Genomic DNA, 57,671 nt, shown 5'->3' with positions numbered 1-57,671 from the left:
TTACGAAACTTTGACTTTCAAGGTTAATGTTAACTGATGCATCTCCAACTAAAAGGGGTACTGAAGGAGCAATTGATGCATCTATAGTGTTATTTGCAGCACTAGCATCAACAACAAGCTTTTCAAAATTGACAAGGAAATCTCTACCTAATCCGCCACTTTTTTGAAGAGTTCCATCAATAAAGATGGTTGTGTTTACACTTATTTTGCTGTAATCAGCCGTATCAGTACCATCTCCACCATTTAAGGTATCATTGCCTGCACTACCTCTAATAATGTCATTGCCGCCGCTACCAGATAATTGATTGTCAACAGCATCACCAGTAATAGTGTCCTTTTGATTTGTACCAGTTACATTAACAAAATTTTTCACATTAACTGCAATTCGCGTTGAACCCCCAACTCTGATTTCTAGCCTTTCTTTAGATAAATCAGCTATTATTGATACATTTGTATTATCAGTAGTAGCATCAATACTATTAGCCTGTCCCGTTGCACCGATCAGGGTTTCAACTACATCTTGAAATGTGTCAGTTCCAATTGTACCTTTTTGGAAATCTGCTGGTTGAATTATTACAGGTTGTCCTAAGCCACTGTAATCAACAATATCGTTACCATCTCCACCAGTAATGGTAATATCATCGCCTGCACTAGCGATAATTCTGTCATCCCCAGCAGTTCCGATTAGAATATCGTCCCCATCAGTACCTGTAATTATTGCCATAATCTTGCTTTGCCTGTTTTTGAGTAACTGCTGTATAGTAACTTGTTATCGGCTGTATTTTTCTGGAAAAAATGTTGCAGAATATAGCTATTAACTAAGATTTCCCCAGGCAGACAATAACTCATCGCTCCTACTCCAGCAAATCCAGTCAACACTAGGGATGCGATTGCAGAAAAATCAAGAGTGTGGCAAGCTTTTCGCCAGTCACACTTTTTAAGCCTAAAGATGTCGCCAGAAGTTCTTACTGATAGTCTTGAGACTGACAACCTTGGGTTCTGTTGTTGCTTCAGGAGCATGACCAACAGCCACCGCAGCAACTTGTGGTGCAGGTGTCGTTAACAGAGAATTGAGTAATTCCATTTGATAATCGACATCTGCAACAGTACGGTAAATTCCGTGATAATCTATCTGCATTCCCAAAGGCGTAGGGACAATTTTCAAATACTCATTTAGGGCGTTAATATAGCCATCGTGAAAAATCCTATTAGCAATACAAGGACGGATAATATTCAACAATTGAATAGCTCGTCTAATGTCTGCAACACTGCGGCTAGCATCAATCTCTGGCTGACTTTCGCTGTAGCCTTTGGCTTTTTTTTCTGCTACCAGATTGTTGAATTTGCTAACGGCCCTTTGATAACTGACTAATTGGTGAACTTTGGTTTGCGCTTGATAACCAACTCGCCCCCACTGGACTGTCAAATTCCCATCTTCGACTTTGGCAGACCAGAATTTATTGCTGTTTCGGATAGCATCAACAAAGACTAAATAGATTTCCATGTTTCTTACCCTGTCAATTCACGGCTTGACGGGCATTGCCCCATCGAATTTGATGCTGTAAAGCTTCAAGTATCGTTTCTGCTTCCAGAGTTGTTAGTCCATTTAAAACAGAGCAGATATTACACCAATTCTCTTTGATAAAGCCGGGATCTGACAGTACATCTTCTAATGCCATTTCTACAGTATATTTATCTGGATTACTATGTTCTTGCATGAAGACATAGTTAGCCAGCGCCATCCGAAGTAAGAGTTTATCTTCTCTGTCTAACTTCTCCAAATACACACCATATTTATCAACCAGTTGGTCAATGATTGGAGTCTGCCCGTAATAAGTAACTAAGTCTGTCGTCATGTTTCTTCGCCTTATTAACTATGTTAATTGGTTGCTCTCAATTACTGAAATAAAGAGCGATCGTCCCCATAGAATCAGGAAACAATCGCTTTCTCATCAGTTCATGTTGCGAAACTTAGCAGCACGTAACGATTGAGTTTTCGCCGTCTGCACAACAGGACTACTAGCCCGTCGTGCGGTGGATGCCCAAGCCTGCATACGCTCAACTGCCGTCGCATCCTGAATTGCAAGCGGGGTAATGGTTTGACGGCAGGTTTCAAGGTCAGCAAGCGTTACCTGCTGCGGTCTACCCTCATCGAATGCCAGCAGTGCCGCTTCTGCTGCTAGAGTTTCCAATTCTGCACCAGAGAATTTCGCGGTATTAGCTGCGATCGCTTCGAGGTACTCTGATTCCAGGTGAATGCCAAAGCGTTGTAGATGAATCCCTAGAATCTGTACACGCTCTGGCTCTGTGGGCAAGTCAACAAAGAAAGCCTCATCAAACCTACCTTTGCGCTTAAACTCACTTGGTAGTGCTGATGGATCATTGCAGGTTGCAACTATAAATACCCCAGCAGTACACTCACTCATGAACGTAAGCAAAGTTCCAAGAATCCTTTGACTAACACCTGAAGTATCGCCCTGACCTGAAAGTGCTTTTTCGACCTCATCAATAAACAAGACACAAGGTGCGATCGCTTCTGCTGTTTTCAGTGCCCGTTTAACATTACCTTCAGATTCGCCAACTAGTGAACCTAGAAGGGACGCAATGTCGAGTTGCAGAAGTGGCAAATTGAGTATACTAGCAATGTTTTTGGCGCAGTGACTTTTACCCGTTCCGGGTGGCCCAGCTAGTAACACCCCTTTGGGTTGAGGCAAACTCAAGGCTACAGCTTCTTGGGTAAACAGCCGCCGCCGCCGATTTAGCCACTCTCGCAGTAAATCCAAACCGCCGAATGCGATTGTCGCAGGTTTACCTAACTCGATACCCATTTGAGACAGTAGCCGAGTTTTGTACTCGACGGCTTTGGGAATAAAATCAGCACCAACGACGACACCATCATTAGTTAAGTTTTCTTTGACTGTTAACCGAAGGAAATCACTAATTTCTTCTAGAGTTAAACCCAGCGCTGCACGAGAAAGAGTTTCAAATTCAGCATTTTCAAGGGAAACAGTAAAAGCTAATTCTTGCTCTCTAGCAGACTGTTGTAAGTCATGCAAATAAGAATTGAGATGAAGTAGTATTTGGTCAACTCCCGGCAGAGGAATTTCACAATAAGGAATTAAGCGTACAAATGACTCGTGTAATTGAATGTTTTGACCCAGCAGCACAATGCGTTTATCAGTCGGCTTGAGACGATGGTAGAGATTTTTTACCTTACTAACAATCTCCCAAGATAATGAAGGCGAATTCTTACCAATAAACGAGTGAATATCACCTAAGATAAAAACTCCATCACTACTAAAATTCGCAATGTAATCAAACACATATAACAATGGATCAGCGTGTTGCGGTTTCTTATACTCTGTAACTGGCTTAAACACCAATCCCCCATCTCCTGCGATTAAACATTGCTCTAAGGTTGATACCCCCAGATTCCAAAAAAACACTGGACTTGATAGCTTGTTAGATGCCTCTGTAGTCAGCCACTGAATAATCGTCGCTTCATCAGGAGACAGGACATCAACCGCAGCAATGGGGATTTGCGAATCGAGTGTGGAAAGCAGATTTGAGAGTTTCATTGTTTTTCAATTTGATAAGGTAATGGAGCTAGTTCATCGTGAGTATTAACAAGTCTCACGACTACTTCATAAACTTCGGCATCGCCGTCAAAAACTTCCGCTCTACCGTTGTTCTCTTGGTAGGCGATTGCGCTAACGATGGCATTCAACAGCACACACAACTATAAAGGTATTCGCTTTGATGATTACGGGTTGTCTTGGTTTTTGCTGGGCGTAAATGTGGGTGAAAGGATACTCTTTAGGTAGATACATAAAATTTCTTGGGGGAACCCAATCGTCACGGTTCCCCTTTTTCCTGATTTACTGCCGTAAGCGAGTAGAGTGAGTTGAAGTTGTACGAAGCTGTTGGGTTTGAGCTTCGTCTTTAAACGTGCGATCGCTCTCGCTGACAACTCCAAGTGCTTCCTCAAAGGGTTGCGTAGCCGATAAACAACTCAAACCCTCGAACCCCTCCGCTTCCACTCGAACTTCACCTGTAGCATTGTCGAAGTGAATCAAAACTGAACGTTCCATATTTATCTCCTTTGATATTGCTTAACTTCTTGATGTCCACTGAATGTAAGGCGTAGAGTTTGCACACTTCCGTTAGTTGATTCAGCGATCGCACATTCTCCAAATTGCTCTTGTAACTCGGCAGCCTTTGCCAGAACCATCCGCCGTCCGTAAGCAGGCATCAACTGACAGGCGTAGAACTTTCCTCCTAATTGCCTAATTACTTCGTACTCGTCCTGGATCATTTCGTATTCCGACCCATTCCACTTAAATCCCATATCTGCACGGGCTTTTATGGTGCGACCAGACACAATGATTTCAGCGCTTTGTCCTTGAGAGCCACCGTAGTATCCTTTTAGTGATTGTGCTGTTTCATGAACTTGCGGATTCAGTTTCAAATCTTGTAAAGCTTGTACCAGACATTCGCGGTTGGTGAGCTTGGTTTTAACTGTTGAGAAATGTGACATGAGAATTTTGTTCCTATAGTAGAAGTGCGGTATTGTTTTTGAGATGTGTACTGCATTTTTCGTTTAAGGTACTTAGTCTTGGGCGAATGCACCCGCCCAAGACTGTTTTTTACCGGAACTTGAACGACATCACGGTAGCTTTCGACAAGCCCACGTCGTCAGTCGCTAGCTGTTGGAGATTGCGCTGTTCGTCTAGGAGTTTGACCCTAATTTCTTCCATCTTTTGCTGTAATTGACTGCGCCCATCACTGGCAAGATTTTTTGACTCAATCGCCGGATCGGTGACAATTGAATCCAAATGCTCCATCATCTGCTGTAAACTGCTGCCAGCTTCCGGTGAGGCATTCGCCAGTAACACCCGCACTTTCATCAAATGTTTTTCCATCTTTTTTTTGAACTGCACCGGCTTACGTGCCGGCTCCCAATCGCTCAACTCTTCAAGGAGTTGCGCCGCCAGTTGTTCGCCACCAGCGATCGCTGATTCCCTTAATCGTTGCTCCAGATTTTGGTCATACTGTTGTATGAACTGTGTGATTTGGTCTAAACACTCAGCCTGTTGAGAGTCGAGTTGTTCAGAGAAGGCAGGAATAATCACTGGGCGACCAATGATTACCTGTAGATAATCCTCCAAGTCAGTGAGAGAGGGGAATGCTGTTAACAAATTAGCTTTGACTTCTTGTTGCTTGTCGTCAGGGAGTTCCCAGGCATTTAGCGAGAGGAATTTGTCAATCCGTTCTTGGTAATCTACAAGTCCTGACTCATAATCAACTTTTAGCTGATTACGCAGTCCAGGGGCGATATTATCTCTAATGTTGAGAAGTTGACTCCAAACGAGTGGAGCTAAATCAATCGGACAGACCCAATCACCAGTATCACTACTCATCCACTCTTGAACCGAAGCAATTTCTTGCCTCAATTGGGCAGCAGCTTCATCCAACTTCTTAAATACCTTGATACCCCGCAAACCAACTTCGGAATTTGTAACTTTAACGAGGTCTGATTCAATTTCAGAGACTTCAGCTTTTAGCACATCTGCCCATTTAGGCGCGGCAGATTTTGTACTTTTCTTTAACTGGATACGAAACCGAATACGGGTTTTATTTAACTGTGAGAAATTATGGCGTTCGATTACTGCATCAGTTAAAAAGGTTGCAGTAGCGGTGTTGTCGATTGCTTGTACCATTTCTGTCAATTCTCCAATTATTATTTTTCATTCCAGATGTAGCGAAGCTCTTTTACAGAGGCATATATTGGAAAGCTTCATACTCAACTAAAAACTGAAAACTAGACCATAACCCAGTAAATCCCTTCTTTACGAACCATGTAGGATGTACGTTTTATAGTTGCAGTTCCTAACTCGTGACTGTTTTTAAGCCGATGAATATTTTTGATAGTTCGGTAAACTATCTTTGTAGAGCCATTATTTTGCAATTTGATGAGACGTTTAACAACTGGTGGTTTATAGATTGACATGGTTTTAAAATAGTTGCAGTTGTTCAGAATTCTCTTCAGTCACAGATTTGTTACAGGTCATTCCTACTACTTCTTGACAACGGATTGCTAATTTAGTCCGGTTTAAAACTATGTCTGATTTCTTTTTATGCCCTGGGGTAGGTAAATGACCGAAGACATATCGGGGATTAGCACTTGTACCTGATTGACGCAAATACTGATATAACGCTGCATCAATTTGGTACACTTTTGATGGATTTAATAGCCTTGGCTCGTAAACAGGATTAAGTTCCATTTCTGTTACCCTGATTCTAATACATAAGAATGTTTGTGCCAACGCTTGAATTGCATCACCAAGTGTTAAATCCCCACTGTTAGCGCACAGGAAATTGAAGGTTTGAGGGTTTCGCTCTTTAAAATCTGCCAGCGCACCAAAAATTTGATCTAATTCTTCATGCACAGTTGCAGATGCTCTGCTATCAGAGAATAAAGCTTTTTCTAATGTCGTCATATTTCGTATGATTGGCGTAGCGAGTTAACTGTAAACTTTAAGTGATGGAGCTTTCCGCTTCAAATTCCCGTTACCATCGTCACCGTTAGTTTCTATCGTCGGTTGCTGAAAACATTCAGATTTCTTGCACTGGTATTGCCAATGATTAATCTGCGTCTTCTGGCGATGCTCTACAAGGACAATAATATTTCTGTATTTGGGGTCTTTTCCACTGATTAAATAAGCGTCACCCAGGGCATAAAATCCAGTTGAAATGTAATAGCGTTTATTTAACCTCATCAACGCATTCCAAGCTTCTGAATGTTGCTGAACTTTACTCATCGTTATGCTCCTAATTTCTTTCAATCTTTTAAACAAGAGCAGCATCTAATGCCTCACCATATTTGATGCTTTTTCCACCAATACAAACTTGTGAATACCTGATAGTTACTGGGTAAATATCCATCAATATAAACGAGCCGATATTGAACCAGTTGAATAACTTCAGGCGTGGGTTTTGTGATCAGGAAAGTCTGAAATCGCCCAATTTTAACTTTTTCGCAGATATAACTGTTATATGTGGCATAATTTTTGGGTTGAATCTATTTTTCTCTACAGTCAGACTTAAGTTGTATGGCTGTAGAGTTTTTCATGTCTAATGTGATACTCTAGCTATCAAGCAGCAAACATCTCTTTTTTTTAACAGGTTTAGACAACCTAGAAGCGCTGGAATCTGTGCATTTAGTAATGCTTTCAAATATAGAAATGCTCGAAAATCTGATTGAGTTTTTCCTTTAATTCATCAGGCAGAGCCTTAAAATCAAACTCGTCTGATTCCCAAACTTCATCAATACTGGTAGACTCATCAACAATGTTTGCAATCAAACAAGATTCATCGTCATAGTTCCAGCCATTTGCTAAAAGCCACGGTAGAACTCCCTCAGATTGCAATAGTTTCTCAATGTCGAACGAGTCAGAAAACTGCTGTAAGTTTTCGATACTAGGGTGAACGATTGTTGTAGTCATTTATTGTGATTGGTAGTAGTGAGTACACAGCACAGCAAGCTGTAGACAAAGCTTGAGCAACTTCTAATTACAGTTGCCCAAACCCTGTTTACAACGAGTTAAAACGCTATCTCATTGGCAGCTTTTGTTACAGCTAAAGCCTGTTCCCAGATTTGTCGCCACTCTGTTTGCTCGTTGTAGGATGCCATGACTAATTCCGACTCTACCCATACGCGACAGAACAACACATTTTCATCTGTCCCTGGCTGCGGCTGTAGTGTGATGGGAGAATATAATTGTTGTGGGGTCAAAGTTGCGATCGCCGCAAGTATGCACTTTGAAAAATGCGTATCGTAGCCTGATTCTAAGATATACGTCCGGTCTGCTTGAATAGTTATTAGCAACTTGCAGGTTTCTTTTTTGCGGCGTTCTGTATTCTCAAACCGCAGTTCTTTAAGATATCCAGTTAAGGCAGTTTGAGGAATAGCAATCGGTTCACCATTTAGTGTGTACCACAGTCCTCCGTGCTGACGATTGCAGTAGATTTTGCAACTGCCAGCATCAGAGTGCAATCCTAGTTTTGGCTTATTGATTGCTGCGACTAGCTGCTTGAGCAGTTCCTCTTGGCGCATCAAAGCAGCAAGTAATTCGGCATTTTCTTGAGGGTTCATCGTTCAATACCAATACATTTCACTTCGCATTGGCGCAGCCATTGACTTCTCGAAACCAGCAGGCGCGACCGATGAAGATTTCGGTCACGCCCACCATTTCATTTACGCTGCTACCGGCAACTCCCGTTCTACCACTGGCTGATATTCCCGTAGCCGCTCCCATTCCTGCGGCGTGAGTTCGTCAAACGGCTTATCCAGCAGTTCTTTACAAGATGGTTGCAGTTCTACCATCGACAATACCCACACGGCATCAAACGCAGAATCACACGGAACTTTCTGCTGATGCACTGAAGTTGCCCGAATAACCCACCACTTGCCCTCTGTGCAGCCGATAGAACCGAGTTTCTGTTCATCCTTATAGATGCCGTCATCTAACAACTCAAATCCGAATTGCTCACACTGGGCGGCTATTGAGGACATAACTTCGTTCCCGGTTGTAGCTAGGGGAGCTTCTTTCTGTACTGGCAAAGTTCCTCGCTTATACTGCCAGCAGATGTGGCGATGGCAAAGCATTAGGGTAGCAGCACGATGGACTTCCGCATCGTTCACCATTACTACCCAAGGTTGTGTTAAGTCATCATCATGAGTAATGGTGGCTATCAGCTGTTTACCAGCGTAATATTCGTGGTCGTAGAAGCTGATTTCGATTACTCTCAATTCTTCAACTTTGACGCAAGGGGTTACAGTTGTTGCAACTTGTGGCATAATTTTAAGATTCCTTTTGGATAATTGGCGATCGCAGAGTTTTGCACACCACAGCGATCGCCTTTTGATTTGTGTACTAATTGATGTTGTGCAAGCACAACACTCTCAATCCAGATTTGGCGCAGCCTCATATTTCTTGCTCCTAACCAGTGACTGGAGCTACCAAGCAAAATACACAAGCGTTAGGCGACGGGCAGTTTCAACAATCAGCCTGAGTTCTGCTGGTAATTTTATTGAGAACCTTCCTTGACCCTTATCTCGCTTCCGCAGCTTTGACTATCCACTGCATCTGTTACTTCAGAGTCTCTGGTTTTTGGTTCCATTTTCAAGGTTCAGTATTGAAGCACCGCTTTATTTATCTGAGAGGCTGGCGCTCGTTTCCTCTTCTACATTCTTATTTTCTCTTATTAAGAGACACTTGTCAAACTTCTCTTGTCATGAGACACTGGAAGTGTGAAAAAAATATTTTGAAGAAAGATACTAAAGGAGGTATTCATCTGGAAGCGACATTAATGCGGATTGTGATCACAAGGGAAGTTCCTGGATTGGGGGCAAAAATCAGAGAAGTTCGGAAGTTGTCTGAGAAAACTGTTACTGAGTTAGCAGCAGAGGCAGGAATTAGCACATCCCACTGGCACAGAATTGAAAATGAAAAAATTCAAGAATTGCCATTGGAAACATTAAGAGGCATAGAAAGGGCGTTAGCCGTAGACCTGGGAATTGAAGGATGAACAAGTTTTATTTAGAGAAAGTTGACCTTTTATTAACGAACAGCTGAAAGCGATCGCCCCTCCGCCAAGAAGTACGATCGCTTGCACTAATCCCTCAATAGGAATAGCTATGTCTACCCTACCAGTTTTCCAACTACTCCTCCAAGACAACCCTGGCTTGTTCACCACAGAAGGACTATCCTCCCTTTTACAAGATTGCATCCACCTGAGATACCCCGAACGCCACAAATTCACTTACCCCTCTCTGCTAAACCAACAGGTTTACTTGTCCCTTGCAAACCTTGGTAACGGTAGCAGTGAGGACGAAGAAATCATCCGCCGCATTCTTTCAGACCCCAAAGGCTGGTGCATTGATGCCCCAGCAGATGTGCAGCAGGGAGCTAAGTTTTATGACAACATGGGTAAAATGTTTGGCCCTCGTTTTGGAACTGACCTTTTTCTCTACCACAGTATCAGAGACAACATCCAAGAGCTTCAGAAAAGCTTAGGTATCTCTGGGGTGAGAACGAGAAATATTTCTGTACGCGTTCGCCCTTGGCGTTGGCGCAGCCATCGCCTATTTTCATACCCGACAGTAGAGGATCAGCTGGTGACATTAGAGAGCGATCGCGTGACTCTTCAACAAGCTGTGCCAGAAGTCGTCAATTACTTCATCAGCCTTGTGCAAATACAGCTTGCATACAGATTATTTTTAGTTGACAAGAAAGAGCAGAAAACTCCTGCCTCAATCAGTGCAGTTGAAAACGCGGCATCAAGAGCAGTAATAGCAGAGATTTATACAGAGTCTTTCGACTGGGAACTAACAGGCATTAACTGTTGGCGTGGTAAAAGCGTTGAAAGACTAGACCCTGACAAAATTCGTCTTACCCTTCATCTCGATTGGGACGAGAACGAGTTCATTTTCTTCGACGCTCATCATCCAGACCCTAAGCGATGACCTTGGACAGATAAAACGGCTGAGTAAAAAAACATCAATTCCAACAACTTGGAGCAACGATTATGTCACAAATCGAAGTAGCTCAAATTATCGACCAGATAAAGCAAGAAATCACTGTTGATGCTTCGGGATGCGGTAAAGCTAGTATTCGAGCTACAGCAAGACTCGCCAATATCGATGCTACTGGATTAGTCAGAAGTCTCAAAACTGCTGTAGACAATTCTCGGTCTAAACTAGTTGAAAAGCTTATCCGTAAAGGGTTTGAAGCCGTAGAGATTTTAGGGTGGTCGCAGTCCGGTATCCCTGATATAGCTGTTGCCGCAATACTTCATTATTACGGTTATGAAGCTGGCAAGAGATGTACCACACAAGCTTCCTTAGCCTGTGAAGCATTTGAAAGTATCGGTGTTCGCGCCTGGATGCAAGACATTATGGGCTGGACAAAACCCGCTACTCAACCACAAGAACAACCCTCCACACCAGCCCTCCCCCCAGTTGAACAGCGATTGCATACTCTTGTCCTGGCAATGAAAACTTTAGCTGAGTTAACTGGTGGCAGACTCAACCCATACATGGAACAGCAATTTAAAGACTATGCCGGGAACCTTTTGGCTGAACATAACAGGAAATTGCTAATTCCTTCAGAAGAACGCTGGCTTGGCGTGGTCAACTTTGCAGAGAGCGAACTTGGAAAGAAAGTCCCCCTGAGCGGCGCTCACTATCGGGGACATTTAGGTACATGGGTTCGCACGTTTTACCCACACTTAGGCGATCGCCAAGAAACGCGATTGGTTAACGGCGTTCAACAGCCTATTTATGTCTACGCTTGTCACGAGCCGACTGTTGCGGCTGGGCTGACCAAAGCTATAGAAGAGTTCTTCGCTCATCCCAGTCCTGGTACAGCGCTAAGGCAGGCGGGGGCTTTCGCTAGCAAGAAGGAACCAGTGCTGGCCAAGTGAAAGCGAACGTCCCCACCACAGAAACGTTCGCTAACTAAAGATGGAAGTTATTGCTAAAGCATCAAATATCACCAATAACATTAAAAGCTTCTCTTTCACGTAGTCAAGCAACTACCAAACTTCTGACATGATCCGTTACAAAGATGACTGCTCTAGCAAATAATACACATCTCAAAAAAGTGTCGTAACTTCAAGGTTTCTAACAATCAAAATAAAAAGCGATTGCCGCTCAATAAGTAACAATCGCCACACAAAAACACTCCTTACTTTCAGGATAACGGATATGAAAGTCATCGTTATATTAGTTGAAAAAATCACATCATCAGCTCACATTGATATTCCCAATGGGTTATCAAAAGCAGCAATTAAACAGCATATAACAGACCGCTATAACAGTGGAGAAATGCAAGTAGATTTGAATATTTACCAAGTAGATTTTGAATCTATTAGCGCCAAGATTGTGAAACAAACAGGAGAGTATTTATGACCGTTGCACAACTGCTGACATCACAAGTTCATTCTCCTGTATCTTCATACGAAATTGTTGGTAGGCATCCACTGAACTTTTACGAGTCTCCCTCATGGTTTACTACGGAATTACTACGCCATGTTCCGTTATCTGGTGTCATTGGTGAGCCTTGTGTTGGGATGGGGGCGATCGCTTCTTTGTTGAATGTGTGGCCTCATACAGAACATATCTGGACTAACGACATCGATCAGAACTTACAGGCACATTTTCACTACGATGCAACATTAACCGAATCATGGGATTCTTTCCCAGAGTGTGACTGGATATGTACCAATCCACCATACTCGGATTTTGCTGCACCAATTATCAAGAATGCCTACCAGAAAGCGCGTGTAGGTATCGCTGCTTTTTTACTTACCAGCTTTCTCGAACCCTGTGATGATCGTGCAGATTTCTTACAGCAGCACCCGCCGTCACTTGTAATCATCATGCCGCGCTTCTGCTTTCGGAAAGACAAACGGGGTACTCGTTGGGCTACCGATAACGTTACCATCTCGTGCTTTGTGTGGGACAAACGCGCAACAGGGCAGCAAATTATTATTCGTCCCAAGTCTCAAATCGTTGGGTTTTACAAAAATCCAGAACAGGCTATTTCACAAGAACGGGCAGAAGAAATTATTCAAGCGATTGCCAAAGGAGAATTATGCAACAACTAACTTTATTTCCCGAATCTGCTCCTACTTTACCAATCAACTATTATCCAGAATTTTTGAACAAGGAAGAAGCCAACGAACTTTACCAACATTGCCAAGGACTGCAATGGCAGCAAAACACAATCAGAATGCTGGGTAAAACGATGCCTGTTCCGCGCTTAGAGTGCATTTATGGCGATGAAGGCTGTGATTACCTTTACTCCAAAAGTGTATTACTTAAACCATTGCCTTGGACTTCATCGCTTGCACAAGTAAGGCAGAGGATTACAGATGTAACTGGCTACAACTTCCGTATCGTTATCGGTAATCAGTACAGAAGCGGACAAAACAGCATCGGCTGGCACAACGATAGCGAAGCATCAATGGGATTTAACCCAGCGATCGCCTCTGTCAGCCTGGGTTCGGTGAGGAAATTCCAAATCAAGCCCATCGGGGGTAAGCCGACTGACTTTTGGCTGGAGCATGGGAGTCTGCTGGTGATGCTTCCGGGTTGTCAAAGTACTCATCTGCATCAAGTTCCAAAGACCAATAAGGTCGTTGGCACACGGATTAATCTAACTTTTCGACCGCACGTTGGGGGTAAGAGATAACGGCATTAGTGGGACAACGAAAGGGATCGGTTTGATGGGACTGCTGCTTTTAACAGATGAGGATATCTTGTTAACTACCTCGAACGATTGAGTCAATAGAGAATTTAGGATATTGACCATCAACAGAATCTATACAATTGCAAGACAATTGTCAGACAATTGCAAGAAAACCTCGATATAATTTTAGTATATGCGTACTAACAGACACGCATCAGTATTTTTGAATTATCTCAGATTTTGGAGAGCCTCATGCCAGAACGATATATGCTTTCGATCACTTTGTCAGAAAAGGCTTACGAAGAATTTCGCCTTGTAGCTACGTGGAAGAAAATTCCCATTGGGACTTTAATCAGACAGATTTTAGAACGAGAACATGAAAGCCAAGATTTTGGAGAGCTAGTCAAACGTGCAACCGCAGATGGGCAATCGAATGTTTCAGAAGACTAAAGCTTACTTGTATTGCATAGACAGCAATTTTACCAACAGTAAAAATCAGAGCTAGATTCCAAATTTCAACCATTACAGAAGGAAGTTCAAGATGCAATTAAAAGAAGAATTTTATGAACACTATAAGAAAAATAATGGATGGGTATATCTAGTTCATGCAGAAGGGACACTACGATTTAAGATTGGTAGATCAATAAATCCTATTGGTCGATTATCCCAGCTACAGGGTCAATCACCTTACCCATTAGTTATTCAAGAATGCATTTGGACACCAGATGCAATTCATTATGAGCAGTGTTTACATCAAGAATTTAATAAATGTAGAGTTTTTGGTGAGTGGTTTGAGTTTGTAGAACCTTCAGACTTGTCTAATGCTTATAATAAATTTCGCTGGCGTAGTAGAACAGATATTTATGACATTTGTCATTGTATATCTAGTTCACTTGCTCATAGGTTTTATGAAGTAAAACCATTTTGTGAGTTAGAAGGATTTACTGAAATTAGTTTCATTGTACAAGAAGCCTTGGCTACATCACAATGCTTAGATGACTTAGTTTTGACTATTGATTTTTTTTTAGAATATATCTTTGAAACTTGGATAAAGAAAAAGTTTAATCTTTGCCACACTTCCAATGCAAATTCAGTTGAGTACTTTGAAGAATTTGCTTGTTTTCTAGAAGGTTTAAGACAGCGTACAGACTGCTTCATTCACGGCTTACATAGAGGAAATATTTATGAGTTTATCTAACACTACAAAAACACTTGAAAGTAGAAAAAATCATAAGTATGCTGAAATACTTGGTAGTCCAATAGCATTTCATCGAGTCTACGCCACAATAGCTGGTAGTGCTAGCGCTGGGCTTTTTTTGAGCCAAGCTATGTATTGGGATTCGAGAACTAATGACCCACAAGGATGGTTCTACAAAACTTATGAACAATGGACATCAGAAACAGCACTGAATCGCTATGAATTAGACAAAATTAGGCATCATCTCACTACTATCAATATCTTAGAAACCCAATTGAAAGGCTCTCCAGCACGACTTTATTATCGGATCAACCATAAAGTATTGAATAACTTCTTAGATGTCATTAAAGAAGGCTCTTTCACATCCATTAGACCAAAGAACAAGAACACAAAAAAATACTCTCAAATCTCTGAGTCTGTTGACGGTCAACAAACTGACTCAGTTTGCTTACCCTCAGCAAACTTGTCTGTTGATGGTCAACAAACTAGTTCGATGACCGTCAACAATCTCAGTTGCTCACCGTCAACAAACTCTATATATATAGAATCTACAGAGATTACTTCAGAGATTACACACAATGCGCCCCTGGCTTCGCCACCCGCGCCCCCCACCCAAGAATGTGTGTGTGAAAAAGAAGAACTTGATTTAACAACGGAAGAAATTGAACTTGAAAAACCAACCCCAGAAGAACCAACCCTACAACAACTCACTTCGTTGTTAAAAAAATCCGAGCCTTCGCAACAAACCGATAACACCTCTTGTAGGTCAACTATTGCGGCGGGGTCGTTCGAGAAATCGGAACAAGCGAATAATCAGCTAGTAGCACCAAACCCAAAAAGTGCTAGTCCTACATCACTGCCCGATTCGACTTGTTACACAATGCACCCCACAGAGAAAACTGAGCAAGCGATGCGAGAATCTGGACTGCCGCCTTGGATGGATAAAGCAGGCCCTAACGGTTGGAAAACAGAGTTTGTGGAGTCCTACAGGCAATACTTGAACAGCACGCCCAGGTATGCCAAAGAGTTAATTCGTCAGGCAACAACAGGCGAGGCGAAAAATGCCCTGACTCGACTCTCAAAAACTGACTCCGGCAAAGCAGAGATTCAAAACCACTGGGATAGTTTCAACGAGTTGAAAGAGCGTCAACAGCATCAGCAGCAGCATCAGCAGCATCAGCCCCATCACAGCAGCGATGATGCTCTAGCTAAAGCAATTGCCGATGATGAAGAACGCCGTCGCTTTGAACAACAACAACACTCCTGGGTTCCAATGCCTCAGAAAGACGCTGTTGCTCTCAAAGCAAAACTTCAAGCCGCAGCTTCTTCTGCAAAAGTTTCGAGCAACTCCAGACCATCTTCCACGAATTTGAGAGAAGTTGAAGCGCAGTTAAAATTAGCACGCTAGAGCCTAATTATGCACCCTAACCAAGACAACGTAGTTTCTTTTCACCCTGACAAGTCACTTGACAATTTGCCCCCACAAAACATTGAGGCGGAAGAAGCGATTTTGGGCGGGATTATGCTTGACCCAGAAGCGATGACTAGAGTCAGCGATCGCTTAAGCGTTGAAGCCTTTTACATCAGCGCCCACTCATACATTTATCAAGCTGCGACAACGCTTCACGCTCTGTTTCAACCCACAGATTTACTTTCAGTCACCGCATGGTTGGCTGACCACAATTTGCTAAACCGCATTGGTGGCAGGAATAAGTTAGCGACTCTGGTAGACCGCACTGTGTCCGCCATCAACATTGATGCTTTGGCCGATTTGGTGATGGAGAAATATCGACGGCGGCAGCTAATCAAAGTGGGCAATGAAATTGTCCAACTCGGTTACGAGACGCAAACTGAACTACCACTTGTACTATCGCTTGCTGAGGCAAAAGTTTTTGGCGTTACCCAAAATCAAAGCGAGGAACGCTGCAAGGTTTTCTCAGCACAAGACATGGGCATTGAACTTTTTCAAAAGTTGGAGATGGGAAACATGGCAGGTGACAGAATTGGTTGGTACGACCTGGAAAATATCACCGGTGGCATTTATCCCAGCAGCTTAGTTGTAGTGGCTGCTGAATCCCACATGGGCAAAACTCATTTCATGATTTCTTACGCTTACGAAATCATGACCAAACTTGGAAAACCAGTTTTGTACGTAACTCCAGAAATGGACAAGAATCAACTCAATGCCCGAATGCTGGCCCGAATCACTGGCGTAGACGCTTCTATGATTCAAACCAATACTCAGTGCTACTGGGAGCAAATAGCACAAGGTATAGGACAGATGGTGGAACTGCCTTGGAAAGTCTATGAGCATTCTTCCCCTACAACCACAATGATTGCTTCTGCTGTGCGCCGTGCCATTGCCGAATTTGGTGGTTCTATTGGTGCTGTGTTTATTGATTACTTGCAGCAGATTCCTCTGGAGTCAGGCGGAAACATGGCCTTTGAAGTCGGCAAGATTACCCGCCAGATTCGGGACATTGCCAAGTCTCACAAAATCCCTGTTTTCTTGGGCTGTCAAATCAATCGGGGCAATCAAACTACGGCTGATAAACGCCCCAACCGTCATCTGTTACGTAATTCTGGTGAAATCTTTGAGGTTTGTGACCAGTTAATCATGCTTTACCGCGATGCTGTCTACACAAAAGACCCAAGCGACCGCACTATCGAGTTGATTGTTGAGAAAAACCGCCTTTACGGTAAGCTCGGCACTGCGACGATGTTATGCGATTTATCGACCTCGAAATTTTTGAACTTGGCGAGGTAAACGGGATGGAGTTAATTAATTTGGTGTGCTACTGCCACCATTTCGGTCACGTAAATACTCCCAAATTCTGCGGATTTCTTCTTGAAAAGCAAGGCGATCGCGCTCTGCCTGGAGTAGAGAAGCCAACAATACTTCTCGATCGCGGTCAGCTTGAATTTCAGTTTCCCTTATGGTTTGACGATCACGTTCAGCATCTCTTTGAGCAGCGCGTAATCCTTCCTGATGGAGGCGCGCAATGTCAGCCAATTCCCTAATGGTACGCTCCAACCTTGCAATGGTTTGGGAATTTCCTCGTGTTTCCCGCCTGTTAGCATTTTGTACTGTCCTTAGCAAATCCAGTTCGTCACCTATCTCTTCTAGACGAGTATCAATATTATCAAACCTTGCACTGATATCTTCCGGTGGAAAAGCGTTTGTCATAATCCCTCCTTCTTCTTTCTATTCTCGCAGAAACTCACAATTACAGACTTTATGAGTACAACTATCCAACAACTTTTCCATAAATGGGCAACTCTTGCTCCTGATGAATGTTTATCTCCTGAGTGGGATTACAAGTTCAAGCTCCGAATTTTACCAGATGTTGAAAAATCCAATTCTCTTACTGATAATCGCCAAATTATTACTGAGAACTTAGAAACACATAAAGCTTATCGACGTGATTTTACAATCCGATTGTTGAATTTCGTGTTACTAACGATTATTTATCACTGTGCGGCTCGACAGTCCAGTATCAGCTTCAACTTTACAGAACTTGGGACTATCGCCACAATCTGCAACGGGCTGCGTTCACAGCCACATCGACATCCGGCACTTGCAGCATTGGATGCTTACGTTCAACTGCTGGAGTTTTAAAACCCATGAAAGCACTTTCAGTCCGTCAGCCTTGGGCATGGGCAATAATTTATGCTCTCAAGGATATAGAAAACCGAGGCTGGCCCATTCATTATCGCGGCGACATTCTGATTCACGCTGCAAAAACCTGTACCAAAAAAGAGTACCAGCTTTCGATTGAATTTTGCCAAAGCATGGGGGTAGTAATCCCAGAATTAATCTCTCTCCGTCGCGGCCAAGTCATCGGTATAGTCACAATAGTAGATTGCCGTTTCTCACAAGTTGCGTCTGGCTGGGGGATGCCTGGGCAATATCACTGGAAGCTGGAGAATCCACGCGAGATTACACCGATTCCTTATATTGGTCAACTAGGGATTTTTGAAGTACCCGATGATTTGGTCATGGAGGTGGCTGCTTGACTAAAACAGTCCCAAGCCATACGCTACCTCCGAGGACACTGCAACAACAGAGGGCAACCAAGGAAGATATCATCGCCTTTATCAAAAAAGCGAAAACCAAAAAGCCATCACCAAAATTAGATGTCTGCAAAAATTTTGATAACACAAAATTAAAACCAGTTTTGCCAAATGATGCCCCAATCGCTGTAGTACTTTTCGCAGGTGGCGGCGGGATAGAAGCGGGGATGGTACAGGCTGGAATTCGTCCGGTCATTGCGGTGGAGTTCGACCCCACTAAACCAGAACTGAGTCGGGCGATCGCCAAAACCCATCACCACAACTTTAGCGAGTATGGCTGTAGAATAATCCAACTAACAGTGCAAGAAGTAGCACAGTCAGGATTTCTCGGTTTTCCGCGCCGCCCCGATTACCTCCACGCCTCCCCAGTGTGCGCCAACTTCAGCCAAGCCCACACAGCCAAAGCAGGTAAGGGCATTGAAACATCTGATGACCTGAGTGCAGCGATCGCTGTAACAGAAGCCATCCAACAGTTGCAGCCACGGGTGTTTACTCTCGAAAATGTTCCGCGCTATCAGAACAGTCAGAGTTTCAGTATCATCCTGTCAGTTTTGGAACAAGAGGGGTACTGGGTCAATTACAGCGTGGTCAGCATGGACAAATTCGGATTACCCCAGGCGCGTCGGCGGTTAGTTCTGATTGCAAGCAAGGGTTTTCACATTGCCTTACCTACGGGAGCTAAATCTTGTGGATGGTACGGGGCGATCGCTCATCTAATCCCCAGCATGACCGATTCCCAACTACTCCCCAAACAACGGCAAGCGGTAGAACAATTTCTGATGGCTAACGAACCAGCGCCACTGCTAATACAGAGAGTTGGGGAACGTACAGAGTCCAAGTATAAACCTGCACACTTGCCCTGTAATACTATCTTGCGATCGCACTTCACCGATCACAAAGGTTGCAACCGTAGTAAGTTCGCTGATATCTGGTTGCCTGGTGGTACGGTCAAATCCCTATCAATTCAAGGTGCAGCGAGGTTACAGGGTTTTCCTGACTGGTACGAATTTCCCAACGAGACTGCTACGGCGGGGTCAATTATCGGCTATTCTGTGCCTCCTTCTTTTGCAACTCAATTATTCGCATCAGTACAAAGTATTTTGAAAGGAGCAAAAGTATGACTTACCTTGTCCAAAACTTAGAACAGTGCTGGTACATCTCCCCGCCTTGGGGTCAACGAATCCCGCCGTTGCTAGTGAGTCTGTTAGAGCGGGTGTACGTGAAGTCTGCCAAAGCTTTCGGTTATTGCACTGGCGTAGAGTGGTCAGAACGTGGCTGGAAATACGAAATCTTCACTCTTTATGACAACATTACTTGGAAAGTGAACTTATTGGCACACGCAACTTACAACCGAACACTAAAGAAAAACCTATGTTTCGACTCAGTGAGTTGGTCGAATTTCGGTTGTCACTAGATGGGCCACCAATTCGGATTATCCAGGGCGTTTTTAAGTTATGTAGGTAATAGCTAAAGCTCTATTCCTTCATCAATCCAAGCATCAATTGCTGTTTTTACCTCTAATTCAGTCACGGCAGACCATTCTTTTTCGTTGATAGTTGTTTTAAATACCGCTCTTTTACCGTGACCAACTTTTTCCATTGAGTGTCCGCGATACAAATTTTTAGGCTTAATCATTTTTCTTAATCATCTTTATAGAATATTATAAACTGTCGCTCAATAAGAAGAGTAGTTTGATTTGCTATAATGGCTACTGATCAAGGGGATTATCATAACTGTAGTGTAAGTCAAGAGGAAACAAACAAATAGTTGTATCCAGGTAAGGGGTTGCCTCTGGTTATTCCTGAACAAATGCTTACCTCTAGAAACCAAAATTAAGAATTTCAGATATCGTAATACACACTTGACGCTTCATCTTACTGTTGCCATTATTCCTCCACAGTCCAAGATACCTCTTGCAACATTTGGCATAACAGCTACCGAATAACCAAAATTATTAAACCTTAAGCAAGCTAGAAAATTTTCTAGCTTGCTTAAGGTTTCGTTAAGTTATGGAGTTAAATATAGTGCTTGAATGAAAGTCTATATCCAGATTAGTTAGTCAATTTCACCTTTGGGTAAAGAGCAAATGAATATTAGATGCAATTGTATGAAGATAAGGTTTACTAAATTCAATTGGCAATACTTGCTGATTATACGCCTCTTGATTGGCTCACTTCGATTGCGCTTTGCTTAACAATATTTACCAAAAATACAAGCTTGTTTCAAATGTTTTAAATTTCATATAGATGATTTATCAGTAAAGTTTTAGATTATAAGTAAATACCCTGGAGAAGATGTGCTAAAAATAGTTTTACGGCAAGTATGCTGTGGTTAACATCTATATATTTGTTAAGTATTGCACAAGGCATTTAAAGTCTAGATAATTCATTAAATTTGATAAATATTGCAAGTCATGAACAAAAAATGGGCTGTCAAACGAATCACAATAAATCTTGCATCAGTTGAAAGCGAAAAACTTGAAAAATATTGTGCAAGTACAGGTAGACCTGCAACTGATGTGATTCGGGAGTTGATTCGCTCTCTCTCCATAACCGAGTTGTCAGCGTCTGAACAGACTACACCTACCCTAAAATATGATGTTCCCATTCTGAAATAATGGCAATTGAATGACTTGGGTTTGTTTGGCGTTATCCAGGTTAGACAACGAAATCCCCAACAACCTGATGCTCCGATTCTCCAGGTCAATTGATAAAAACAGTGTTTTGGCTATCTCAAAAATCGTAGAGAGTTCACTGATGGGAGCAAGCATTGTCTTACTGCGGGTTAACTGCTGATAGTCAGAAAACTTAACTTTCAGGGTTAATGTGCGTCCTCGTGTTTCATGTTGCTCTAACCGTTGCTCGACAATTTGGGCAATCTGTTCGAGTTCTTGCAACATCTGACCAACATCGCTTAAGTCCTGTGCAAATGAAGTTTCTGCACCTATGGACTTACGAACCCGATTCGCCTCAACTGGGCGGTCATCTTCTGCTCTGGCAATCTTATAGTAATAATGGCCTGCTTTACCAAAGTGGTGTGTTAACTCCAAGAGCGATCGCTCTTTCAAATCAGCCCCAGTGTGAATGCCGAGTGAGTGCATCTTCGCCGCCGTCACCTCTCCTATACCGTGGAACTTCTCAATCGCTAGCTGTTCTACAAAGGCGATCGCATCCTCCGGTAAAATCACCGTCAGTCCGTTGGGTTTATTTTGACCGGATGCCATTTTTGCAAGAAACTTGTTAATCGACACGCCTGCGGTTGCCGTCAACTGAGTTTCGTGGAAAATCGCAGTTTTGATGTGTCTTGCGATCGTAGAGGCGTAGGTGATATTTTGCTTATTCTCAGTAACGTCCAAATATGCTTCATCTAGCGCAACTCCTTCCACTAAGTCAGTATAGCGTTTGAATATGGCGTGGATTGAAGTGGAAATATCTCGGTAAATATCGAATCTCGGTCTGACAAAGATAAGTGCGGGACATTTAGCGATCGCTGTTATTGACGGCATCGCGGAATGAATACCAAACTTACGAGCTTCATAACTGGCGGCTGCAACCACACCTCGTTGGCTGGGGCTGCCACCGACGACTAACGGTTTACCTCGGTAGCTAGGGTTGTCCCTCTGTTCCACCGATGCGTAAAAAGCATCCATATCAACGTGAACTATCTTTCTCACTTAGAAGCAGAGTGAAGCATTAGGAAGTTAGGCCAACCGGTGCTTAGTAAAATACTATATTACCAGTCCTATAGTACATTAGCACTACTTATTCCCAATACCATATCTGCATTACTTCCCACCTGGCTATGTGACCAATCGCTACAGTGATGAGCTATAGCGTTCATCATCACAACTCATCTTGGAGCCAACTCAACCCAGTTGTCAACGCCGCCGCAGCCGTGTAATAAATCTTTTGTTCTCCAAATATGCCACCCGTGCGGCTGATAATACAGAATTCCCAGCAGTGAGAAGGTGTGTAAAAAACTATCAGGGTGCTGCCTTTAATACAGATAACTTCATTAACCTTGATCTGGGACATTGGCTGGTGTAAGGATGCGGCATTTGCAATTGTCTTCGATTTTGCAATTAAGTGACACAAATCTCCGATATTTCTAATCTAAGGTTGAATTAGAGGCTGTTGGGATTGCTGAGTATTACATTCAGCTACCTTATTGCTAACAAGTACATAACTCGTACCTACCAGTGCAAGACTAACTACAGCAGCAGCAACAATATTCCAACGCTCACCAAATGGTTTTTGTTTAGAAGCTATTCCAAGTTGCTCCTGTATATATTTGATAGCTAATGCTAAAGATTTACGAGTGATTTCATGCCAAGTTGTAATAACTCCGCGCTCATCACTTTTTAAATAAGCACATAAATAACCAGGACTTGATTTATCATCTTCGATCATGAGTGAATAACCATCCACTAGCTTTGCTATCAAAGTTTTTTTGCTTCCTAGCCGACGTGTATTCGGTTGCAGCCCATTTGATTGCAATATCTTGATTGCATCTTCCATTTCTATAGCGTTTATTTCTAATATCATTTTGTTCCCTTAGACCATTTGAACGAAAGCTTTCAAAATTTTGTATTGATAATTTTCATCTTCAACCTGATGGGAAGTTTGGGTCACATTCCAAACTTTTTGGATAATATCATCAATACTGAAACCCTCCTTCTTCAATTTCCTCACTTGTTCTTTGTCTTCATCAATAGACTTTTTGGCGGCGACACTGTTTTTAATTACTTCTTTTAACCAACTCCAATCATCACTCTCAACCCACCAGTCTATTGTTTGAGCAACAAAAGCAAAATTTCTTGGATAATATACATTCACATTCCCTTCATTTTTATCTGCTTTTTCACCAGAGGTTACTTTATAGCCACTAGCCATCATGTTCCTGACTTTATTAGTAAATGTAGTAATTATCCAAGAAACACTTAAGCCGTAAGAGCCAACCAACCATTCTCTAATTGTTATTTTTTGATTTTCATCAAATAATTTTGAAACTTTTAAAGTATACTTTTCCCAGAAAGGTATCTGGCTTACCATTTCGCCTAAGTGAGCTAATCTTTTATTAATCAAGGTACAAACTTGGAAACTTAGCCACTCTCCCAAACTTTCATAGAGTTCTTCTGCCGCCAATTCATCACAAAAACTATAGAACTCATGAAGCTGCTCTACATCTGCAAGGTGTAAACCTTCATGTTCAATTAACTTAATTCCAGAAAGTTGAATTTTATCTTGGGTTATAGTGAGTACGTTGTAATCAGCCCTATTAGATACTTTTTTATTAGGATTTGAAGGTATATCAGTTAACAAAATTTCTACAATATCTTCTAAAACAACTCTGCCATTCGCTCCTTCTCTTTGAGAGTAAACGCGGACTATCTGCTCTTTCCGTGTAAATACATTCTGGTAGATGTAATTATTTAAAATTAATTCCATAACTTATTTCTTTCCATTGGTAATGTTTATACTTACTTAAAAATCTTATGCAAGTATGCAATCTAGATATTTTTACTGTCATTTATGGCTCAAGACCCATAAATTAATTTTTCAACATAGCCAACAATTCCAAAAAGATCGCATCAGTTTTTTTTATAAATTATTGGCTATAAACCTCAGAAAACTTATAGTTAGTCAGTGTCTGCACCATCCAGTACTTCTGCAAATAACATTGGAATTGTAAGCTGTACCCCTGATTCATGGATACGGATAGGAATTCCTGACTTTTTAGATATCCACTTTATCCAGTTTTTTAAAGTCTGTGAGCGACGATTACTAGTATCTGCGTCTTTTAATACCTCTGGAAAAGTAAGCTCTTTAACTACTTCATCATTTAAAACTAGCACACTATTTAGTTGTGATTGTTTTAGTGAAACTGCATCAATAATTCGCCAAACAGGAGGGTAACTTAACATAGCTTCAATGAGCAGTCTGACTTGTAAATCTTCATTAGGTGCTTCAGCAATTAATCTGCCCTTTTGGGTTAATTCAGTCAGCCACTTATTGCCCTGACGCATCCTTGTAATCAGCTTGAGTGCTTCTAAAGCCTGTTTTGCATACTGTCCATGTCGAGAAATATATACGTCTTTCTTTCCTCTATTACCTAATTTATAACCTAGTTCGTATGAGTCTATTATTCCTTGATGAATAAGTAAAATAGCCTCGATTATTTTCTTAGGTTTATCATACTGGGGAATAGAATCTACACAGTTCCTATCATCCCAATCATCCTCAATCGTAAACCTTTGCTTAAAAATATCTGCCGCTTTCATTTTGATATCGATTAGTAATACTTTCTTTTCTTCTAAATAAGGTTTGTAAAATAAATTACAATATAAACCTGCGATTTCATTAGTATTAATATCGTAAAAATTTGTTTTACTCAAATGTCCGTCTTGCTTGAGTATTTCTAAAAAATGATTAATCTCTTGGCAGGCTTCAGGTGGATAATAGCCTTGTAAATTTTTTATTTTCTTTTGAAGTTCTGGGGTAGATACTATCTCAAACATGATTACTTCTCCTGAGTCAAACTTCCAACTTCAATAAGACCGCTATTAATAGCAAGTAGTTTATCTGCAACTTCTGACACTGGAATCGCAAGATAGGCAATCAACCGAGGGCTAACGAATGCAACCGCTCTCCGTGTATGATAGGTTACATAAATACAATCAACATCAACTTGTAAATGCTCCCAGCATTCGGTTAGATGTAGCCGGAAATCTGATAATGACATTTCTTCGCTTTTATTGATGGCATTATCTTCTAGAGCTTTTTCTAAATCCTTTAAAGGCACTAAGAATCCAACTACTTGCCCATAATAAGTAGCAGCAATTCTTTTCATCCCTAACTGCACCTGACGCTTGAACTTCGGCAGGCTTTCTCTTAGGTCTGATAATGGAAGCTGCTTGAAAGAACTCACGCTTGTTTTCCTCTTACTTTTGTAGTACAAACATACTGGCAAATGCTTCTGAAACTACTATATTAGACAAGATACCATTGTCCAACAAGTTTAGCAAGTTGTATATGTTTTACATTTATAGGCTATAACTCTTGTTACACAATAGCTACAGCACATTGATTGCTGATAACCGTTAGTTACCAGAGCGATAAGCCTGACGGCATGGCTACGCTTACCGCCTATAGTAGGACATGAGCTAATGGAGACGCTAGCGCAAACGGCGATCGCATATACGCACTCATCACCGTTCATCCCCCAACCACTCTAACCCAGTTCTCAACGCTGCCTCCGCCGTGTAAAAAATCTTTTGTTCCCCGAATATGCCACCTGTCCGGCTGATAATCCGAAACTGCCAGCAATGCCCTGGCGTGTAAAAAACCATTAGGACACTGTCGTTGACACAGAGTACGGTATCAACTTTAACTTGGGACATTTACTGCTGTTGTGGGTGTGATGATGTATTTTAATTGTCTGGGATTTCTCACCCAATCAACCCCAAATGCCGATGAAATGCTTCAACTGCATTCGCTACACCATCCTCAGCCCGAATCTTCTCACCTAACTCCTGGGCTTTCTTCCGCATCACCTCATCGCCCAGTACGATTTCAATCGCTGCCGCTAGAGTTTCTTCTGATACCTTGTGGTACGGTATCGGCGCAGGGCTGACTCCCAACCGAGTTAGTTTTTCACCCCAAACTGGCTGATCTGCAAAAAAAGGTACGGTAATTGATGGTGTCCCTGCACGTAACACTGCCGCAGTTGTACTAGCTCCTCCGTGATGTACTACTGCTGGCACTTGAGGAAATAACCAATCATGGGGAACTTCCTTGATCACAAACACTCGTAGCGAATCTTTTATATTCACCGTTCTTCCAACGTCCCCCCAGCCTGACAATATAATCCCGCCTTGATGGGTTTTCTTCAAAGCTTCCACAATGTAGTGTGTAAGATATTCTGGATTGGGCATCGTCATGCTCCCAAATCCAAAACACAAAGGCAATTGCTTTCGTCCCAGAAAATCCTCTAGTTCCAGGGGTGGCTCGTATTCGGAGGCTTGGTCAATAAACCAAAAACCAGTCACATGTGCCCAATGCGGCCAGTCATCAGGTTTGGGGATCACGTGTGAACTAAAACCGTACAATACAGGGATTCGTGATACATTTGCCGGAGTCTTCTGTCTGAAGCGTCTGCCCAAATATGGTTTAGGCTGCAATTTCAAAGTTTCTGTTCTGAAATGATTGAGCAGTTGACAATATCTTTGCCAGTGCAAGAACTCTACCAACAAGTAGCTGCCATAGTTAATTAATTTCTTTAGCGGGTTTTTAGCTATTTGAGCAAATCTCAAAAACCCAAACATCCCTGTGGGAGTCAACGGCAGAACTGATGCAAAAAAGCAAGGTACGCCTAATTTTTCTGCAATGTGATATCCCCAGTTGGCTAGCGGCGTGTAAATAATCACCTCACTTCCAATACATGCTTGCCAACCTGATTCCAACTGCTGAAGCAAAAGCTTATCTCCCTCTTCTTTTTTCAACTTTTCTCCCGCAATCAATCGCTGCCCTTGTTTCGATTGCAGAAACTCTTGCATATTGCCAGCGATCGGTGCAAACTCCAGGTCGAACTGCCTCACGAATGGCTCGAAGTTCTCATGCGTTGCCAGCGTTACTTCATGCCCCGCACGTTTCAATCCAATAGCCAAAGCGCAGTATGGTTGCAAGTCTCCCCTTGAACCTACTGTTAGGATTGTAATCTTCAGTTTCCGGCTTGGTGCTATAGGTAGACTTTGGCTCAAATCTTTTTCCTGCTGAAAACTCCAGTATCCAAAAATTGTACTAATTTCCTGCGCCTCTAGGCGATAAACCAATACAGTTTAGATCAGCCTGCTTTTTCGTAACTATTCCCTTACCTTCACAGAGGAACTTTCTTAACTGAACCACATTGAGCCAATTGCAATCGCTATTGCATTGGTTAATATACAGTCAAAAAAAATTCACGCGCGATCAATCTCATGAAAGGGTTTTGGGAATCCCGTTATCTTTGGGTTTTAAATTGAGAATAAATGGAACGGCTTTCAATACCCAATCGGACACGGGTGTATAATTAGCAGCTTCTTCTCGCATAACCTAAACCTTTACTTATGCCTGTAATTAAGATGAGCTTAGTCATATTCTTGTAGTATTCAACGTATCATCAGCAAACTTATCATAGGTAGCGCTATCAAAATCCTTGCACATTCTAAACCAATAACAAATGCACAGCCAGGTTCCATATTTCTATGCGATCGCCAAAGCAACGCTAATTGCTATTTATTAGACTTTTTGTGCTTTGTGGGGTCAACTAATCTATATGATTGGTCAGATTCACTCGTTGGAGGAAAAGGATTTCCGGCAGTTGATGTTACCTCTAACCCTGTGCCTTTTCCATCAGAATTAATTACTTCGTACTGCCCACTGATGGGAGTACGTTCCCCTGGACTATGTAAAAAAGATTGAGGCTCCTCTGACTGGCTTAATTGTGTAGTAACAGGACTGTAAACTATAGTAAACTGACTTTTGATTTCAAAACCTGGAAGATAGCCACCGTGGAACGGGATATCTGACCGAACAATTCGCAATTCGCAATTCGCAATTCGCAATTGCGGACGTAATTGATAACTGATTCACCTTGGAGTCAAACCCGCATTTCTCACAAGCCCTGCGATCACAATCTTCATAATCCTTGCCTAGAGTATGTTTCGGGCATTTTTGACTTGTGATTTTTTGATGCAGTGTGAAAAACCAGAATCTAGATTTTATAAGGGTTTGAGAAGTGTGGTGAGAAATCCGGGTCAAAGCCTCTAATTTCAATTATGAAAAGAAACAAAACACGTAGTATCAATATTCAAGCCCCCGCGTGAATGCTTGGGGTATTATTAATAATTGCGAATTGCGAATTGCGAATTGCGAATTGGAAATGGCTCCATCTAATAATTTGTGCATCTAGCAATTCTTGAAACTCAACAGCGTGTACTGCCGCCTCATCCGAGGGAGTTTGGCTATCTACAATGATCGATAACTTCAGAGTCAACAAAAGTATCGTTTGTATTTCTAAAGAATCGTCTACCGAGGTAACTTGTGTACAAGACTCATCTACATAAAAACCAAATTGGCTTTTAAAATGTGAAAAGCTCGGTGTTTGAAGTTGTTGGCTAAGATATGATAGTAATCCGCTATCCGGATCTGATAAAATCTGGCGAACGATTGGTATTTGTGTCATAAATATTTTGCAAGTTTTGAATTAAAACCTTTCTTTACAATCTCACAATATCAAGCACTTTGAGACATCCATCAAACTGACGAAACTTAGCTCAATCACTCTGCTGATTTACTTAAAACATCTTTCGTGCTGCTTTCACGCCAGATATTGATAAATTCTTCAGCAAGGGACTGGTATTTCCCGTAGATTTACAGTAGAGTGTTTATTCCGTGCAAATTATTTACACCTTCCTTTCCCAACTTTAGCCAGACAAATTTTAAGCCAATGCCTTTGAGGGAACAGCCAATGAATATTTCTAATGAGATACATACAAAAAAAATCATCAAAAAATCCGACAAGCTTACCCTGAAACAGATGAAGTTAATCTCAGAAGCAGAAGACCAACTTCTTCAAACTGATACTGTCAGTTCTTCAGCCCCTGTGGTTGAGGAGAAACCAGTAGCGATTTCAGAGGCTAGAGTTCCTGACTATATTCCATTCCTTGACAATCCTCCAGTACAATCTGTGGGCAATTCCGGCTGGCAAGTTTCTGATGTCTGGCGGGATATCCGCGTTGATGATTTCTGTGGGTGATACCAGGGCGAAGATAAGTGCAAAAGAATACATTGCTCCTGTGGTATACGTGATGATTTCTGTGGGTGATACCAGGGCGAAGATAAGTGCAAAAGAATACATTGCTCCTGTGGTATACGTACTGTTACAAACAAAAGTTGTCCCTTGGTAAAGAAGCCTACCAAATAATCAACGATAGCTTAGAGTTGAGTGCGTAGACGCTTAGGCCGCTTGTCGTAGACATCGCAATGGCATCAAGTTGTTCAATGGGTAAACGAAAGAGAAAACATCACAATACATCCTTGCCTTGGATGCTAGAAGAAGAGAATCTGTTCATTGCTCCTACTGGTAATGAAATAGTTACAGATGCTGGATGGGAGAAAATTTCATTTGAAGAAGCCAGAAAACTGTTTAGTCCCGAAACTTTTCAAGAGTGGTACGAACTGTTCCTAGAAAATACAGATATCTTGGAAATACTTTCAGAATCTAATGTAGATATAGATTTAGACGATGAATCAGCAATAGATAACTTTTTATCAACCTGCAACTGGACACCAAAACAAGTCAATTTAGTTGTAGCGAAGGCTATCTATAAAAGTCATGCTTGGGTGAGAGGATTGCTGATTTCTACACCTGATGTTGAAGAACCCTATTTTCACAATTATGAAATGGAGGCAATTCGTTTAGGAATCCAATTGCGGAAATACATCAAAGAAGATATTCCAGTAATTAATGACTCCAAAGATGCTGTCAGATATTTACACCGAAGATACGCCCTTATTGGCTGGCAACCAAGAAATTGTGTGACAGCAGCTCACAACCTAAAAATATCTCAAGCAACTAAGGTTTACAGTGAACTTCTCTGGGATGAAGATTGGGTAGATGAAGAAGACGAAATTTATTAGTCAAGAACAAGAAACTCTAAAACGGTTGTAGCCAAACCTTTGCACACTGCATAGCGAAGGCGAAGGCTCAAATCCATACTTCAATTCTGCAACGCCGGGATTTTAGTTCTTTCGCGTATCCTGTCCAGCATACATCTGCTTATACAGCAGGTTTCAAGCCTGCTTGTGCCAAAAAACGCAATTGTCGTTCGTTGGTCGGCATTGGAATTTGCTGACCAATGGTCGGCAAAAACTTAATTATGATTCTCATAAACCACAGTCGCTGAAATTTTTAGGTACGCCGCATCACGACTATAATTGAAGCGATGGCTGCGCCAACGCCAAGGGCGAACGCGGCAGTATTCTTCAAAAGTACGGTGCGTGGAACGGTACAATCTGCGATCACGCAACTCCATCAGCGCCTGACCCGCTGACAAAAATGCCCTTTCTACCTGACGTTCCAATTGCAAGCGTAAGCTTTGTTCTTCTTCGGTCAACTCTAGAATTTCAACAGCAGTCACCGTAATCGTTGCTGAGGCTGGGTTGTCTTGTCCAGAAGTATTTTCGGGAGCAGGGTCAGTTACTGGCTTTGGTTCACCAGATGCTACAAGGATAACTTTCTTGCGTCTGGATGGTGGTTTGTTCATTGCCGCACCTCCAGGCTGACAGCAGTTGAACAATGAGGGAGAAAGAACTTGCTTTGGAGGACGAAGAAAGTGGTATGAAGAACATCCGGAAGAGGCTTACAGAGACTGGCACGAAGACAAAAATGAAGATTTTGACGAAGACGAAGAATAAACTGAATGCTAGGATATTCTTAACTAAAGGCTTTTTTCTAGAAAATGAATCATCAAATCTGCGAACATGAGGCAACAAAGGAATGGTTAGCTCTCGGTTCAATTTACTATATAACTGAGTACCTAGAGTCCTGCGAAAGCTTTGATATGTTAGCAGATTTACGACAAATATTCCCCAAACAAACACTACGCGTCGCTAGCACCAAAGTCACTACTGATAAAAGAAAGAAAATTATTCTTTGGTTGCAGCAGTTCATATCAATCACAAGCGGCATAGCCACACGTTCAAAACGCATTGTACTGAATAGAAAACAAAATCCCGTTCTCCTGCCAAGTTCTTCCGTCTGAATCTACCGACACTAACGGAATCCCCCAGTCAACACGTGCATTAAAGTCACCCCCGCGCCACTGCAATCCCAACCCCACGGAAGCCAACATATTTGAGTTGGGATTTTCTGTACCTGCATTCCACACAAATCCGAAGTCTGCAAAGGAAATCATTTGCAAAGTACCACCGGCCCTGAGAATCGGCACTTGCACTTCAGCCGAAGCAAACACACCATTATCAACTAAGAAAAAATCTTGGCGATATCCTCGTACACTATCCACACCACCCGCGCCAAACTGTTCTAGCGGCAAAAGTGTAGTAGTAGCTAGTTGCGTATTCAGACGCAGTAACATCAGAGTATCTGGAGCCAACAGCCGTAACCATTGGGCTTGCCCTTGCCAACTGAAAAAACGACTGTCCGCTCTATCTGAATTTATCGTCGCGTCGAATGCATCAAGTCCCACGTTGAACTGTGATCGCACTGCAAATACTTCTCGGTTATTGCGAGATACCCACTCTTGGAAAAATCGCAGCGCCGATACCCTCGTGTTCCCTTTGTCATCTGCACCATCAGAGGGGAACGGAATTCGCCCAAATTCAAAATCTACATACGAAGCCTCGCTTTCTTTCCTGGAAGCAGTTATGCCAAGCGCAAATTCCTGGTTGGGAGTTCGGACTATTGGCTGTCGATACGTCAGTTCGTACTGCCGAGATTCTGCTTGAATATCCAGGATGTCGAAAGGTTCTTCGACAACATTAGCTGCTGAAGTCCCGTAGGTAAAAGAAATTGTCCCATCTCTCGGATTGATGGGTATTGTGTAACTAGCATCAAACGAGTTACTACCATCAGTGTTGGTATAGCCCACACTTAAACCATCTCCTACTCCCAGTAAGTTTGCTTCAGTTACTTGCAGCCGACGACGAAAGCTACCTACAGATGGCGAGCGCCCGTTGTCGAGTATGATTTGAGTGTTAAATGTGTCTGCTTCTTCTATGTTCACTGTTAAGACAGCTGTGTTGAGCTTCTCCCCAGGTGACAACTCAGCAGATAGTCTTTTGATCAAAGGATTGTTCTGCAACAGTTGCAGTGCATCTAACAAACGTTTTTCGTTTACAGGCCCCGTTGTGTTTAATTTCAGGCGATCGCGCACATAATTAGGAGAAAGTCGTCGAGTACCTGTTATCTTAATGCTTTCAAGTTTACCTTCAACTACTTGAATTTTTACCACACCTGACCCCGGACTAATTTCTTGAGGTGGAATATATGCACCAGAAGCAATGTAACCGTTTCTGATGTATAGATTGGTGATTCTAGAACGAGCTTCATACAACTCGGCTATATCCAGTTGCCGATTGAGAAAGTCGGACACAGCTTTAGCTAACTCTTCCTCGCTGAAAACTGTACTACCAACAATCTCGAAGCGTTCAACAGTAACTTTTTCTGTCGGCTTGCTAGGGAGTTCCTCTTCTGACGGCAGAGTTGGTTGTTGTGGCGGGAGTAGTTCTGGTAAGGGTTGTCGTTGGGGTAGTTGAGGTAAGGGTTGTGGCTGCGGTGTAGGGGGCTGGATGTCTTGTGGAGGCGGGAGGTTTGGCTGCTGTGTAGTGGTCTGTGCATGTAGGGTTTTAGCAGTACCACTAAGCACTATCAATATACTTAAAGGCAACCAAAACAATGTGCGCTTTGTGGGAGATTTATCGGTCATCAGATTCGGTAGGATATTGCCGCAAACTCTGAAATTGTACAGGATTGCTGTTTTATCAGAACAAACGCAATCTCAAAATTTTCTTAGCTTCAAGCATTCAATATCAAGCAGATAAACGTTAAATCTTAAGTTCAAGGTTAAAATCCTGATTTTCAGTTGATAAGGTACTCCTAAATTGGCAACTATGAGCAAAGAAAGTTTTATCGCAAAAAAATTGTAGTTAGCAGCAATTATGAACGCTGTTAATCGTAGGATAAACAACTAATTTACATAATTTTTATTCTTACGGATAAACTTTGCATTTTTACCTAACTCCCTAAGTTCCCTAAATCATGATTAACAAAATACACCTTGTTGGTCTGGTTGACTGACAAAAGTCCGAGTTCAAGAAATTAAAGCAAAGAAAAAAGGAGGTGCAGAGTTCCATAACGAGTAATTTCGCCGTACTCTAGCTGGTGACGAAACACAGATAGAGAAACAGATGGAAGCGACCTCCCGTTTATATGATGACTTGTTCACACTACTGAGTCAATCGAAAACATGGGCAGACATAAGACACTTAAAAACACTAGTTTGGATGGTGATTGCATTAATTTGCGCTGAGTGTATAAATTTAACCAAATGGGGGATTTATGTGCAAAGTCGAGCATTGTTTGCCCAGAGTCGCCAAAGACGGTTTAGCAGATGGCTACACAATAGTCGTATCAAGGTACATTCCTCATACTGTTATCCTCCTTGAGTTTTGTCAGTCAACCAGCCTTGTTGGTATTCGGAGTGTTAGCGCAAGACTATATAGGCAGAAGCAAGAATGTTCTAACGCACTCCAGTTACTACCATTTCAAATGTTGGAGGAACCATAATTAGTCCTCGTCTAATAGGCTTCATAGGACGAGGACTCACTAATCCCAATTGCAAGCGTGACAAAATAGTTGCCAGAACAAGCTTGATTTCAAGTTGTGCTAATGCTGCTCCGATACAGCGACGACTGCCACCACCAAATGGCAAATACTCGTATGGAGAAAATTGACGCTCTAGAAATCGCTCTGGTCTAAACATCTTTGGTTGTGGGTACACTTGTTCCCTTTGGTGAGCTAAGTAAATTGAAACATTAACGATTGTATCCGGTTCAAGCTGATAACCCATGATCTCTATAGGCTTTTGTACAAATCGTGAAAAAGGCATTAAAGAAATTGGGTAAAAGCGTAATGTTTCAGAACAAACAGCACTCAGGTAAGGTAATTGTGCTATTCCACTCTTGTCATTGGCGGTGGGAAAGGAGTTAAGTTCAAATAGAAGATTTTTGTGAATTTCTGCCGAAAAATAACTCCAGTACAATGCCCAAGAAAGAGCAGATGACGTGGTTTCATATCCCGCGAACAATAGCGTCATCAAAGAATCGCGCAATTCAATATTCGTTAGTGGTTCTCCAGATTCATAAGATGCTTCCAGAAGCATACTTAGAATATCCTTCCCTGAAGAATTACGTTGCACTTTTCGTTCAGCAATAATTGCATATACTAATTTATCAATTTGCTGGAGTTGACTCATTAGACTCTCTTCCAATCTCCAAAATTCTAGTTTTTTTTGTAATATAGGAAGAAACGTCAAAAATATTGAATTAAAAGGATGGTGAAGAACATCAAACAGGGAAACTAACAATTGTTTCAGGCAATTATAACGATCATCGTTTTGTAGTCCAAATACAACATCAAGAATGATGCGAATAGAAATTTCTTTCATAACTGAATTAACTACAAATATCTTACCCGGAATCCATTCTCCAATTATTTTTTCAGTAATTTCACAAATGACTTGACTATAATCACGCATTCGCTCTGAATGAAAAGGAGGTAGCAGTATTCGTTTCTGTCGTTGATGCTGTTCGCCACTATAAGAGAGAATAGAATTTTCTCCTAACAATAGCTTTAATAAATTATTATTTTGAGTAGATTCAAAATATTCATAGGTGGCTGTAAAAATTTTTTGTATAGCTTCTGGATTACTAAAGAAAATAGTGGCAGGAAGCTCGTTTCCCAATACCCTAAAAGTATCCCCATACATTTGATGCCAAACATCTAATGTTTCTAATGGTCGAAGAAAAAACTGAACTGTTTGTATCCAAGAGGAACCTTTTGGCCCGTCAGGAAGAGACATAATTAATCAAGCTACTACAATGATTTATATATGAATATACAGTATATAACCCAAGTTGCGGGTTATCGACTGAGGTTTGCAAGTCATCCCTCAATTTATGCGATCGCGTAGAACAAAGTGGCGGTGACGCTACGCGTCACCGCACCTGAGAGTTGATTGAGGATTCATTTACTTAAATGATTTTAAGTTCTATAAGTTACTCATTCTCTAAAAGCTTGTCGAAGAGTAAAAGAAAAAATAAATGCTTGTAGCTTAAGTAAAAACCCTTGGTATGTAACTGCATGAATGGATTTTGGGAAAAAACTAGTTATACCACTAAACACGGTTTCGATATAATGCCGAGTATGTTGTTTGATATATTGATTCCAAGGTGGGTCTTGACGCTTGGAATTCTTTTTCCTCATGACTTTCAAAGAAATTTGACTCGTTTGTTTTAAGTCATCCTCAATACTATAATCGGTGTAGGCTGAATCACCGTAAACTTCACTACCAGGTGGCAGATTTAAAGGTAACGCATTTAACGCACGCACATCGCTGGCACTACCAGGCATAAACGCAAATTCGACTGGAATACCATTTTTCGTCGTTAATAACTGAACCCGAACACCATAAAAGTATCGTTTCTTCGATGCTATATAACCTCGATACTCCTCTGAGTTGATTAACTTGACATTAAAGATACGGATATTATCACAAATTGGTACAGGGAATGAGTCTAAAAGATATTCGGTACAATCACTAATTTCTTTGAAAATCATTCCCATTTGATGAAACAAATCATTAATCAGCATCGAGATACCGTGTATTCGTCGGTTAAATCGTGACTTTTCTAACATATTGGGTATCAAATTATGGTCTTTCAGATAGCTGCAAGCCTTGCTATGATTCCCATTAAAAAACATCGCCGCGCAGACTGCCGTTGTTATAATTTCTGCATCTTTCATATCTCGACGACAATCATCTTCATGCCCAACCGCCTTCAGCAAGTCATCGATGATAGCATAGACAGTAATTATTTCGTTTAGCATCTTCCCTTCCGTTTTTATTCCTGGAGGGGATTTTATTGCCTTTTTGACACCACTTCATCAATCTGATTTTGTAACTGGCAACTTGGGTTATATACTAAGTAATCATATAGGCTTCAAACTAAAAACTGCAATTTTTACTTGTGAGCCAAAGTTGATTTACAATCCCATTAGCATTAGTAGTAACATGGTTAATTCAATGATTAAGCTAGGACAAAAAAATAGTGTTGCAATGCTTAAAAAATATAAAAATAGTGCTATAATGTCAATATTTTTTTCTTTATCAACAATTTTCCCGTCCGAAGCTCAACAAATTGTTCCAGATGCAAGTCTAACGAATAACACTCTAATAAAATCAGAGGGAAATATCAGTAATATTGAAGATGGAACTCAATTAGGTACTACCTTATTTCATAGCTTTAAAGACTTCTCTATTCCTACTGGTAGCACTGCTTACTTTAATAATACTCCGAATATTCAGAACATTTTTAGTCGAGTGACAGGTAAATCTATTTCCAATATTGATGGATTAATTCGAGCTAATGGGACAGCAAATTTATTTTTAATAAATCCCAATGGTATTATATTCGGTAAAAATGCTCGATTAGACATTGGCGGCTCATTTTTGGCAAGTACAGCAGATAGCATTAAATTTGATAATAAAATTGAGTTCAGTGCTAAAAACCCTCAATCTTCTCCTTTGTTAAAAGTAAATATAGCGAGGGGGCTAGAGTTTGGTATAAATCCTGGGGCAATTAAAGTACAAGGAGCAGGTCACACTATTCAAGGCTCCGATTTTAATTTTCCTTTTGATGCCAGTAGATTTGCTAATGGTTTGCAAGTAAATCCTGGCAAAACTTTAGCCTTATTAGGAGGAGACGTATCAATAGAAGGAGGAATACTTAGTACAATAAATGGAAACATTGAGGTAGGAAGCGTCGCTCAAGGAAACGTAGGCATCAAACCAGATAATAATAAGTGGGTTTTTAATTATGAAAATAAACAAATATTTAGAGACATAAGTTTATCACAAAGCGCTTTAGTTTACGTTGGAAGTAATGAAGGTGTAGGAAAAAGTATTAATATTCAAGGACGTGAGATAAAAGTTTTAAATGGCTCCTTGATCGCTAGCCAAACCTATGGTTTTAAGCAAAATGGAGAAACCACTATTAATGCCTCTAATTTTTTAGAAGTTAAAGGAGAATCTCAATTTAATACCAGTGCTATTTTTACTAGTAATTTTGGCAAGACACCAGGAGAAAATATTGAAGTCAATGCAAAAAATTTTATCATTGAAGGAGCGCAAATAGCCACCACTACTTTTAGTGATACGCCAGGAGGAATAGTATCGGTGAATGCCAACAATTTAAAAATTGTTGGTTCTACTCCATCTATTATCAATCCTTCTGGCTTAGGTGGTATTAACACATTCAGCTATAGTTCTGGCAATGGAGGAGATATAACTGCAAAGATAGGAGAATTAATTTTAGATAACAGAGGAACTATTACTGCAATTTCCACTAGATATTCGGGACGCAGTGGCAATTTAAATTTAACATCAGAAAGTGTCATTATTAGGAATGGAGGTAGCTTAGGTTCTCTTACTTTCGCTAACGGCAAGGGAGGCAATGTTTTAGTAAGCGCAAAAGATTTTATAGAGTTAACAGGACAATCTTCTTCTCTGGAGCCTAGTCTCATTCAGGCTAATACTTTTGGTAGTGGTAACGCTGGTAACTTAGAAATTAATACCCCAAAACTATTTATTCGAGATGGAGCAACTGTAAATACAACCACGGTATCTTATGGAAATGCCGGTAGCCTTACTATCAATGCTTTTGATTTTATAGAAGTTTCAGGCGTTAATCCAAATTCAAAGTTTCCTAGCTCCATACAGTCGTCAGCAGCTATTTTAGATGAAAGTTTAAGAGCAAGATTCCCCAGCGTACCACCAACCCCCACTGGTGATGCAGGAAGCGTAACTGTCAATACCAGCCGCTTAAATGTTATGGATAGCGGATCGTTGAGCGTCAAAAATGATGGATCTGGCGACGCTGGCACACTTCAAGTAAATGCCAATCGCATCAGCGTCGCCAGATCCGGCGCTATTACTGCAACCACTGCTGTAGGACAAGGTGGTGATATTGACATCAATTCAAATTTTTTACAACTACAAGATGCCACCATCTCCGCAACTGCTGGGCAGCAAGGTAGTGATGGTGATGGTGGGAACGTAACTATTAATACGAAAAACTTATTCTCTTTAGGAGACAGTAGCATAACTGCCAATGCTTTTGAAGGAAGGGGAGGTAATATCAAAATCGATACTAAAGGGCTTTTCCTTTCTGCCAACAGCCAATTTACAGCCAGTTCTGAGCGAGGTGTCAACGGCACAGTTGAGGTTAACTTTTTAATAGGAAACAATGTGCAACCCAAGATAGAACTAGAAGCAGTTCAAACAGATACAAAGATTGCATCAGTCTGTCAAGGGCGATCGGACACAATAGCAAGTACTTTTGTTGTTAGTGGACACGACGGTTTATTTCCTAGTCCTAGCAACCTGCCATCTCAAAACCCTATTTGGCAAGACAACTCTCTTCTAGATCAGTCCGGCAATGATTTGGGAAAACTAAAATCAAGGGATCAAGAGCCTACGCAAATATTAGAAGCACAAGCTGTAGTACAAGAATCTGATGGCAGAATTTTTTTGACAACAAATTCTGGGTCAGTCAGTGCTAACAGTGCATCGTCTGCTAATCCATGTGCCGACGAAGTTAAAAAGGTAGGTTTGAATCAATTTTAGTAAAAATTAATGATTAAACGTCGAGATTGGGCTAAATACTTTTTTCTAAGCATTGCAGGGTTATTTACGTTTAATAACAAAGCATTTATTGCTCCTGCTTATGCTACAGATAAAAGACATAATCAGGCACGATTATTAACCCAAAGAGGAAAAAAGTTTTTTGATGAAGGCCGAGCCGTAGAAGCACTTCAAGACTGGAAAGAAGCCACAAAAATTTATCGTCAAATTCACTATCAGGAGGGCGTTACAGGCAGTTTAATCAACCAGAACTATGCCCTACAAGCTTTAGGGTTAAATCGTCGGGCTTGTACTACACTTTTACAAGCTTTGAAGTTAGATACAGATGCCGATATTTGCGCCATCCCCTCAGAGCAATCTACTGAATCTACAACAGAACTACTGACGAAAGCAATTGATCAGCAAAAGCCAACACCTCTGAATCTGCTTGCGTGGCATAACTTGGCAGATGTATTGCGCTCAATTGGCAAGTTAGATGAATCAAAAATAGTTTTGGCAAAAATATTGTCAACTGCTAAAAATCTTTCATCTGCTGACCATAGCAGAATTTTGCTCTCTTTGGGAAATACTGAAAATTCATTTTACAAACAAGCAAAAGATAATTATAGTTCAATAGAAGAACCAGGTTTCAAAAAAGAAGCTAGCTTTTTAGTTCAAAAAAAAGCCTTAGAGTCCCTTGATATTTATCAGCAAATAAATAATTCATCAACGACTTCTCAAGAAGTACAATTACAATCTCAATTACAGCACTTGAATTTACTATTAGATTTTCAGGAATGGCTGACGATAGAGGTGAGGTTAGGTAAAACAAATTTAGCCACTGTTCGCGCTAGTATTAATCAACAGATTCAGCCAGCAGTTGACTTAGTGTTAAAAAACTCCTCAACATTTTCTCAATTACCTGCTAGTCAATCTGTTTATGCCAAACTTAACTTTGCTAACAGCCTGAATCAAATCTCAGATCAACAATTACACTCAGTAGCCATTGGATACGCTAAAAGCGCTTTGCGAACTGCTCAAAGCACGAACAACCATCGGCTAAAATCAGAAAGTTTTGGTACTCTAGGTAAATTAAATCCAAAGCAATCACAAACCTATTTTGAACAAGCTTTAAGCCAAGCTCAGTCAGTTCGGGCATCAGATATTGCCTACCAATGGCAACAGGAATTAGGAAAATTATACCAAAAGCAAAAAAGAACTAAAGCAGCCCTTCAAGCTTATGGTGCTGCAATTGAAAATATTACTCAAGTTCGTAAAAACCTCTTACCAAACAACGCAGATTTACAATTTTCCTTTCAAGAAAAAGTGGAGCCTATATACCGAGAATATATGCGATTACTCTTAGCTTCTCCTAATCCTGACTTAAAACGAGTAATCCAGACAAATGAACGATTGCAAATAGCTCAATTAGAAAATTTTCTCCAGTGCGGAAATCTTGACATTATACCTTTGAACGAAGTTAAAAACTTGCCTAGCGCTCCGACAGTAGTTCACATAATTGATTTGGATGAAAGTGTAGAAGTAATTTTACAGTTGGCTAATGGCTCCCTTCACAGCCATTCTGTTGACTCTAAGCTAGTTAAAACTAATGTTGATAATTTATTAGAAATCTTACAATCCCTTCGATTGTCCTCTACCGCTGAAATTGACATTCTTTCTTTTCCTCGGTCACTCTATGACTTGCTAATCGCGCCCATAAAAACATACTTGCCTTCATCAGGAACGCTAGTGTTTACTTTAGATACATCCTTCCAAAGCTTACCAATAGGACTGCTTCATGATGGTAACGATTATTTATTTAAATATTGTAGTATTGCTCAAACTTTAGGCTCTAGAGTTCGACAACCCAAGCTCTTACTTAAAGATCAGTTAAGAGCTTTAATTGGTGGACTGTCTGAAATCAATCCCAGTCTTAGGACTTTAAATGTTCTTGAAAACATGAAAGCACTACCAAAAGTGAAAGAGGAGATAGAATATGTAAAGCAACAAACTTCTTCTTCAAAAGTTTTGCTAAACGAAAAGTTTACTAGCCAAGCGCTTGGGCAACAGTTGAGTAGTTTTAACTCTCCTATTGTTCATTTAACTACTCACGCTCAATTTAGCTCTGAAGCTAAAAGAACAATGTTCTTTACTTGGGACAAAGCGATTAACGCACTAGAGTTTTATAGCCTACTAAAATTCAGCGCTCGATCCAATGAAGATGGAATTGAATTATTAGTTTTAAGTGCTTGTCAGACCGCCAAAGGCAATAAGAGGTCAGCACTAGGAATTGCTGGAGTAGCTGCACAAGCAGGCGCAAGAAGTACAGTGGCAACTTTATGGAAGGTAGATGCTGACTCCACTGCTTTACTTATGGAACAATTTTACAAAAATTTGAAAAATGGTGTTCCCAAAGCAGAAGCATTGCGTCAAGCGCAATTAAATTTAATATCAGACTCTAGATACAGCCACCCTTATTTTTGGGCAGGATTTATTCTTGTTGGCGGATGGTTGTAAGATTCTACTAAATTTAGTCCTTGCTGCACTTTAGCTAATTCATCTAAGTTTCTACTACGTTTTGCCAATTCATTTGCCACATTATAATTACGAAGCGCTTCATTCGGCAACCATGCTTCTAAATATCGATCTGCTAATACTCTATAAAGGGTAGGATTTTGACTTCCTGCTGCTACTCGTGCTTCTAACGCCTCAATCGCTTCATTCAAAAGATTTCTAGACATATATATAGCATGTAGATCGAAAATGGCTGCTTCGTCTGGCGGTAAGTTTAATTCATTGATATGCTGGACTCTTTGTTTAATTTCATTTTGTTCTTTCTCTGGCAGAACAATAATTACTAACGGTTCGGAACTTGCTAGAGATTTATCCTTGTTTGCAATTACAGTGAAATTATACGTATTACCAAGTTTTAACTCTTTTTGTTCCTTGGGGTAAGGCATGGTAGTAACAGTTTTATCTACTGTTTTCTCCCAATAAAATTCGTAGCTACTCACAATTACTGTATAGCTAATAGCATTAGAAACCGCATACCAAGATATTTTAGGCCGACTACTCAACATGGAACTGCCATAGGGACTAATTAATGTTGGTATATCCTGATCCTCATGCGGACTCTTAGTATTATTGCAACCGCTAGGGTTCAGTCCTGTGCATAGCTTTGCTTTTTTGTGAGGCAATGAACATTCGTCAGAGGCATCGAAAATCTTACTCTGCTTGAAATCTAAAAGTTTTCCGTTTAAATAACACAAAGCACTGACTGTGCGTCCATTAACTGGGTTAATACGATCTCCTGGGCACAGTTGACTACCTGCTGCCAAAAAACGATCTCCTGCATTAACAACTCGACCATTCGCCTTACACTCACGACTCCCTATTGATTTAAGTTGGCGACCCCATGCACTGCTCAAACCCAAAAAAAGGATTATTGATACAATCATTGAAATTCGGAAAATGTAGATTATTTTTCCTACTTTGTCTGTTCGCCTATCTGCCATTAACATTAAAACTGTTATGTTAGTACTTGCATGTTAATAGCATACAGGAAGTTTAGGTATAAAATAAAGTGTCATTCTTCCCTTTGACGAATAGGATCTTTTAACCTGATTCTTTCTAATACTTGCGACCGCCAACCGAAAACCTCTGGCTCTCTAGACTCAGTTAGCAAACAAATTTCCCAAGAAATCCAGGCATAATCAACATCACCTAGAGCTTCTTGCACCTGCGCTAACAAGCAATGGGTAGATGTTCTGTGTATATCTAATTCTTTGGCTTTTTCCAGATATTTCTTTGCTTGGCTATATTCCTTTTGCTCAAAGAGCGCCCAACCTAAATTTTTATACAAAACAGCCCGTAATTCAGGCTCTTTAGCTTTTTGTAAACCTTGTTGCGCTAAAGCGATCGCTGCATTATAGTCACCTTTTATAATTTTCAATCTCGATAAATTATTGATGGGCAGAATGGCTTGGCTACTAGTTTTTATAGATAACTGATACTGTTTTTCAGCTAAATCATCTTTTTCTTGCTCATCATAAAATGTCCCTAGTCCGTAATGCCCTTGCCAATTATTAGGATCTAGCTCAATTGCCTTTCCATAGTTATCAGTTACGCATTCAAATTGCTGTAATTGTTGGCAAACCACAGCCAAATTAGTATAGATTTCCGAATTTTGATTATTATATTTAATTGCTAATTTATAGTATTTTTTAGCTAGATCGAGGTTACTAGTACTACCACGCCCCTTCTCAAAATAAAATTCTGAAACGTCAGGCTTAAGTTGAGGATTAATTTTAATAGCCCAGTCAAAAGCCTCTTGCGCCCCCTGAGAATTATTTGCTGCTTCTAACTTTCGTCCTTGAGTTACTAAGTAGTTACTTAGCAAGGGTATAGACAGAATAATACCCCCAACAATTATTAAACCCCTTAATGCAAGCTTGCTATATTTAACTATTTTAGAATTAGCTAATTTATAATTTTTAATCTGCTGAGGCAGTTCTTCTAATCGCTGCAAAATTACTTTAGTTGTTTGTGGACGCTGCCCTGGCAAGAAAGCCATTAACTCATCAATGAAGTCAGCAAAAGGTTTGTCAATCTGCGGTGCTTTATCTCTCCAAAGCAAGTTCCCTGTTTTTGTATCTTTAGACAAATCAGTAGGTGGAGTAGCAGTGACTAAATGTACAAGAGTCCGACCTAAAGCAAAAAAATCTGACTGTGGGACTGCCCGCCCTTCAATTTGTTCTAGTGAAGTGTAACCAGGCGTGACTACAGACGTAATTTCATATCGTCCTCCCCTCCCCGTATTAGTTCCTCCGCTTCCACTAATTTTTGCTAAATAGGTATCAGTCACCCGTCGCGCCACCCCAAAATCAATTAATGACAGTTGCCCATTTGGCTGAAGAATTATATTAGAAGGTTTAATGTCTCGATGAAAAAAATTGGAGCGGTGTATATCATGAAGAATTTCAATTAATTGTCTGAACCATTCTAATACTAAAGATTGTGAAATTTTCTCATTAAATTCTATCCACTGCTCTAGGTTCTGTCCCTCGACTTTATCCATAACTAAACAACGCAGTGTCAGTTGAGTATCATTAGGAACAAAGGTGAAAAAATCATCTAAGGTACTTTTAGGAATTCTTGGATGATGAATTAGCTGTAAAGTTAGAGCTTCTTGCTCTATTAACTCAACCATCTTAGGCGATCCCCATCTCAGAACTTTCATAATTCGCTGCTCACGTACAGGATTCCACTGAGTACCAGCGTCCTCTACTTCAAAAACTTCCATATAAGTGAACAATTCTTGAGTAAGCGCTCTCAACGGCTTAATCAAGCGGATGCGGTCATTAATCAGCAGTGAAGTGCCACAAAAGAGACAGTTTTCAATATTGTCGGGATTTTGACGTTGATCGCAAAGGGGATTAATACAGTAGCATGACATATTTGAAAAACTTATACCAATGCAGATGACAATGGTTAGTAGGCATTAATCAACTAAACATTACCTATTTTGAATCTAAGTTTTATTGCTCTAATACTGTACTAAATAGACTATTCCAGTAAATATTGCTCAGTATACAAAAATGTTTTTGTATATTATATGACTATTTTAGTCTAAGCTTTCAGTAGAACAATCCTATGGATTTAACAGAAAATAAACTATTTGATGCATTGACAATTTTAAGTCACTTATTAGATATTTATATGTTACTTTCGTCAAATCAAGCAAATATAAGCAGAAAAAGCTAGTAATATTAAGTTTAATCTAACACACCTCTACCATTAACCATAATTAAACGTCCCTTGCGAGGACTTTACTAAACCGACAGGATCAAGTACAGATATGGATTTTAGTGCGGAGCAAGGACTAAGGTTTTCAGATATTTCCCTCTCCTCTGTTGTTACAACAGCAGAGGAGCTTCCAGAGCAAAGAATTTCAGAAACAGTAACTTTTGAAGAAGCTTTGGTCGTAGTGAATAACCTAGTGTTTGCAAAAAGGGGTAAACCCCTATCTGATGCAGAGATTAAAATTATGAGAGGAGGATGGGATAACAGGGAGTTTGTGGAGATAGCAGAGAACTCCCCGTATAGTGCTAATTATTTGCAACGGCGTTTAGCTCCTCAGTTATGGGAGCTACTCTCTGAAACTATTGGAAATGAAGAACGGGTAGGAAAGAGAAACCTAAGATATTTTCTAGAACAAGCCACCAAAAAGTATTCTGTTCCATCTGAACTAAACAAAGAGCAAGTACTTGCCCCTAATGATTTTGTACAAGACATTCGAGGCGAATTACCTGACCTATCTAATTTTTATGGACGGACACAGGAACTAATCCATTTAAAAGAATTAATAATAAAGCAGCGCTGTGTATCGTTAATAGGTGTGGCGGGAGTTGGTAAAACTGCATTAGCAGCAAAACTGTTAGCAGAGCTTAGTATAGAGTCTCCATCTGATTTTGATTGTTTAATTTGGAAATCAGTTGCCTATGCACCGAAAGTTCAAGACTTAGTAGCGGAACTAATACAACTAATCCAACCTTCAGAAACATCCTTAAGCTTGCCAGAGATTACCCAGACAATGATTACAGAACTGGTTAAGCAATTAAAATCGCGTAGATGTTTACTGGTATTGGATGAATTTGATGCATTATTTCAGAAAAATAACTTCGAGCAGAGGCTAGATTATAGAATATTCTTTCGTCGCTTGGTAGAAGAACAACATCAAAGCCGCTTACTGTTAACTAGTAGAGTTTTACCTGATGAATTTGACAGTTTATTAAGCGCTAAACGCCACATTCAGTGGGTTAGAGTCGAAGGGTTAGATGCAGATGCCGCAATGCATTTTTTGGCTACTCAAGGATTAACTGATACGCAAAAATGCAATGAGTTGATCAACACCTATCGCGGTAATCCTTTAGAACTTAAAACAGTAGCGGATCGAATCAACCATTTCTTTGGTGGTAGTACAAAAATATTCTTCCAACACAAAACTACGTTTTTTAGTCATGAACTTCAAGCAATGCTTGATGAAGCCTTTGGTCAAGTATTGAATGAAATTCAGAAGCAAATTATGATTTATTTAGCAGATAAAATAGCTTCAACTTTTAGACCTATTAAATTCGTTGAAATAATCAATGATCTAAATCAGAAGCACCAAGCATTTGTGTCAACTTCAGAATTGATAAGTGCATTGGAAAAACTTGAAAGACAGTCATTGATTGAGAGTAATAAAGACCCAGTTACAAAAGAAATCAGTTTTACTCTTCAACCAGTAATAAAAAAATATATCATGACAGATCCGCAAGGATTAGTACGTGTATCTCATGCTTTCCCAAAATTAGCAAATGCATCTTGAGCAAGAGCTTTTACCGCAGGGTAATCTACCTACATAGAGTGTCACCAAACCTCTGATTACCCCTAACTAAAACAATCGTTAATAAATACGGAGGTCTAAAAGTAAAAATCAAAACGACGCTATATACCAGACGACCAAAAGTTCTGTAAGATCAAAACGAACAGGAAATGGAGGGAGATATACAACAGCACCAAAAATTTAAAGGACAAAGAGTCATTAATTAGTGACACTTTGCCCAGTAGCAAAAACAGAATAATTTCAGAGCGAGGTTATCTCACGAAAACCGAAGCAGTGGTATGGAAAGTTTGGCCGCTTTTATCCACTGACGGTCAGAAGAGATTAAATCCGCGCTGCTTCTCATATTATACGAGAAGCCACACGAAACGCACCAGTTTCGTGTGGCAGTTTTGGCTGTTGAAATTCCTCAAATTGGCGATATATTAAGTTTAATTAAGAAAAGCCCCGAATTTCGTAGCAAAAAGCATAGCAGTGCGAATAACAGTTATCAGTTACCAGTTACAGTTATCAGTTGGAATTTACAGTCCTTGATAACTGTTGACTGATAACTGATGCAACCCCCTCTGAAACTTGTCAACCAAGTAATCAGGGGAAAATATCGTGAAAAATGACTTATGCCCAATACACCTTGGTGTCGGGGTTAAGGTGACATCAAAATTTTTTTCAAACGCCTCTCCTTGTGATAATGACAGGAGAGAAATATGCTGACACTAGATAGAGAAGAAACCAAATCAGCACTTCATTACGATGACCTTAACAGCAGTATCAAAGACACCTTCGCTACCATAGACCAATTTGAGTTGCAAGCAGTAGAACAGATTCGCCTCATGCATGATGAGCGGATGTACAGAATCGCTGGGTACAAAAACTTTTCACAATATTGCCAAGGCGAATTGCATGTATATGGTGGCTATCGGCGTATAAATCAACTGTTAGGGGCATCAAGAGTTATTGTTGCAGCAGGGGAGTTGGGGTCACAGATTAAAAATGAGCGCCAAGCCCGTCCTCTTTTAAGGTTAGCCAAAGAACCAGAAAAACTTATTGCTGCGATCGCACTGGCTTTGGAATTAAACCCAGACCCTAGTGAATCAGATTTCGCTGCTGCTGCAAATAAAGTTGCTCCAATGCCAAGAGGGAAAAAGCCATTCCATTCAGAACCAATGGTTCCCAAAAATCAGGAACCATTGGTTCCCAAAAATGTCATCACAATTTCATCACCAGAACATCCCCGTTATGGGCAAGAGGGAGTGATTTGTGCAGAAGCACCCAATACTTCACAACAGATTGTTACCTTCTCTGATGGTGAAAGGCTGCTGGTAAACAACACTGATTTGGATGCCGCAATTGTGTCCCAATCGACTGAGCGTACATATCCACCAGAATACACGGAAGCGATCGCAGCACTCAAAGAGCAACACAAGCTTGAGTTAGAGCGCCTCTCTCAGGAATTGAGGATTGGGCTACAAGCAGAAGTTAATGCTAGAGCCGAAGCCCAAGTAAGTGAGCAAATCCAATCCATGCATTTTCTGTACAACCAGCAGAAAGAGCAAAATATCCAGTTGCAGCAGCGTTTAGATGAGATGGAGGGGTTACGGAAACTGGAGACTGAGAATCAGCAACTCCACCAACGTATCCAGGAATTAGAACACGCTCTAGAGGAACGTCCTTCTCAACAATGGGGGAATACTATGACGCAACAGGCTACCAAAGTTTTGAACAAGCAGGTAAAACTTGCGTTGGAGAAGACAATTGATCTGCGTTCTCTTGCAGCCGAACCACCCAAAGAAAATGCGACTGAATGTCTGCGCCTCATGGGTATGGCATTGAAAAACCTAAGCGTTGCCATGAACAATACCCAAGCGCTCGAAGCTGCGGCGATAATTCTGGGTACTAGTCCCACACAGGAGGCCATCGCAACAAGGACGGAGCAATTACAACTATTACCTGTGGCTATTAGTGAAATTAGGCAAGTACTTGCTCGTCTTGAGTTTACATGGCAGGAGTTTTGGGCTGTGGCTGAAAAATACGAGGTGATAAAAGCAGACTACTGGGCAGAACTTACTACCCAGGAGACTGATTTAATCACACAAGTACGAAAAAACAGTGAACAGTTAACAGTTAACAGTAAACAGTTAAGCTAATCATCATTCATTTTTCCAGGTTGATTCGCTTGTAGTAAGGACAACCCTACGGGTTCAGCTCCGGCAGTACAGCGGGAGCTTTTATGCAACTTAAATGCTCCGTCCTTATCGCTGATAATGCGGATACTTGATGACTGATGACTGATAACTAATAACTGATAACTAATAACTGATAACTCATAACTGATGACTGATGAATGCGGCATAGGTGCAATGTCGCCCGGATTGTCATGGAAAAATAAAGGGAGAGAATGTGAATACAAATAAAAATGCAATTAAGAGTGGCAACAAAGAACCCAAAGAGCCGAAACCAGATTGCAAGGTATCAATTGAGCAGAGGGAACACCCAATTGAATACCCAAACAACCTCACGACTGCCCAATACCATGAGTTATATGTTGGTAGTGCCATTCATCCAGCACTGATTTCACGCAGCTTCTTCCACATCGAAGGAGAATCAATTTACGATTACCTGTTCATCTCCAACAAAATCCCTCGGAAAAATGCCGGTCGAGTCACCGATGCATACATCAAAAGGTACGATCATCTCTTGTTGGGGGGGATATGGATTCAATCTCTTGACCCATTGAATAATTGGCGACCAATGGAGTGGGGAAGGATTAAGCCCAACTTCCCCCGTATCGATTGGCAATCTGGGAAGCCCGTCAAATACGAGTCACCCCCCAAGACAGCTAACCGAGTTACCTACTTCGATATTCCCAACTGTATTTTGAACCTCGTTGCACGGCGCTACAATGTCCCCGATATTCAAAAAGTGCTTTTTGCAAAACGTGGGAAAAAGCTGCATATTAAAGGTCAACCCCAACTCTTGGGAACGCTGCGCCAACGGGTCAGTCAAAATTCAAAATTCATTTGTCAAAGGAAAAATACAAAAATTTTACCTTTGGGCTTGAAAATAGTTGCCCACTTGTGCAATTCCCAATTCGTGCAGTTAATTTCCCTTTTAGCATTGTGTTTACAAGACTTACTCAATCCACTGATATTTTGGTCATGGTTTGCACAGCAAATACAGTTGAACATCGAATTGCAGCACAAAGATATACAAATCACTTTCTGGGAGTGGATAAAGCAGCATCCAGAGATTCCAATAATATTATGCGAGGGTGAGAAGAAGGCAGCTTGCTTGCTCAGTATGGGATTTGTAGCGATCGCACTCCCTGGAATTTGGAATGGGCGCGTCGGCAAACAAGATTTCGATGAACGGTTGCATCCTGACTTAGTACCGATGGCTCAGGCAGGGCGCAAGTTCATTATTTTATTCGACTACGAGACGAGAGCTAATACCCGTTGGTCAGTTTTTCAAGCTACTGTTCGTACTATTAGAACTATCGAAGCTGCTGGCTGCACAGGTGAAATTGCATTACTACCCGGTATTGAAAAAGGCGTTGATGATTTTGTGGTGGCCAGAGGTCTTAATGCTGATACCTTACTAACTGCGATCATAAATGATGCCAAATCACTTTTTGATTACCAACGCTCATATCGTGCTAAGAAATGGGGACTCTCTAAATACCAGCCTGATGTCACAGTCAATGTGAAATATTTGACACAAGCCCTCACTATTCCTGACTTAGAAGAAAAATGCTCATCTGTTCCGCCTCAAAATTCACTCTTTCAAGAAAAATTGTTTACCCCAAATCTTAAACCTACGGGCTGCTGCTTGGGGGAAAGGAAAAGGGAAAAGGAACAGTTAATAGATTCTGACTCCTTTGACCCCAAGCCCAGTAACCCTGCCCCGAAAAAATCTTTCCGTTTTCCTCAAACAGGACTGGTCGTACTGTGGAGCGATATGGGTACAGGGAAAACCCAACTCATGCGCTGGTGGCGTGACCAAAACCCTGACGCGCGGTTCCTCAACAACGGACACCGCGTAAATTTGCTCAAAAATCTTGGCTCACGACTCCAAACTGCCATGTACTCTGACTTGGGTTACACAGGTTTAGCTCAGGCGCAAGCTCTCAGCATTACCATCGACAGTTTACACAAGCTCAACACTCAAGCCCTAAAGTACGGCTGCATCTTTATTGATGAAGCTTGCCAATACTTAGTGCATTTACTGCATAGTAATACTTGCAAGGAGCATCGGGCAGCAATCTTAGAAGTTCTGGAATATATAGTACACAATGCACCACTGGTTGTGATTGCCGATGCACACATGGATGATTTAACGGTGGACTTCTTTAGAGCAATGCGCCCTATTGGTGAAGTCCCTTACATCATTAAAAACGAATGGCGAAATGGCGATCGCACTATATATTGGTACGAGGGTAGTAATTCAAGTGCACTGGTTGCCCAAATCTCGGCAGCGTTGATGAGCGGACAGAAAATCATGGTAGTTTCTGACTCCAAGCGTTTCATTAAGAAACTTGAACAATCATTCTTGGTGCAAATATTCGACTCGACTGAATCATCACCCTCCGAAAATGCTTTGAGTCAATCTAATCGGGGCATTGGTAGTCATGCACAAAAACTACGTATTTGGTCTGTCCATTCCGATAATTCCGGCAGTGAAGAAAACGTTGCTTTCATCAAAGATATCACCAACGCTGTTAAAAACCTCGATGCTTTGTTCACTTCCCCCAGCCTGGGAACCGGAGTAGACATTGCCGAATATCATTTTGATGTTGTATTCGGTGTATTTCACGGCGTTTCCCAAACTGCTACTGAATGCGCCCAACAACTTTACCGTTATCGCCCGAAGGTTCCGTTTCATGTTTGGGTGGCCCCGCGCCCTCCCTTTGGTTATGCCGAAACTAATGCTACCAAGATTAAAGAACGACTCCTGCAATCGAATGAGATGACGGCTTTCCTAATTCGCATTCACAGAGATTCGGGTAAACGTGGTGCTGAAAAAGATTGGGCGTTGGATGCCTACTGTCAAATTCTGGCTAACCGTAACTATTCTCTGAATAATCTGCGTGATGATTTGCTCTCGCTCCTCACCGAGATGGGTAATACCTTTATCTCAGTGGGTAATGACGATGATGACCAACAAAGAGAACGGATGAAAAATGCGGCTGCGGCTTTGTCCACTGCCCATTATTCGGCTGTTGCCAAGGCTAATAATATTACAGCGAGTGAGTATCGCGCCCGTAGGAGTAAAGATTACCTCACTCCCAAAGAAGTTTTTGAAAACGAAAAGTTTCGCATTTTTGACTCTTACGGTATCGACGTTACGCCTGAACTAGTCGAACTCGATAATGGCGGTCGATTAATCAGAGCGATCGCTGGACTTGAAGCAATTTTATCAAAACCAGAGGGAATAATTATTGATGATGCCACAGGCAGAGAATACCCTACGCCTCCAAAACTTGTCACCACCAAAGACCGCACCGAACGAGAAAAGCTTGCTTTATGTATGGACTGGGGAAATTACTCGGCGCGGTGGCTAGCACGGTTCAACTTGGGGTTGCATCAGATCCTTGAGCGGTTAGTTGCTGGGGGCGAAGTTAATGCCAACGACCCTCTCTTAATAAATATGATTGCGATCGCTTCATCTTGTGCTGCTCACGTTAAAGTAATTCTTGGGTTTACTGTTCCGTCGTCAGAGTGTAAACCTATTTGGTTGCTGGCCACTTTGCTAGAGCAGCTGGGACTAAAGTTGACTTCCCGCAAGCAGGGGAAGCGCGGTGAACAGGTGAAAATTTATTCGCTATCAAAGTCGGAATTAGAATTTGCAAAACATGTAATTGCTCACCGCCAAAGCAAACGGGAGCAGAAAGCTCCAATAAGCAATTCGCTGCTTTTCGCAATTCGCAATTCGCAATTAACTTCAAGAAATTGCGAATTGCGAATTCACAATTGCGAATTGGTATCCACCCCCCCCCATGATTGTATAGTGAAACCCCTACTAGAGGGGGAGGATACTACGGAATGTGACCCATCCCCGACAGATCGCACGACCCTACTCCATTGTGTGGAAATGCTACGCTCTGGTATCAAGCAGGGGGTAGACGCAATTAAAGGCATCCTTCAGCGATGGGCTGGTGATTTGCGCTGGGATACGGTGCTGGAACTTGAAGCGATCGCCGCAAGTGAACTGCGACTTGTCGAGGATCAAGTCCCGGAATTTTACGCCTTGCTGAATGAAGATGTGTTGCCTATTGAGGGGTAATTTCATGAACTAACTAATATTATTGGCGTTCCCGATCAAGGGTTTTGTCCGGGCGGCTGTCAGCCCGTCAGTCTCCAAGGTAAGCGAATGTATACACAAGTCTGGGGCAAAAATCAACAGAAAATCGCTCTGGGAACGACTGGGGTGATGCTAATAGAGGTATCCTCTGACCAATGACAAATCTATGGTTTCACGCCAGCAGATCCGAAAACTAACATTATCGGATCTATCTTTGAGCAGTCGCTTTGTGTCATCTTGAGGCAGTTTTTGTGTAGCCAAGGTGAGTTATCTTCTTTACAAAGGTACACGTATTAACACGTTGAGCCGATTAACTCAAGGATTTAGGCGTGAATTCACGTCTAGGAAATTTTTGTAAATGTTGCTCCCCTGGAATCGATAATTGAAAAAGGGACACACCATTTGGAACAATCTTTTTTGGTGTTAAGAGGCTGATTGGATTTTATGTGGGAAGCTCAGAACTCTCGATGCTAACACCAGGGGCAGAAAACTCGGTGCAGAGGATGGCAGATGTTACTAACACTGCCCAAATAGTGGAGATGTGGAAGAGTAGCAAGCGATCGCCCGAAACCAGGCGCTCTTATGAGACAGATATCCGTTATTTCATTGCCTTTGTGCTAGGTGTAAGCCCAAAACTTGTACAGTTAAATGATTTAGACTTGCGAACAGTAACAATGAACGACGTTCTAGCGTTCGCTGATTATCTGGAAACCAAGAAATATGAGGCATCCACCCGTGCCAGAAAACTTGCGGCGCTCAAAAGTCTGCTGCGGTTCGCTGTGAAAGTGGAATGGACAAAATTTAATGTCGCCGCCGAAGTGCCGTTACCTGAACCCAAGGATAAGTTAGCCGAACGTCTTCTGTCTGAGCTAGAGGTGATGACAATGATTGCCCTAACCCCAAAGGGTCGCGATCGGCTAGTGATCCAACTGCTTTATTATACTGGTGCCAGGGTGAGTGAGATTGCTGTTTTAACCTGGCGCTCGGTACAACCAGGGCGGGATGGCAACGGACAAGTTACGCTCTACGGCAAGGGACAGAAAACCAGAACCGTGGTAATCCCCAAAAGCATTTATCAGGAATTGCTGACACAAAGAACCAATAATAGTCCCGACGCACCCGTGTTTGTTAGCCGTCAGGGGGGTGCTGTAGGTGAGCGGCGAATCCGTAAGATTGTCGCAGAATCGGGTAAAAAGGCAGGGATTTCTGGTCATGTGTCACCGCACTGGTTGAGGCACTCTCATGCAACACATAGTTTAGACCGGGGCGCACCTGTGCAACTGCTGCAAGCAACTTTGGGACATTCATCGCTGAACCAAACTAGCCGTTACACTCATGCTCGTCCCAATGATAGCACCGGGCTTTATTTACCGAAGTGAATTTGCTGGGGTACTTGATGGGTTTATCTCTGCCTGCTTATTCCCGAATTTCTCACTCATAGGGTGGGAGGTGCTGCATTGCATAAAGCGATCGCTTAAACGCGAATTTCTCAATTCCTTCCCACACTCCCTGAATTTATCACTTGTGATAAATGCAGGTTATTGCTCCCTGCCCCCTTCCTCTTCAAAGAGGAATGCGCTCACGATGGTAGCATCAAGGTAATTATCATGATGAATTAAGCAATTAAATGGGCGCAGACAGTTACGGTTTACCTAGATGATACGTAGAGATGAGCAATACAGGGCGTAAGAAAAAGCTGGCATCTTTCAACTGTGACCAAAAGATGTGGGAGCAGTTTATCGCCCGTTGCAACTCGAAAGGCACAACAGCAACAGCCACGCTGCTCGAATTTATCGATCTCTACTTAGGCGATTCCCAAGATAAGCTTGATGCAATAGGTGGTAACGATTTAGACGAACGCCTAGACTCAAAGATTAAGGCAAGTGTAGAGAAGTACTTGGTTGCGAGTAATAAAAGTCACAATAGTCCAACTAATGAAACGATAAGAGCTATTTGCTCACGACTTGATAAGCTCGAGTCAGAGTTTTTAAGTGAATTTAATGAGTGAAGGTGACAGTAATTGTTTAAAACTGGAATTTGAGGAGCTAGAGCATAACTCTAACTGCACAAGACCCAAAAAACCGAGTGGCTTGACAGTAATTGTTTAAAACTGACAAATAATTCTTTAATGGACATCTGCCTGTAAACATCGGATGCCAGTCAATGTTTTTCAGTAATATTTTGATAAGTAATCCAGTTCTCTTGGGGAATTGCGTTGACTGGGGCAACTACTCGGCGCGGTGGAGAAAGTGAATACAACCGCTCGGCTGCATCACATTCTCTCTCGACTCGTCGTTGGTAAGGAAATCACTGCTGACGACCAACATCTATTAAATATGTTGGCGAACGCTGTTGACTGCGCTGCTCACATCAAAGCAATTTTGGGTTTCACTGTTCCCTCTGACCCCAAACCGATTTGGGTGTTGGGGTTGTTGTTAGACCAACTGGGGTTAAAGTTAACTTACCGCAAGCAGGGGACAAGGGGTCAACAAGTTAAATTATTTTCTTTATCTAAGAAAGAATTAGACAAGACTTGCGTTGGTTGGTTGTGCTGGAGATGGAGGAAGTCGCCGCGACTGAACTGCGAACGCTCGAAGCGACTGTGCCTGATTTTTACGATTGTGTCTTCTTCCATTCTTCGAGAGTCAAGCAAGTTTTCCCAGTGGGTATTAATCCTGTGGTTGCTGACACACCGAAATTTGTCAGCGCATAATTTTCTGCTTCTGCGTCCTTGAAGGCAAGTTCTACTACTATTTGCTTTTCCTGCTTTAACAGAGCTTCAATCTTCACGTTTGCTGCGGTAGGAACAGCATTCGTTTTATCTCTGGTGAAATTTTTTACATTATAAAATTGCTCTTGTTCTGGCTTACCTGAGTTCAAGCATCCTTTAGACTTGACAAACAATCCTGTAGTCCAATAGCTATTAACAAAGTGTTGCTTATTAACAAACTGCACCCCATTAGCTGCCCAGACGTAAACGGGATCAACATATCCTTTAGTTTTGGGAATTTTAGTTTCGCTACATCTTACTCCATCCCGCTTCCTACTTCTATAATCTCCGCATACCTTCCAAGTTATTCTATATAAGTTAGGTGTCTCTTCTAGATATTGCCTTATTTGCTCCTGTACTTCCTTATCTTTTTGGCTTTGCACATCAGTTAACTTAGTACAGCTTTGCCTAAATTCGTAGCGAATTGACAGGGGTAAATTGTTGAGGGTAAGGTGAGCATAGGTGGACTATCCCTCAAGCATTCGGTACTATGGCTGGCAGGCAAAAAACTTACTCTGTGCAACTGACAGAAGATGAAAAAAAACTGTTGCGGCAGCAAGCAAACGCCCGAAAAACAGGGCAAAGCAAAGTCAAACGAGCCAAAATAATACTTACAACTGCTGAAAATTTAGATTGGACAGATGCTCAAATTGCTCAGAACATCGGCTGTTCACAAGCCCTAGTTCGGAAATGGCGTAAACGTTGGTGTCAAACTCGTAGTCTAGAAGAAGCGCCCCGTCCAGGTCGTCCTCGAATATTTGAAGCAATTATACGAGCAAAAGTTACTGCGATCGCTTGCAGCAAACCAACGGATTTTGATCTTCCCTTGGCGAGGTGGAGTTGTAGTGATATTGCGTCACATCTAATCACACTAGGCATTGTAGCATCCATAGCAACTTCAACAGTCTGGCGATGGCTTAAATCTGAGCGGATAAAACCTTGGCGGTTTCACGCTTGGATGCATCGGATTGATGATAATTTTGTTGCCAAAGCAACCCCTGTACTTAAACTGTATGCTCAGGCAAAATTTTTGATTAAAGCTGGCTTCTGGGTGGTGTGCGTGGATGAGAAAACTTCTATTCAAGCACGAGAAGGTCTACATCCTAACAAGGGGGCAGGTGTCAAACAACCAGTTCACTTTGCAGCCAGATATGCCAGAAAAGGAGCAACACATCTTTTTGCAGCTTTGAGCGTTGCTGATGGTCTAATTTATGGTTGTTGTCGCCCAACAAAAACATTTCTTGATTTTCAAGCATTTCTTTTAGAGGTATTGATACCAGAAGCTATTCGTCGGGGTGTGCGCCATCTTTATTTGATCCTCGACAACGGCTCTACCCATGCTCCAAAACAATTACAGGCTTGGTTGAATCAGAAGCAAAAAGAGGACGGTTGGAATTTTACGGTGGAAGTGGTCTGGCTACCAAAATATGCCTCATGGTTAGATCAAATTGAAATTTGGTTCAGCATTTTACAACGTAAATTACTGACTCCAAATGATTTTCCTGATCTCGATACCTTACAGCAACGTATCACTGATTTTATTGTGCGTCACAATGATTCAGCCCAACCCATCAAATGGTCATATACAGTAACCCAGATGACGGAGAAATTCGCTACGAATTAATGCAAAGCTGTACTTAGCCCCATAATCATTCTCTGCCTGAGCAAGGTTGTCCGCATCAGACTGGCAAGCTCCTAAGCATAGTCCTACACCTATTGAAACAAGTGCTGTAAATATTTTTCTTTTACTCATAAATACTCCAACAAATGATTATGAAAATTAATTCCCAATTTCCTTGCTTGACCAAATATCTACTTCTAACAAATGCTGAAGTACAAGCTGCAAGTATTATACATATTTGTTCTATACATGCAATCAAGTTTTAACAGTTTTTAGTTATGATGCAAAACATGGTGAGGTATCGAAGGGAAAGTTCAATTTATGGAAAGCGGGGATACTTAAACAATTCGCAATTCGCAATTCGCAATTCGCACTCTTGCTAACGCCCCGCTCCGCTAACGCAATACAACTCTTGGAGAGGCTACGCTCAGTACAAGTTCGCAATTACGTTTTGTAACGGGGATTTTAATTAGGCAGGGGACTTAAACCCCCAAACTTTGTTAAAATTAATTTCGATATGTCAAATCATAAAACTAGCCAATAGTCAATCCCCCCTATTTGACACTTACTGAAGAGGCTGTACAAATATTTATACTAACAAGCGATTAAG

At 41.4% G+C, this 57,671-nt stretch carries 58 protein-coding genes and 1 pseudogene (1 of these 59 only partly in view); 26 read left to right on the top strand and 33 right to left on the bottom strand.

Annotation, left to right across the window (positions count from 1 at the left end; all coding sequences use genetic code 11):
- From LC653_RS13350 to LC653_RS13285, 14 genes are all read right to left on the bottom strand, one after another.
- Positions 1 to 724: the 5' portion of a calcium-binding protein gene (locus LC653_RS13350; protein WP_229494938.1), read on the bottom strand. Its footprint begins 443 nt before the window's first position; the window shows 724 of its 1,167 coding nt (coding positions 1-724); the start codon lies at positions 722 to 724; its stop codon lies off the left edge, out of view.
- A 219-nt stretch (positions 725 to 943) separates the two neighbouring features.
- Positions 944 to 1,504 carry a WGR domain-containing protein gene (locus LC653_RS13345; protein WP_229494937.1) on the bottom strand — a complete coding sequence of 187 codons (561 nt, stop codon included), beginning with the start codon at positions 1,502 to 1,504 and terminating at the stop codon, positions 944 to 946.
- A gap of 13 nt (positions 1,505 to 1,517) precedes the next feature.
- Entirely contained in the window at positions 1,518 to 1,856 is a 339-nt protein-coding gene (locus LC653_RS13340) for a hypothetical protein (protein WP_229494936.1), read from the bottom strand.
- A 96-nt stretch (positions 1,857 to 1,952) separates the two neighbouring features.
- A complete protein-coding gene (locus tag LC653_RS13335; protein ID WP_229494935.1) occupies positions 1,953 to 3,578 on the bottom strand; it encodes an AAA family ATPase in 1,626 nt (541 codons plus the stop codon).
- A complete protein-coding gene (locus LC653_RS13330; protein WP_229494934.1) occupies positions 3,575 to 3,733 on the bottom strand; it encodes a hypothetical protein in 159 nt (52 codons plus the stop codon). Before LC653_RS13330 ends, LC653_RS13335 begins: the two co-directional genes overlap by 4 nt.
- A 145-nt stretch (positions 3,734 to 3,878) precedes the next feature.
- Positions 3,879 to 4,091 carry a DUF2997 domain-containing protein gene (locus tag LC653_RS13325; protein WP_229494933.1) on the bottom strand — a complete coding sequence of 71 codons (213 nt, stop codon included), beginning with the start codon at positions 4,089 to 4,091 and terminating at the stop codon, positions 3,879 to 3,881.
- Positions 4,092 to 4,093: 2 nt separating this feature from the next.
- Complete coding sequence (locus LC653_RS13320; protein WP_229494932.1) at positions 4,094 to 4,537, bottom strand: DUF1257 domain-containing protein; 444 nt, start codon at positions 4,535 to 4,537, stop codon at positions 4,094 to 4,096.
- A 109-nt stretch (positions 4,538 to 4,646) separates the two neighbouring features.
- Positions 4,647 to 5,720: a hypothetical protein gene (locus LC653_RS13315; protein ID WP_229494931.1), complete on the bottom strand. Its 1,074-nt coding sequence runs from the start codon at positions 5,718 to 5,720 to the stop codon at positions 4,647 to 4,649.
- Between the two features lie 294 nt (positions 5,721 to 6,014).
- On the bottom strand, positions 6,015 to 6,500 hold the full coding sequence (locus LC653_RS13310) for a hypothetical protein (protein WP_229494930.1): 486 nt from the start codon (positions 6,498 to 6,500) through the stop codon (positions 6,015 to 6,017).
- A gap of 24 nt (positions 6,501 to 6,524) precedes the next feature.
- A complete protein-coding gene (locus tag LC653_RS13305; RefSeq protein WP_229494929.1) occupies positions 6,525 to 6,821 on the bottom strand; it encodes a hypothetical protein in 297 nt (98 codons plus the stop codon).
- 411 nt (positions 6,822 to 7,232) lie between these two features.
- Positions 7,233 to 7,505, bottom strand: coding sequence for a hypothetical protein (locus LC653_RS13300; RefSeq protein WP_229494928.1), 273 nt, complete (start codon positions 7,503 to 7,505; stop codon positions 7,233 to 7,235).
- A 98-nt stretch (positions 7,506 to 7,603) separates the two neighbouring features.
- Positions 7,604 to 8,155: a hypothetical protein gene (locus LC653_RS13295; RefSeq protein WP_229494927.1), complete on the bottom strand. Its 552-nt coding sequence runs from the start codon at positions 8,153 to 8,155 to the stop codon at positions 7,604 to 7,606.
- A 102-nt stretch (positions 8,156 to 8,257) separates the two neighbouring features.
- Complete coding sequence (locus tag LC653_RS13290) at positions 8,258 to 8,860, bottom strand: hypothetical protein (RefSeq protein WP_229494926.1); 603 nt, start codon at positions 8,858 to 8,860, stop codon at positions 8,258 to 8,260.
- Entirely contained in the window at positions 8,836 to 8,991 is a 156-nt protein-coding gene (locus LC653_RS13285) for a hypothetical protein (RefSeq protein WP_229494925.1), read from the bottom strand. The genes LC653_RS13290 and LC653_RS13285 overlap by 25 nt, the downstream gene beginning before the upstream one ends.
- 336 nt (positions 8,992 to 9,327) lie before the next feature.
- Between LC653_RS13285 and LC653_RS13280 the strand changes: the two genes are divergently transcribed.
- From LC653_RS13280 to LC653_RS13235, 10 genes are all read left to right on the top strand, one after another.
- The gene (locus LC653_RS13280; RefSeq protein WP_229494924.1) at positions 9,328 to 9,591 is read left to right on the top strand and encodes a helix-turn-helix domain-containing protein; all 264 of its coding nucleotides are present in this window, start codon (positions 9,328 to 9,330) and stop codon (positions 9,589 to 9,591) included.
- A gap of 109 nt (positions 9,592 to 9,700) precedes the next feature.
- Positions 9,701 to 10,528, top strand: coding sequence for a hypothetical protein (locus LC653_RS13275; RefSeq protein WP_229494923.1), 828 nt, complete (start codon positions 9,701 to 9,703; stop codon positions 10,526 to 10,528).
- A 62-nt stretch (positions 10,529 to 10,590) separates the two neighbouring features.
- On the top strand, positions 10,591 to 11,487 hold the full coding sequence (locus tag LC653_RS13270) for a hypothetical protein (protein ID WP_229494922.1): 897 nt from the start codon (positions 10,591 to 10,593) through the stop codon (positions 11,485 to 11,487).
- A gap of 283 nt (positions 11,488 to 11,770) precedes the next feature.
- Positions 11,771 to 11,974, top strand: coding sequence for a hypothetical protein (locus tag LC653_RS13265; protein WP_229494921.1), 204 nt, complete (start codon positions 11,771 to 11,773; stop codon positions 11,972 to 11,974).
- A complete protein-coding gene (locus tag LC653_RS13260) occupies positions 11,971 to 12,672 on the top strand; it encodes a hypothetical protein (protein WP_229494920.1) in 702 nt (233 codons plus the stop codon). Before LC653_RS13265 ends, LC653_RS13260 begins: the two co-directional genes overlap by 4 nt.
- Positions 12,660 to 13,259 (top strand): alpha-ketoglutarate-dependent dioxygenase AlkB family protein, encoded by a 600-nt coding sequence (locus tag LC653_RS13255; protein ID WP_229494919.1) that lies wholly within the window; start codon positions 12,660 to 12,662, stop codon positions 13,257 to 13,259. The genes LC653_RS13260 and LC653_RS13255 overlap by 13 nt, the downstream gene beginning before the upstream one ends.
- Positions 13,260 to 13,523: 264 nt before the next feature.
- Positions 13,524 to 13,706, top strand: a complete 183-nt coding sequence (locus LC653_RS13250) for a hypothetical protein (protein ID WP_229494918.1) — start codon at positions 13,524 to 13,526, stop codon at positions 13,704 to 13,706.
- Positions 13,707 to 13,797: 91 nt separating this feature from the next.
- A complete protein-coding gene (locus tag LC653_RS13245) occupies positions 13,798 to 14,454 on the top strand; it encodes a GIY-YIG nuclease family protein (protein ID WP_229494917.1) in 657 nt (218 codons plus the stop codon).
- Positions 14,441 to 15,862 carry a hypothetical protein gene (locus tag LC653_RS13240; RefSeq protein ID WP_229494916.1) on the top strand — a complete coding sequence of 474 codons (1,422 nt, stop codon included), beginning with the start codon at positions 14,441 to 14,443 and terminating at the stop codon, positions 15,860 to 15,862. Before LC653_RS13245 ends, LC653_RS13240 begins: the two co-directional genes overlap by 14 nt.
- A gap of 9 nt (positions 15,863 to 15,871) precedes the next feature.
- Positions 15,872 to 17,221: a replicative DNA helicase gene (locus tag LC653_RS13235; protein WP_229494915.1), complete on the top strand. Its 1,350-nt coding sequence runs from the start codon at positions 15,872 to 15,874 to the stop codon at positions 17,219 to 17,221.
- Between the two features lie 15 nt (positions 17,222 to 17,236).
- On the opposite strand, the gene LC653_RS13230 is transcribed toward LC653_RS13235, so the two are convergent.
- Complete coding sequence (locus LC653_RS13230; protein WP_229491361.1) at positions 17,237 to 17,641, bottom strand: hypothetical protein; 405 nt, start codon at positions 17,639 to 17,641, stop codon at positions 17,237 to 17,239.
- Positions 17,642 to 17,692: 51 nt separating this feature from the next.
- Between LC653_RS13230 and LC653_RS13225 the strand changes: the two genes are divergently transcribed.
- From LC653_RS13225 to LC653_RS47310, 5 genes are read left to right on the top strand one after another with little or no spacing between them, the layout of a single operon-like run.
- Positions 17,693 to 18,073 (top strand): hypothetical protein, encoded by a 381-nt coding sequence (locus tag LC653_RS13225; RefSeq protein WP_229494914.1) that lies wholly within the window; start codon positions 17,693 to 17,695, stop codon positions 18,071 to 18,073.
- Positions 18,074 to 18,078: 5 nt separating this feature from the next.
- The gene (locus tag LC653_RS13220; protein ID WP_229494913.1) at positions 18,079 to 18,471 is read left to right on the top strand and encodes an ASCH domain-containing protein; all 393 of its coding nucleotides are present in this window, start codon (positions 18,079 to 18,081) and stop codon (positions 18,469 to 18,471) included.
- Positions 18,468 to 19,649, top strand: a complete 1,182-nt coding sequence (locus tag LC653_RS13215) for a DNA cytosine methyltransferase (RefSeq protein WP_229494912.1) — start codon at positions 18,468 to 18,470, stop codon at positions 19,647 to 19,649. The genes LC653_RS13220 and LC653_RS13215 overlap by 4 nt, the downstream gene beginning before the upstream one ends.
- The gene (locus tag LC653_RS13210) at positions 19,646 to 19,942 is read left to right on the top strand and encodes a DUF1392 family protein (protein WP_267923042.1); all 297 of its coding nucleotides are present in this window, start codon (positions 19,646 to 19,648) and stop codon (positions 19,940 to 19,942) included. Before LC653_RS13215 ends, LC653_RS13210 begins: the two co-directional genes overlap by 4 nt.
- On the top strand, positions 19,900 to 19,992 hold the full coding sequence (locus tag LC653_RS47310; protein WP_372478174.1) for a hypothetical protein: 93 nt from the start codon (positions 19,900 to 19,902) through the stop codon (positions 19,990 to 19,992). The genes LC653_RS13210 and LC653_RS47310 overlap by 43 nt, the downstream gene beginning before the upstream one ends.
- A gap of 3 nt (positions 19,993 to 19,995) precedes the next feature.
- Here the strand turns inward: LC653_RS47310 and LC653_RS13205 are convergent, their stop codons facing one another.
- Positions 19,996 to 20,163, bottom strand: coding sequence for a hypothetical protein (locus LC653_RS13205; RefSeq protein WP_229494911.1), 168 nt, complete (start codon positions 20,161 to 20,163; stop codon positions 19,996 to 19,998).
- A 778-nt stretch (positions 20,164 to 20,941) separates the two neighbouring features.
- Here LC653_RS13205 and LC653_RS13200 point away from each other — a divergent pair.
- Entirely contained in the window at positions 20,942 to 21,145 is a 204-nt protein-coding gene (locus LC653_RS13200; RefSeq protein ID WP_229494910.1) for a ribbon-helix-helix domain-containing protein, read from the top strand.
- Here LC653_RS13200 and dinB read toward each other — a convergent pair.
- The 10 genes from dinB to LC653_RS13150 form a co-directional block, all read right to left on the bottom strand.
- Positions 21,116 to 22,201 carry a DNA polymerase IV gene (gene dinB / locus LC653_RS13195; RefSeq protein ID WP_308189081.1) on the bottom strand — a complete coding sequence of 362 codons (1,086 nt, stop codon included), beginning with the start codon at positions 22,199 to 22,201 and terminating at the stop codon, positions 21,116 to 21,118. The genes LC653_RS13200 and dinB overlap by 30 nt on opposite strands.
- A gap of 169 nt (positions 22,202 to 22,370) precedes the next feature.
- Entirely contained in the window at positions 22,371 to 22,562 is a 192-nt protein-coding gene (locus LC653_RS13190; RefSeq protein ID WP_229494908.1) for a hypothetical protein, read from the bottom strand.
- 78 nt (positions 22,563 to 22,640) lie between these two features.
- Positions 22,641 to 23,072 (bottom strand): hypothetical protein, encoded by a 432-nt coding sequence (locus tag LC653_RS13185; RefSeq protein WP_229494907.1) that lies wholly within the window; start codon positions 23,070 to 23,072, stop codon positions 22,641 to 22,643.
- 9 nt (positions 23,073 to 23,081) lie between these two features.
- On the bottom strand, positions 23,082 to 23,975 hold the full coding sequence (locus tag LC653_RS13180; RefSeq protein WP_229494906.1) for a hypothetical protein: 894 nt from the start codon (positions 23,973 to 23,975) through the stop codon (positions 23,082 to 23,084).
- A 191-nt stretch (positions 23,976 to 24,166) separates the two neighbouring features.
- Positions 24,167 to 25,045 (bottom strand): DUF7226 domain-containing protein, encoded by an 879-nt coding sequence (locus tag LC653_RS13175; protein WP_229494905.1) that lies wholly within the window; start codon positions 25,043 to 25,045, stop codon positions 24,167 to 24,169.
- Positions 25,046 to 25,047: 2 nt separating this feature from the next.
- Entirely contained in the window at positions 25,048 to 25,455 is a 408-nt protein-coding gene (locus tag LC653_RS13170; RefSeq protein WP_229494904.1) for a prevent-host-death family protein, read from the bottom strand.
- A 280-nt stretch (positions 25,456 to 25,735) separates the two neighbouring features.
- Complete coding sequence (locus LC653_RS13165) at positions 25,736 to 25,927, bottom strand: hypothetical protein (protein ID WP_229494903.1); 192 nt, start codon at positions 25,925 to 25,927, stop codon at positions 25,736 to 25,738.
- A gap of 48 nt (positions 25,928 to 25,975) precedes the next feature.
- Positions 25,976 to 27,358: a glycosyltransferase gene (locus LC653_RS13160; RefSeq protein WP_229494902.1), complete on the bottom strand. Its 1,383-nt coding sequence runs from the start codon at positions 27,356 to 27,358 to the stop codon at positions 25,976 to 25,978.
- A gap of 438 nt (positions 27,359 to 27,796) precedes the next feature.
- Complete coding sequence (locus LC653_RS13155; protein WP_229494901.1) at positions 27,797 to 28,108, bottom strand: hypothetical protein; 312 nt, start codon at positions 28,106 to 28,108, stop codon at positions 27,797 to 27,799.
- Positions 28,109 to 28,374: 266 nt separating this feature from the next.
- Positions 28,375 to 28,749, bottom strand: coding sequence for a hypothetical protein (locus tag LC653_RS13150; RefSeq protein ID WP_229494900.1), 375 nt, complete (start codon positions 28,747 to 28,749; stop codon positions 28,375 to 28,377).
- Positions 28,750 to 29,034: 285 nt separating this feature from the next.
- On the opposite strand from LC653_RS13150, the gene LC653_RS13145 reads away from it, so the two are divergent.
- Entirely contained in the window at positions 29,035 to 29,322 is a 288-nt protein-coding gene (locus tag LC653_RS13145) for a hypothetical protein (RefSeq protein ID WP_229494899.1), read from the top strand.
- Positions 29,323 to 29,567: 245 nt separating this feature from the next.
- Positions 29,568 to 30,206: a hypothetical protein gene (locus LC653_RS13140; protein WP_229494898.1), complete on the top strand. Its 639-nt coding sequence runs from the start codon at positions 29,568 to 29,570 to the stop codon at positions 30,204 to 30,206.
- Positions 30,207 to 30,348: 142 nt separating this feature from the next.
- On the opposite strand, the pseudogene LC653_RS13135 reads toward LC653_RS13140, so the two are convergent.
- From LC653_RS13135 to LC653_RS13120, 4 genes and pseudogenes are all read right to left on the bottom strand, one after another.
- A pseudogene (locus tag LC653_RS13135) lies at positions 30,349 to 30,832 on the bottom strand (hypothetical protein); the annotation flags it as partial.
- Between the two features lie 435 nt (positions 30,833 to 31,267).
- Positions 31,268 to 33,013 (bottom strand): ShlB/FhaC/HecB family hemolysin secretion/activation protein, encoded by a 1,746-nt coding sequence (locus LC653_RS13130; RefSeq protein WP_229494897.1) that lies wholly within the window; start codon positions 33,011 to 33,013, stop codon positions 31,268 to 31,270.
- Between the two features lie 813 nt (positions 33,014 to 33,826).
- Positions 33,827 to 35,167, bottom strand: coding sequence for a cytochrome P450 (locus LC653_RS13125; protein ID WP_267923039.1), 1,341 nt, complete (start codon positions 35,165 to 35,167; stop codon positions 33,827 to 33,829).
- Positions 35,168 to 35,367: 200 nt separating this feature from the next.
- Positions 35,368 to 36,195 (bottom strand): IS982 family transposase, encoded by an 828-nt coding sequence (locus tag LC653_RS13120; RefSeq protein ID WP_229494895.1) that lies wholly within the window; start codon positions 36,193 to 36,195, stop codon positions 35,368 to 35,370.
- A 259-nt stretch (positions 36,196 to 36,454) separates the two neighbouring features.
- On the opposite strand from LC653_RS13120, the gene LC653_RS13115 reads away from it, so the two are divergent.
- Together LC653_RS13115 and LC653_RS13110 are read left to right on the top strand one after the other, a co-directional pair.
- Positions 36,455 to 38,992, top strand: coding sequence for a two-partner secretion domain-containing protein (locus LC653_RS13115; RefSeq protein ID WP_229494894.1), 2,538 nt, complete (start codon positions 36,455 to 36,457; stop codon positions 38,990 to 38,992).
- A 9-nt stretch (positions 38,993 to 39,001) separates the two neighbouring features.
- A complete protein-coding gene (locus LC653_RS13110) occupies positions 39,002 to 41,506 on the top strand; it encodes a CHAT domain-containing protein (RefSeq protein WP_229494893.1) in 2,505 nt (834 codons plus the stop codon).
- Here LC653_RS13110 and LC653_RS13105 read toward each other — a convergent pair.
- Both LC653_RS13105 and LC653_RS13100 read right to left on the bottom strand, forming a co-directional pair.
- Positions 41,464 to 42,447 carry a tetratricopeptide repeat protein gene (locus LC653_RS13105; protein ID WP_229494892.1) on the bottom strand — a complete coding sequence of 328 codons (984 nt, stop codon included), beginning with the start codon at positions 42,445 to 42,447 and terminating at the stop codon, positions 41,464 to 41,466. The genes LC653_RS13110 and LC653_RS13105 overlap by 43 nt on opposite strands.
- A gap of 128 nt (positions 42,448 to 42,575) precedes the next feature.
- Positions 42,576 to 44,444, bottom strand: a complete 1,869-nt coding sequence (locus LC653_RS13100) for a protein kinase domain-containing protein (RefSeq protein WP_229494891.1) — start codon at positions 44,442 to 44,444, stop codon at positions 42,576 to 42,578.
- A gap of 402 nt (positions 44,445 to 44,846) precedes the next feature.
- On the opposite strand from LC653_RS13100, the gene LC653_RS13095 reads away from it, so the two are divergent.
- The 5 genes from LC653_RS13095 to LC653_RS13075 all read left to right on the top strand — a co-directional run bounded on the left by LC653_RS13095 (position 44,847) and on the right by LC653_RS13075 (position 54,678).
- Positions 44,847 to 46,358: a helix-turn-helix domain-containing protein gene (locus LC653_RS13095; RefSeq protein ID WP_229494890.1), complete on the top strand. Its 1,512-nt coding sequence runs from the start codon at positions 44,847 to 44,849 to the stop codon at positions 46,356 to 46,358.
- Positions 46,359 to 47,077: 719 nt separating this feature from the next.
- Positions 47,078 to 48,517 carry a hypothetical protein gene (locus LC653_RS13090; protein WP_229494889.1) on the top strand — a complete coding sequence of 480 codons (1,440 nt, stop codon included), beginning with the start codon at positions 47,078 to 47,080 and terminating at the stop codon, positions 48,515 to 48,517.
- Between the two features lie 604 nt (positions 48,518 to 49,121).
- Positions 49,122 to 52,652 carry a plasmid replication protein, CyRepA1 family gene (locus LC653_RS13085; RefSeq protein WP_233718231.1) on the top strand — a complete coding sequence of 1,177 codons (3,531 nt, stop codon included), beginning with the start codon at positions 49,122 to 49,124 and terminating at the stop codon, positions 52,650 to 52,652.
- A 485-nt stretch (positions 52,653 to 53,137) separates the two neighbouring features.
- Positions 53,138 to 54,049, top strand: coding sequence for a tyrosine-type recombinase/integrase (locus LC653_RS13080; RefSeq protein ID WP_229494888.1), 912 nt, complete (start codon positions 53,138 to 53,140; stop codon positions 54,047 to 54,049).
- A gap of 290 nt (positions 54,050 to 54,339) precedes the next feature.
- Positions 54,340 to 54,678: an MPN domain-containing protein gene (locus tag LC653_RS13075; protein WP_229494887.1), complete on the top strand. Its 339-nt coding sequence runs from the start codon at positions 54,340 to 54,342 to the stop codon at positions 54,676 to 54,678.
- Positions 54,679 to 55,283: 605 nt separating this feature from the next.
- Here LC653_RS13075 and LC653_RS13070 read toward each other — a convergent pair.
- A complete protein-coding gene (locus tag LC653_RS13070) occupies positions 55,284 to 55,823 on the bottom strand; it encodes a hypothetical protein (RefSeq protein ID WP_229494886.1) in 540 nt (179 codons plus the stop codon).
- A 107-nt stretch (positions 55,824 to 55,930) separates the two neighbouring features.
- Here LC653_RS13070 and LC653_RS13065 point away from each other — a divergent pair, with 107 nt between their 5' ends.
- Positions 55,931 to 57,064 carry an IS630 family transposase gene (locus LC653_RS13065; protein WP_229494885.1) on the top strand — a complete coding sequence of 378 codons (1,134 nt, stop codon included), beginning with the start codon at positions 55,931 to 55,933 and terminating at the stop codon, positions 57,062 to 57,064.
- Positions 57,065 to 57,671: the final 607 nt, after the last annotated feature.

Source organism: Nostoc mirabile CHAB5784, assembly GCF_020829645.1.
Taxonomy (GTDB): domain Bacteria; phylum Cyanobacteriota; class Cyanobacteriia; order Cyanobacteriales; family Nostocaceae; genus Nostoc; species Nostoc mirabile.
Note: the sequence above shows the minus strand (reverse complement) of the source record. Positions and strands in the feature narration are given on the sequence as shown.

What these genes read in the sequence shown, in the direction of transcription:
- LC653_RS13275 (WP_229494923.1), top strand. Translation starts at nt 9,701, where the DNA reads ATGTCTACCCTACCAGTTTTCCAACTACTCCTCCAAGACAACCCTGGC.
- LC653_RS13165 (WP_229494903.1), bottom strand. Translation starts at nt 25,927, where the DNA reads ATGTCCCAAGTTAAAGTTGATACCGTACTCTGTGTCAACGACAGTGTC.
- LC653_RS13205 (WP_229494911.1), bottom strand. Translation starts at nt 20,163, where the DNA reads ATGATTAAGCCTAAAAATTTGTATCGCGGACACTCAATGGAAAAAGTT.
- LC653_RS13300 (WP_229494928.1), bottom strand. Translation starts at nt 7,505, where the DNA reads ATGACTACAACAATCGTTCACCCTAGTATCGAAAACTTACAGCAGTTT.
- LC653_RS13080 (WP_229494888.1), top strand. Translation starts at nt 53,138, where the DNA reads ATGCTAACACCAGGGGCAGAAAACTCGGTGCAGAGGATGGCAGATGTT.
- LC653_RS13230 (WP_229491361.1), bottom strand. Translation starts at nt 17,641, where the DNA reads ATGACAAACGCTTTTCCACCGGAAGATATCAGTGCAAGGTTTGATAAT.
- LC653_RS13140 (WP_229494898.1), top strand. Translation starts at nt 29,568, where the DNA reads ATGGGTAAACGAAAGAGAAAACATCACAATACATCCTTGCCTTGGATG.
- LC653_RS13305 (WP_229494929.1), bottom strand. Translation starts at nt 6,821, where the DNA reads ATGAGTAAAGTTCAGCAACATTCAGAAGCTTGGAATGCGTTGATGAGG.
- LC653_RS13245 (WP_229494917.1), top strand. Translation starts at nt 13,798, where the DNA reads ATGCAATTAAAAGAAGAATTTTATGAACACTATAAGAAAAATAATGGA.
- LC653_RS13110 (WP_229494893.1), top strand. Translation starts at nt 39,002, where the DNA reads ATGATTAAACGTCGAGATTGGGCTAAATACTTTTTTCTAAGCATTGCA.
- LC653_RS13150 (WP_229494900.1), bottom strand. Translation starts at nt 28,749, where the DNA reads ATGACACAAATACCAATCGTTCGCCAGATTTTATCAGATCCGGATAGC.
- LC653_RS13325 (WP_229494933.1), bottom strand. Translation starts at nt 4,091, where the DNA reads ATGGAACGTTCAGTTTTGATTCACTTCGACAATGCTACAGGTGAAGTT.
- LC653_RS13295 (WP_229494927.1), bottom strand. Translation starts at nt 8,155, where the DNA reads ATGAACCCTCAAGAAAATGCCGAATTACTTGCTGCTTTGATGCGCCAA.
- LC653_RS13260 (WP_229494920.1), top strand. Translation starts at nt 11,971, where the DNA reads ATGACCGTTGCACAACTGCTGACATCACAAGTTCATTCTCCTGTATCT.
- LC653_RS47310 (WP_372478174.1), top strand. Translation starts at nt 19,900, where the DNA reads ATGTTTCGACTCAGTGAGTTGGTCGAATTTCGGTTGTCACTAGATGGG.
- LC653_RS13335 (WP_229494935.1), bottom strand. Translation starts at nt 3,578, where the DNA reads ATGAAACTCTCAAATCTGCTTTCCACACTCGATTCGCAAATCCCCATT.
- LC653_RS13340 (WP_229494936.1), bottom strand. Translation starts at nt 1,856, where the DNA reads ATGACGACAGACTTAGTTACTTATTACGGGCAGACTCCAATCATTGAC.
- LC653_RS13115 (WP_229494894.1), top strand. Translation starts at nt 36,455, where the DNA reads ATGTCAATATTTTTTTCTTTATCAACAATTTTCCCGTCCGAAGCTCAA.
- LC653_RS13185 (WP_229494907.1), bottom strand. Translation starts at nt 23,072, where the DNA reads ATGATATTAGAAATAAACGCTATAGAAATGGAAGATGCAATCAAGATA.
- LC653_RS13130 (WP_229494897.1), bottom strand. Translation starts at nt 33,013, where the DNA reads ATGACCGATAAATCTCCCACAAAGCGCACATTGTTTTGGTTGCCTTTA.
- LC653_RS13075 (WP_229494887.1), top strand. Translation starts at nt 54,340, where the DNA reads ATGAGCAATACAGGGCGTAAGAAAAAGCTGGCATCTTTCAACTGTGAC.
- LC653_RS13210 (WP_267923042.1), top strand. Translation starts at nt 19,646, where the DNA reads ATGACTTACCTTGTCCAAAACTTAGAACAGTGCTGGTACATCTCCCCG.
- LC653_RS13175 (WP_229494905.1), bottom strand. Translation starts at nt 25,045, where the DNA reads ATGTTTGAGATAGTATCTACCCCAGAACTTCAAAAGAAAATAAAAAAT.
- LC653_RS13345 (WP_229494937.1), bottom strand. Translation starts at nt 1,504, where the DNA reads ATGGAAATCTATTTAGTCTTTGTTGATGCTATCCGAAACAGCAATAAA.
- LC653_RS13090 (WP_229494889.1), top strand. Translation starts at nt 47,078, where the DNA reads ATGCTGACACTAGATAGAGAAGAAACCAAATCAGCACTTCATTACGAT.
- LC653_RS13240 (WP_229494916.1), top strand. Translation starts at nt 14,441, where the DNA reads ATGAGTTTATCTAACACTACAAAAACACTTGAAAGTAGAAAAAATCAT.
- LC653_RS13250 (WP_229494918.1), top strand. Translation starts at nt 13,524, where the DNA reads ATGCTTTCGATCACTTTGTCAGAAAAGGCTTACGAAGAATTTCGCCTT.
- LC653_RS13235 (WP_229494915.1), top strand. Translation starts at nt 15,872, where the DNA reads ATGCACCCTAACCAAGACAACGTAGTTTCTTTTCACCCTGACAAGTCA.
- LC653_RS13225 (WP_229494914.1), top strand. Translation starts at nt 17,693, where the DNA reads ATGAGTACAACTATCCAACAACTTTTCCATAAATGGGCAACTCTTGCT.
- LC653_RS13200 (WP_229494910.1), top strand. Translation starts at nt 20,942, where the DNA reads ATGAACAAAAAATGGGCTGTCAAACGAATCACAATAAATCTTGCATCA.
- LC653_RS13105 (WP_229494892.1), bottom strand. Translation starts at nt 42,447, where the DNA reads ATGATTGTATCAATAATCCTTTTTTTGGGTTTGAGCAGTGCATGGGGT.
- LC653_RS13315 (WP_229494931.1), bottom strand. Translation starts at nt 5,720, where the DNA reads ATGGTACAAGCAATCGACAACACCGCTACTGCAACCTTTTTAACTGAT.
- LC653_RS13320 (WP_229494932.1), bottom strand. Translation starts at nt 4,537, where the DNA reads ATGTCACATTTCTCAACAGTTAAAACCAAGCTCACCAACCGCGAATGT.
- LC653_RS13095 (WP_229494890.1), top strand. Translation starts at nt 44,847, where the DNA reads ATGGATTTTAGTGCGGAGCAAGGACTAAGGTTTTCAGATATTTCCCTC.
- LC653_RS13310 (WP_229494930.1), bottom strand. Translation starts at nt 6,500, where the DNA reads ATGACGACATTAGAAAAAGCTTTATTCTCTGATAGCAGAGCATCTGCA.
- LC653_RS13180 (WP_229494906.1), bottom strand. Translation starts at nt 23,975, where the DNA reads ATGGAATTAATTTTAAATAATTACATCTACCAGAATGTATTTACACGG.
- LC653_RS13255 (WP_229494919.1), top strand. Translation starts at nt 12,660, where the DNA reads ATGCAACAACTAACTTTATTTCCCGAATCTGCTCCTACTTTACCAATC.
- LC653_RS13290 (WP_229494926.1), bottom strand. Translation starts at nt 8,860, where the DNA reads ATGCCACAAGTTGCAACAACTGTAACCCCTTGCGTCAAAGTTGAAGAA.
- LC653_RS13100 (WP_229494891.1), bottom strand. Translation starts at nt 44,444, where the DNA reads ATGTCATGCTACTGTATTAATCCCCTTTGCGATCAACGTCAAAATCCC.
- LC653_RS13270 (WP_229494922.1), top strand. Translation starts at nt 10,591, where the DNA reads ATGTCACAAATCGAAGTAGCTCAAATTATCGACCAGATAAAGCAAGAA.
- LC653_RS13065 (WP_229494885.1), top strand. Translation starts at nt 55,931, where the DNA reads ATGGCTGGCAGGCAAAAAACTTACTCTGTGCAACTGACAGAAGATGAA.
- LC653_RS13125 (WP_267923039.1), bottom strand. Translation starts at nt 35,167, where the DNA reads ATGTCTCTTCCTGACGGGCCAAAAGGTTCCTCTTGGATACAAACAGTT.
- LC653_RS13190 (WP_229494908.1), bottom strand. Translation starts at nt 22,562, where the DNA reads ATGTCCCAGATCAAGGTTAATGAAGTTATCTGTATTAAAGGCAGCACC.
- LC653_RS13220 (WP_229494913.1), top strand. Translation starts at nt 18,079, where the DNA reads ATGAAAGCACTTTCAGTCCGTCAGCCTTGGGCATGGGCAATAATTTAT.
- LC653_RS13120 (WP_229494895.1), bottom strand. Translation starts at nt 36,195, where the DNA reads ATGCTAAACGAAATAATTACTGTCTATGCTATCATCGATGACTTGCTG.
- LC653_RS13085 (WP_233718231.1), top strand. Translation starts at nt 49,122, where the DNA reads ATGGAGTGGGGAAGGATTAAGCCCAACTTCCCCCGTATCGATTGGCAA.
- LC653_RS13285 (WP_229494925.1), bottom strand. Translation starts at nt 8,991, where the DNA reads ATGAGGCTGCGCCAAATCTGGATTGAGAGTGTTGTGCTTGCACAACAT.
- LC653_RS13145 (WP_229494899.1), top strand. Translation starts at nt 29,035, where the DNA reads ATGAATATTTCTAATGAGATACATACAAAAAAAATCATCAAAAAATCC.
- LC653_RS13265 (WP_229494921.1), top strand. Translation starts at nt 11,771, where the DNA reads ATGAAAGTCATCGTTATATTAGTTGAAAAAATCACATCATCAGCTCAC.